Raw genomic sequence first — 50,038 nt, 5'->3', positions numbered from 1 at the left:
GAAGCCAAGGCCACAGAGGTATAGTGTGAAAAAAGCCAATAAAAACAATGCCAGTCAGGCTTAACTGACTGGCATTACGCTGTTAACCTGCAGATTCTCTTCACCACAGATCCCGGCATAGGCCATGATGGTCGAGCCACTGCCCGGCTCCCAGGCTGAATCAGCCTTGCGACCCGTCGCACAACTGTCGGCTGTGCCGTTGAAAGAGTGTTCGGCCCCCAACTGATGCCCCAGCTCATGCGCCACATAATCAATAAAGAAGGCATCGCCGACAGGCGGTGAGCCACCCGTCATGCCTCGTGAACGGCTAGAGGGGTTACACAGGGATCTCAGGGTCGCCACGCCGCCACCGGATGTCGCCAGCAGATGGCCCAAATCAAAGGTTGGATTTAACAAGATCCCCTGCTGGGTCTGGTTGGTGGCGATATCTTGAGCCGAGTTGGTAAAGGGATCCGTCGCCGGATCGGTGAAAATTACCTTGTCCGTATCGGCTGCAAGCTGAAATTCGGCCCCCACATCACGGCGATAGACTTCGTTGACCCGATTAAGCAGTGTTGCAATGGCCGAGAGTGCAGCAACCTTGGTACCACCGTGATACTGGGTATATTCCCCGGTTGCCGAGATAGCGATGGTGTAGCGCTTGCGCAAATTGCCATCGACCAGCACGGCCCGAGCGCGATCGGCCCCCAGAGAATCCAGCACCTGATCCACATCCTGTCTGCGCCAGGCATCCTGCTGCTCATAAACGGCATAGGAGAAACCGTCCTGAAGCGGATCGATGTAAAAGGTACGCCCCCGGTGAGTAAACATGCCGTGAAAACCATGCATGGTGACATCGAATCGACCGGTATCCGTGGCCTGATCGATGGCCTTGCCATTGTAGGTATTGATAGAAGGGTAACGCAGGGCCAACGCGTCAGGGAGCAGGGCATTGGGATGAACATCAAACTGCACCGTAGTGCCATCTGGGAGTGGCAAGGTCAACACACTGGCAAGATGCCCGGGTTCAAAAGGCTTGTCCGGAACGACCACTCTGACCTTGTCAGCTCGCACATCATAGGCGCCCCCCTTGCCATGCTCTCATCCATGAAGGTCCACTGGGGTTCTGCCGCAACCTGAACAGACAAACTGGTGATAATCACCGCAATGCCATGCTTCATAGAGCCTCCTTGCCCTACCTTGGTGATCCCAAGTATGGTGCAGCGTAAATGGCCGATCTGCGTGACAGACAGAAAAGAAAATCCGCACAAAACCGCTATCACGCTTAAAAATCCTGCTACTACCGATCCCCACACCTCCGGTGAAACAAGCGGACTCCCTTCAAAAGCGGAAAAAAATGAAGGCGCCATTGGCGCCTTCACGGATAACCTGGGGGCAGAAGTGCCCCTCATCTGGATGGGTATATTGACGTATTACTGCTTGTCAGCACCCGATGCTGCCGGGCAGTGCGTCACCATGAGCTGGTTATACTCGCTGGCATAAGCGCTCAGCTTGGCATGTGCCTCTTTCTGCTCGGGTCTTATCACATCACCCAACCCATCCAGATAACGCACGCCGCAGCGTGCCTTGGCTGAGGCCTGCTGCTCGGCTGCAATACCGGGGGCGAACTCTCCCCGTCCAGCTATCACGATCAGGCGGTAATCCTGCTTGGCGAGGTTTGCCCCTACCTCCTGTTCCAGCGTGCTGGCATCGACCTGACAGCCGCCGAGCATGGCAAGCAGCAACAGGGGAATTCCCCTCATGTGCGCCTCCGTTGCCAGCCGAGCAGCGCCAGTGCCAGCGTCCACAATCCGAGCGACCCGCCACCACCACCGCCACCTGAATTAGAGCCACCTTGCACCAAAGGCAGTTTGAGGGGGCTGATGGCAAAGAAGATGTTGTCGCTGCAAGCCACTTTCAGCCTGACGCTGCTGGTGAGATTGGCGGGCAGCGTCACCGTTGCAGCGCCATTGTTGGGCTGACCGGCCGCCAGGGTTGTCCAGCTCGCACCCTCATCCTGGGTCACCGAGATGTCCACCTTGCTGCAACTGATAGGTGCCACCGTAGTGCCCGCCACATCCCATGCAATGGACTGACTGCCCCCCGGCGTGAGAGTGACCCCGGAAAGTGGGCTGGTGATACGAAATGCCGCGCCGGTATTGATCACCTGCACTTTCATGTCGTCGCTGGCAACGCCACCCTGACCATCGCGCACCGTCAGTCTGAAATTGAGATCCCGATTGGTGGTCGGCCAAGCGTCCCCTTTGGCGAGAGTACCGGAGAGCAACGATGGCAAACTTGGCAAAATCCGCTCGGCAGAACGGGTGGGGGAAACAAAGCGAAACAGCGGACGGGTGCCATCGTCAACCATGGTGGCGATGCTGCTCGATTCGTTGCCCAGATCGATCTGCTCCCAGTTGTAGAGCAGAGGATCACCGTCCAGATCCGCTCCCGCCCCCTTCAGGGCAAATGGCGTATTGGCCGGGATCACATAATCGCTACCGGCGGCAGCCTGCGGGGCATTATTGCTCAACGGGAGTGTGGTTCCGCAAGTCGATACGGTCGCCATGTGCGCACGCATCCGCTCGATGGATTTGCTATGAAAATAGGGATCGCTGTGCGGCTGGATATTCTCCTCACCGCAGATGCCGGCATAGGCCATGATGGAGCTGCCACTGCCCGGCTCGAACGCCTGCCCGGTGGCCCGGTTGCCCCCACCACAACTGCCCGTTGTACCGTTAAAGGTGTGATCGGCACCGAACTGGTGGCCAATCTCATGGGCCACATAATCGATAAAAAAAGCATCCCCTACGGGGTCTGACGAACCCGTCATACCTGACGACTTGGCCCCGTAGGCGTAATAAGGCGGCATGGCATCAACACATAACACACCCAACCCCGCCAAGCCTCCGCCACCGGTGTTGAGCACATGGCCGATATCAAATGCCCCCAAATCCCCATCAGCAAAGGCCTGCGCCTGCACATCGACGTTGCGATCCGCATCCGCATCGGTGTTATCAAAGGGATCACTGGCAGGATCGCTAAAGATCACACTGTCATTACCGCTGGCCAGCACGAACTCGGCCCCCACGTCGCGCTGATAGACTTCGTTCACCCGGTTGAGCAGGGTAGTGATGGCCGCCAGGGCCAGCACCGTGGAGCCACCGTGATATCGGGTGTACTCACCGGCTGCCGAGATAGCGATGGTGTAACGCTTGCGCGCATTGCCATCAACCTGCACTTTGCGCACCAGTTTGCTGACACCCGGCCCGATTACCTTGTCGGCATCCTCTTCCAGACGGCTATGGGCATCCTTCTGGTAATAGACGGCATACCCTTCGGCATTGCGCAGCGGATCGACAAACACCATCTGGCCCTGATGGCTGAACATGGCGTGGAAACCCTGTGGCCCCAGATCGAAGCGCCCGGTATCGACCGGATGTGCCGGGTTGTAACCCTTGAAGGTACGGATCTGCGGATACTTGGCTGCAAGGTCTGCGGGCAGCACGTCGTAGGCTTCCAGCGCAAAGGTGACCTCCCCCCCATCGGGCAGCGGCAGGGTCAGCTCACTCGCCCCGGCTTGCAGTCCGGCAAAATAGTCGAGCGGCACCTTGGCAACCCGAAACTGATGGGCCCGCACCTCATAACCCTCGTCTGCTGTTGCTCTGGCGGCCACCGTGCCCCATTCACTGGCCATCAGGCTGGTTGAGCCCAGCATGCTGGCCATCAGCAAGGCCACCGTAGAGTATTTCGTCACATGCATTGTTTTTAGTCCTTGTATTAATGCAATCGCCTGAATTGCGGCCTGTACTTTATTTTTATTCGGCCACATCAATACAAAGCTGAAGCAACCCTTTCCACCATTCCCGAGTGGGAGTGTTGCGCCAACCCCGTCTAACCCCTATCATTGCGCGGATTTGTCAATTTTAGAACTGCCCCTCTTCACAAAGGTGCGGTTCATCTTTATCTGGCCAAGGTTAATCTCATGCTCAAATCCCCACTGTTGCCCCGTTTCGGGGATCTGGTCGTTGCCATTGTTGACGATGTACTCGGTCAGGGTCTCACCCTCGACCGCGCTTATGCCCGTCACTTCTCCGGCATCGAACTCAAACCGCAAGAACAGGCAAGGATTGCCCTGGTCACCGGCGACCTGCTGCGTCGTCTCAGCCTCTATTGCTTCCTGACCGGCATCCAGGTCCGTCAGGCCGAGAAGAATGTCTGGCCGCTGCTGCACAGCTGGCACGCCTTCCACAAAATTGCCCAGCCCAACAACCCGACCCTGGATCGCTTCAATGAAGAAGCATTCCGCCGCCGTCTGACCGAGGCGAAGAAGAACCCGGTATTGATGGATGGTTGCCCGAGCTGGCTGGAGAAACTGGGCAGCGAGCAACTGGGTGAAGCCTGGCCTGCCGAGCGCGCCGCCTTGGCCTGGATGCCCAAGCGTTACCTGCGGGTCAACACCCTCAAGTGCACCCGTGATGAGCTGCAGGCCATTCTGGCCAAAGAGCAGGTCACCACCATTCCGGTTGAAGGTGTGGAGACTGCCCTGCAGGTCACCTCCGACGCCGCCCTGTTCCGCACCAAGGCCTTTGCCGATGGCTGCTTCGAACAGCAGGATGCCGGCTCCCAGCTGGTTGCTGCTGCGCTGGAAGTCACCCCGGGCATGCGCGTCATCGACGCCTGCGCCGGTGCCGGTGGCAAGACCCTGCACATCGCCGCCATGATGCAGGGCAAAGGCCGTCTGCTGGCGATGGATGTGGAAGAGTGGAAGCTGGAGAACCTCAAGCAGCGCGCCCGTCGCGCCGGTGCCCACAACGTGGAAACCCGGGTCATCACCAGCAGCAAGACCGTCAAGCGCCTCAAAGAGAGCGCCGACCGCGTACTGCTGGACGTGCCCTGCTCCGGGCTTGGCGTCCTCAAGCGCAATCCGGATGCCAAGTGGCGTGATACCGCCGAGCGTCTGCCGGTGCTGGTCGCGCTGCAAGAAGAGATCCTGCAGCGTTACAGCCAGATGGTGAAGGTCGGTGGTCTGCTGGTCTATGCAACCTGTTCCATCCTGCCAGAGGAGAACCGCCAGCAGGTGGACAAGTTCCTCGCGGCCAACGAGAACTTCCGTCTGCGTGACGATCACACCGTAAGCCCGTCCGAGACCGGCTTCGACGGTTTCTACATGGCTCGTATCGAACGGATCGCCTGATCTGCCCGATGACCAGATAGAAAAAGCGGCTGCCTATGGCAGCCGCTTTGTTTTGGCTTGCTGACACCTTCCGATGGGGGCTACAGCGCAGCAATCGCCTCAATCTCGATCTTTACATCCTTCGGTAACCGGGCCACTTCCACACAGGATCGCGCCGGATACATGGCATCGTGCTTGGTGAAAAAGTCGTTGTAGACCTGATTCACCGCAGCAAAGTCGTTCAGATCAGAGACAAACACCGTGGTCTTGATGATGTTGCGCACCTGACCGCCTGCCGCCTCGACAATCGCCTGAACGTTTTGCAACGAACGCAGGGTCTGCGCCTCGATGCTTTCCGGGATCTCGCCGCTCACAGGATCCAGCGGGATTTGGCCCGACGTGAAGATCATGTTGCCGGTCACGCTGCTTAAGGTAACGCCCTGCACATAGGGACCGATGGCACCCGGTGCCGCTTTGGTACTGATAACCTGTCGCATCTTTAGCTTTCTCCTTGATTTCATATAAGTGGTCAGCCCGGAGCAAACCAGTTCACTCCGGGCACATCAATCAGATCATGTTGGTGAAGGTTCTGGAAATCACATCCTGCTGCTGCTCGCGGGTCAGGGCGTTGAAGCGCACCGCATAACCGGAGACCCGGATGGTCAGGCTGGGGTACTTGTCCGGATTGTCGATGGCATCCAGCAGCATCTCGCGGTTCATCACGTTGACGTTGAGGTGCTGGCCCCCTTCCACATCCCGCTCATGATGGAAGTAGCCATCCATCAGCCCCACCAGATTGTTCTCGCGATTGGCGGGCTCCTTGCCGAGCGCCCCCGGCACGATGGAGAAGGTGTAGGAGATCCCGTCTTTGGCATATTTGAACGGCAGCTTGGCCACCGAAGCGAGCGAAGCGACCGCCCCCTTGCGATCCCGACCGTGCATAGGGTTGGCCCCCGGCGCAAACGGCGCACCGGCGCGGCGACCATCCGGGGTGTTGCCGGTCTTCTGGCCATAGACCACGTTGGAGGTGATGGTCAGGATCGACTGGGTCGGCACCGCATTGCGGTAGGTCGGCAGCGCCTGGATCTTCTTCATGAAGCGCTCGACCAGATCGCAAGCGATGGAGTCTGCCCGCTCGTCGTTGTTGCCGTACTGGGGATACTCCCCCTCAATCACGAAATCGACAGCCAGCCCGTCAGCATCGCGCACCGGCTTGACCCTGGCGTACTTGATGGCCGCCAGCGAATCGACCGCCACCGACAGACCGGCAATGCCGCAGGCCATGGTGCGATAGACGTCGCGATCGTGCAGCGCCATCAGCGAGGCCTCATAGCTGTACTTGTCGTGCATGTAGTGGATAAGGTTGAGCGCGCTGATGTACTGCACCGCCAGCCAATCCATAAAGCTGTCGAGGCTGGCCATGACGGTCTCGTAATCCAGCACCTCGTCCATGATGGGCGCCACTTTCGGGCCAACCTGGATCTTCAGCTTCTCGTCCACCCCACCGTTGATGCAATAGAGCAGGGTTTTGGCGAGGTTGGCGCGGGCACCGAAGAACTGCATCTGCTTGCCAATCACCATGGGGCTCACGCAGCAGGCGATGGCGTAGTCATCGCTCTCGAAATCAGTGCGCATCAGGTCATCGTTCTCATACTGCAGGGATGAGGTATCGATGGAGACGCGGGCCGCATAGGTCTTGAAGGCCCGTGGTAGCCCCTCTGCCCAGAGGATGGTGAGGTTGGGTTCGGGCGCAGGCCCCATGGTCTTGAGGGTATGGAGGTAGCGGAAAGAGTTCCTGGTCACCAGCGTGCGACCATCCAGCCCCATGCCACCGATCACCTCGGTCGCCCAGATGGGGTCGCCGGAGAAGAGGGAGTCAAACTCGGGGGTGCGCAGGAAGCGCACCATGCGGATCTTCATGATGAAGTGATCGACCAGCTCCTGGGCATCCTGCTCGCTGATAAGCCCCGCCTTCAGATCCCGCTCGATATAGATGTCGAGGAAGGTGGCGGTACGACCAAGGGACATGGCACCGCCATTTTGCGACTTCACCGCCGCCAGATAGACAAAGTAGAGCCACTGCACCGCTTGCTGCGCGGTGCGAGCCGGGGCGGAAATATCACAGCCGTAGCTCGCCGCCATCTGCTTGATCTGCACCAGTGCCCGCTTGTGCTCAGCCAGCTCCTCACGCTGACGGATCACCTGCTCCAGATTCTCGCCACGTTCGAGGGCCGGTTGCAGATCAGCGAACTGCAGCTCCCGCTCACGGATAAGATAATCTATGCCATAGAGTGCAACCCGACGATAATCTCCGATAATGCGACCGCGGCCATAACCGTCCGGCAAACCGGTCAAAATTCCCGATTTTCGGCAGCGCAGCATCTCGGGTGAATAAACATCAAATACCCCCTGATTGTGGGTTTTGCGCAATTCGCTGAAGGTATATTCAAATTCGGGATCCATCTCCCGACCATATGCCTCAAAAGAGCTTCTGATCATATTTACACCACCAAACGGGTGCAGCGCTCTTTTTAGTGGTTTATCGGTTTGCAAGCCAACGATTTTTTCCAGCCCCTGTTCGATATAACCGGGTCCGTGAGCAGTAACGGTCGTAGCAATATTGGTATCAAAATCAACCGGCGCATGGGTGGCATTCTCGATGCGGATCCCATCCATCACCTTGTTCCACAAGGTGGTGGTCGCCTCGGTGGCATCGGCCAGAAACTGTTCATCACCTTCATACGGGGTATAGTTTTGCTGAATGAAATCACGAACGTTGATTTCATGTTTCCAGTTTTCACCGGCAAAACCTTGCCACGCCTGGATGTAACTATCCTGCTCCAATTGCACATCAATTTTCATTCAATAAACCTCGTTCACGATTCATGACATTACAGTTGAAATATTCAGACACACTCGGCCTGACGGATCTCTTGACCCAGGCGAATAGCATCCAGCGCAATCATTTTTTCTTCATTGGTCGGAATGACGGCAGCGAATATTGCCGAAGCAGGTGCAGAAATAATCCGGCATCCCATGGCATTGGGTTCTTTATTCAACGCCTCGCTCATGGCGATGCCAAATACCTGTAGCCGTTCGCACACCAGTTTTCTGATAAACGTGGAGTTCTCGCCAATACCGCCGGTGAAAATAACGGCATCCAGTCGGCGCAATGAGGTTGCATGACCGCCAATATGGCGGGCAATACGGTGGACAAAGGCGTGGATCGCCAGTTTCGCACCGGGGTGCCCTTCGTGATAAGCCGCCTCCAGCACCCGCATATCGGAAGAGAGGCCGGAAATACCGAGCAAGCCGGAGTGCTTGTTCAATATCCGCTCGATATCCTCGATGGATTGCCCAGTCTTGCTGGCGATATAGGCCAGCGCACCAAAGTCGATATCACCGCTACGACTGCCCATAATCAGCCCCTCCAGCGGCGTCATCCCCATCGAGGTATCAACGCTCTTGCCATCCTGCACCGCGCAAATAGAGGCGCCATTACCCAGATGAGCGATGACCAGACCAGCATCTTTGCCATTCAACCCAAGGAAGGAGACTGCCTGCTCGGCGACATAGCGATGAGAGGTGCCATGGAAGCCATAACGGCGTACACCGTAATCCTGCAAATATTGATAAGGCAGCCCATAGATATAGGCTTCCGGCTTCAAGGTCTGGTGAAAGCCGGTATCAAATACCGCAATTTGGGGCTGTGTCGGAAATAGCTGACGAGCCGCCATCACACCACTCAGATTGGCGTGATTGTGCAGGGGGGCCAAGGGTGACACCAGCTTTATTTTGGCCAAGACATGTTCATCAATGATCACGGCTTCACTAAATTCACTGCCACCATGCGCAATCCGATGACCAACCAGCACAATCGCATCCAGCAGATCGCGCTTTTTTAATTCAGCCGCAATGGCAGCCAATGCACAGGTGTGGTTATTTTCAGGTAATGACATCGCGGGCTCTTTACCCACTTGCAATTGGGGATGGGCCGTCTCAATACCATCCGCCATACCGGATATCACCACCTCACAGGATTGACTCTCCAGTACCGAGAATTTGACCGATGAGGAGCCGCAATTGATAACCAGAACCAACGAATCAAACTTCATTACATCGCCTCGAGATTAATAGTGTCGAGTCACTGCAGTCAGGGCATTTCGCCATAAACAGAGAGTCAAAAAACGGCGTGCCTTGCCCGGGGCACACATAATTGTGGCCAACGAAGAACCGGTTATTGCTCATGTCTGACTGCACCATCCAGACCCCGCCAGGGGGGCCTGAATGGTTGATGACTTGCAGAAAAGGTTTTCAGAACAGCTTGGAAACAATATTCAGGATGGTCAGCACACCGATGATGGTGACAAACAGGTTGCTGGCCTGACCTTTATATTTTGCCAGTGCCGGTGTCTTGCTCACCGCATACATCGGCAGCAGACAGAGCAGAGAGGCGATAATTGGCGCACCCATTGCTTCAATCAGGTCAAGGATGTTGGGGTTGACATAGGCGACCAGCCAGGTGGAGCCCATGATGAACAACATACTGATCATGTTCAGCTTTTTCAAAGAGACCTTGTTCTTGTCACCTTGATAGCCAAAGCGGAGGATCAGGCCGTTCAACCCTTCCAGCGTCCCCAGATAGTGGCCGAAGAAGGACTTGAAAATGGCAACCAGCGCAATAATGGATGCCGCATACTCCAGCGTGGTGGCAAACGCAGACTTGCTGCCAGTCATCGAGGAGAAGTGGTTCGCCAGATAGGAGAGTACCGGAATATTCTGGGCCTTGGCTTCCGCCATATTTTGCGGCGACAGGGTAAACAGGCAGCTGAAGGCGAAGAACATCACCACGGCAACCATCAGCATGCTGGCACCGGAGATGATTTTGGAGCAGCGCTTCTCGGTAAAATCGCGACCAAACTCGTGCTCATACTCTTCCCGCTTGGAGACAATGAAAGAGGAGACAATCGGCGAGAAGTTGAAAGAGAAGACCATGATGGAGATACCAAGCCAGACGGTAACCAGAATACCATCGTGACCAAACATGGATATTTCACTCAGATTGACCTGGTCAAATACCGCACTGTTCCAGTAAGGCACCAGCGACAGGGAGATGATGATCAGGCTGGCGATAAAGGGAAACACCAGATAGCTCATCACCTTGACCATCAGATCCTTACCGAAGTAGATCACAAAGGCCATCAACAGCAGAAGTCCAAGAGCAACAACACCCCGATTGAGCGGAACCAGTTGCAGTTGATGTTCCCAGAACGCCATAAAGGTATTGGTAATGGTGACCCCATATATCCAGAGCAGGGGGCAAATGGCAAAGAAATAGAGGAAGGTAATGACCACACCACCCATCTTGCCGAAATGCTCCTCGACAGTTTCGGTGATATTTGCGGAAGGGTTGCTGCCGGAGAGGCATAATCTGGCAAGGGCCCGATGGCAATAGAATGCGATAGGATAGGCCAATATCATCATAATCAATATCGGGATCAGACCACCATATCCGGCCCGGATCGGGAAAAATAGTACTCCGGCACCAATTGCCGTACCGAACAGACCCAACCCCCAAGTGGTATCAGATTTACGCCAAGCACGCGTATTCTCTTTACTATTACTGGTCGCAACACTGTCTAATATCATGACTGCATTCCTTACAGGCTAAATTGACGAATATTGTTCTGTTCGATAATTTCAGCAATTCGGGTCAGATCGATGTTGCCACCAGAAATAATGCTGACGGTCTTTTTACCTTCTACATAATGTTTCAGCTTGCCGCTGAGCAGTGCTGCAGAGGCAAGTGCACCCGCCCCTTCCGTAATAATTTTATTACGCTGGATCATGTCGACCATGCTGTGGCGAATATCGTCCTCGGTAACCAGCACAATATCGTCAACCAATTGCTTGACGATTTCGAAGGTCAGCGAACCGGGTCTTGCCACATCACAACCATCTGCCAGCGTGCTGCTGGTTCTGTGATTGGTCATGGTACCGGCATAGAAAGAGGCCGCCATGCCGTGCACATTTTCGGATTGCACACCGATGACCTTGATGGTCGGATTGATGGATTTGATAGCCATGGCAACGCCAGCAATCAAACCACCGCCACCAATCGGCACTATGATATTATCGACATCATATAAATCTTCGATAATTTCCAGACCAATCGTTCCCTGGCCAGCAATCACTTTTTCGTCATCGAAGGGAGGAATAAATACCCGACCTTCCATTTCAACTATTTCACTGACTTTAGCGATGGTATCGTTGAAGCTATTGCCGTGGAGGATCACTTCCGCTGAATAATCACTGGTGGCGGCAATTTTAGATTTGGGGGCGCAGCAGGGCATGACGACCTTGGCATCGATGCCAAGCATGGCACTGGAGAGTGATACACCTTGAGCATGGTTGCCGGCCGAGCAGGCGACAACACCTTTTTGCCGGTCTTCAAGACTTAATGAACTGAGTTTGTTGAAGGCACCACGGATTTTAAACGATCCGGTACGTTGCATGTTTTCCAGCTTGAGGTAAACCTCGCCATGACAACGTTCACTGATGTAATTTGAGGGTAGTTGCGCGGTCTTGTATATATGATTGGTCAGTCTTTTTTTGGCTTCAGTAATATCATGAAGACCAATGGGCAGATTGCTATACATCTTCATCGCAAATCTCTTTTTATTTATTAATTTGTAGGGTTTTATTTCACTAGGCGCAGCGATACTAGGTTTTATCATCTGCAATTAATGTGAGCATCAACACAAAAAAACATGCAAAGAGACTAGCTCATTGTGAAATTATCAAAAAATGTGACAACGGCAACACTCGAATCCCAATGGATTAGAAAATATAATCAATCATATTGAAATTATATAATTAACAACTACCAAACAAAGTGTTAAAGATTAGATTTATTAATGCACAAACTGCTCTGTCCTTCCGCTCCCTATGAGCACAGATATCCCGCTCATGATGTTTGCACCGCTCGGGTAGTTGGCAAATAAAAAAGGGAGCCTAAATGGCTCCCTTTTCAGCGATGTGAACACCCGCTTATTCTGCGGCGGCGTCATCCTGCTTGTACTTGGCGGCAGTTTCCTTGATCAGGGTCTGCAACTCGCCAGCCTGGAACATCTCGATCATGATGTCACAGCCGCCGATCAGCTCACCCTCAACCCACAGCTGGGGGAAGGTCGGCCAGTTGGCGAATTTTGGCAATTCGGCGCGGATATCCGGATTTTGCAGAATATCAACGTATGCAAACGGCTCGCCGCAGGACATCAGAGCCTGGGAGGCCTGGGCAGAGAAGCCACAGCTGGGTAGCTTGGGGGAGCCCTTCATGTAGATGATGATGGGGTTGTCAGCCAGCTGCTGCTTAATCTTTTCAATAGTTTCCATAGGTGCCTCACTAGAGCGATTTCGGCGGCCATTCTACTGCAATCTTGCCCGAGCACAAACTGACAAAGGGGTGACCCGGTTAGAATTGCGCAAAGAACCCACTCAGGCTTGATCACGATCATGGCGCCAATCAAGAGTTGTTAGGCCATCTTTGATACTGCTACAATCCCTTGGCTTTGGGCTACCCAGCCCCATCATTTTAAAAACAACTCTTTTCACATATAGAAAAGAGTACGCAATGTCTTGCAACCGTCGCCTTCGCACGGTCCAGCCAATGGAGAGTAGAAAATGGCATTCGAACTTCCCGCTCTGCCCTATGCAATCAACGCTCTGGAACCGCACATCTCCCAGGAAACTCTGGAATATCACCACGGCAAGCACCACAACACCTACGTGGTCAACCTGAACAATCTGGTGCCGGGTACCGAGTTTGAAGGCAAGTCTCTGGAAGAGATCATCAAGACCTCCAACGGCGGCATCTTCAACAACGCCGCCCAGATCTGGAACCACACCTTCTACTGGCACTGCCTCTCCCCGAATGGCGGTGGCGAGCCGACTGGCGCCCTGGCTGATGCCATCAACAAAGCATTCGGCTCCTTCGCCGAGTTCAAAGATGCCTTCACCAAATCTGCCATCGGCAACTTCGGCTCCAGCTGGACTTGGCTGGTGAAGAAAGCTGACGGCTCTCTGGCCATCGTCAACACCTCCAACGCCGGTTGCCCGCTGACTGAAGCCGGTACCACCCCTCTGCTGACCGTTGACCTGTGGGAGCACGCCTACTACATCGATTTCCGCAACCTGCGTCCGAAGTACATGGAAACCTTCTGGACCCTGGTGAACTGGGAATTCGTGGCCAAGAACCTGGCTGCCTAATCAGACTCGCTTGCCAAAACGCCCCGCACTGCGGGGCGTTTTTTTATATCTAGATGGCTGCGGAAATGAATAAGGCGCCCGCAGGCGCCTTTTACATATCGAGATCCGCTTACTGGTCCAGCTCGTCCATGTATTCATCTAGATTGGCATCGTCGGCCTGCTCTTGCTGAGACGCTTTCAACTCGGTCTGCTTGCCCGTCACCTTGCCCTGGTTATATTGCAGGTAGAAGTCCTTGGTTAGCGCATAGGGGTCGAGGGAGTTGTCGATGATCCGCTCCTGATCGATCAGCTTGGCACGTGTGCCCAAGCCATCCAGTACCCAATGGGTAACCCTTAGCGGAATTGTCAGCAAGGCATAGGGGAAATAGATGGTATCAATGGTGTCACCAACCAGCTCCCGGGTGGTGGTCGGGCCGTAAACAGGCACCATGATGTAGGCACCGTCACCGATATCGGCCCTGCCCAGCACGGTATCCATCTCCAGTTTGCTACGCTCGAAGCCAGCATGTTTGGCCACATCGAAGATACCCAGCAGACCGACCGTGGTGTTGAGGGTAAAGCGTCCTAGGTTGGTGCCGGCCCCTTTCAAATCACCGATGATCAGATGGTTCACCATGCTGCTCGGTTCATCAAAGTTGGCAACAAAGTTGGAAATGCCATCCTTCACCCCCACCGGAATATAACGGGCATAGGCATGTACCACAGGACGTGCCACATAGGGCTCCAGCACATCATAGTTGATCGCCCACATGGCCCGGTTGGCCCCCTGGAAAGGGTCACGGGGATCGACCGCCGTACTGGTGGCGCCCGGATTATTCATGCCGGGATTGAGATCCAGACTCTCTGGGCCAGGCTTGGGTGGACCACCGGCACAGCCAGCCAGCAAGAGGGCTGCCAGTATGGCCCCTGAACGAAGATACATATGATTGTCCTGACGTTTTATTTTGATTTATCAGAAGTATAGATAACCCGGCCCCCATCCAGGGGCCGGGTTATCCAAAGGCATATTAGAGGGCGTGATCGATGCGGATGTCAATCGGAGCAGCAGGGATCTCGGCCGTCTTGACCGGCACGGATACTCCTTCGAAGGCTCCTTCCTTGTTCATCACATTGCCACCGCGCGAGAGACGCGCCTTGAACTGCAGCTCCGGATAGGCCGCCAGCTTGCTGCCTTCCATCATGGCATCGCCATCCCCGAGTGACAGGGTAACAGGCAGGGTTGGCCCTGCGATACGCTTCACGGCGATGGGCATTGGCGGCCCATTGGGCACCACGGCAAAGACGAAGAGATGGGCATCTTCCGGCAGCTGAATGCCCGCCGCCAACGTGACGTGGATGGGGAATTCCCCCTCCTTCACCGCGAGCGGTTGCTCTTCAATTGCGCCCGCTTTGACTGCGCCTGAATTCGTCACCTCGATGCCTCGCTGCTTGAGCTGCGCACGGGCATACTCCATGGAGCGCTCGACCATCACGTAACGGGGGGTACCTTTCTCCATCAGTGGCAACATCGCCTGCCAGCGATCCAGCGCGGTCTGGAAGTCCTCTTTTTGCAGCGCCATAAAGGCATAGACGGAGCGCGCTTCGATATTGTCCGGATCCTGAGCGATAGCAGCCTGCAACAGGGCATCCGCTTGCGCCTCATCCCCCGTCATCATCAGCGCCTGCGCGTAGGGCACCGCCACCAGCGATTTCTGGGGAGCAAGTGTGTAGGCCCGCTCCAGCGCCTCGCTGGCCATTTCGGGATCATTGCCATCCAGCGCCAAACGCCCCAGCAGCAACCAGCCGCGGTAGTCATTCGGTTCATCCTTGAGGCGGGTACGCAGTGCCAGGGTGAAGTCCAGCAGATCCTGCTCGGTCACCTGGGCGTCGCGCTCCACCAGAATGCGGTTGCTCAGCTCGCCAAGACGGCTGCTGGCATCTTGCCAGCGACTCACCTCTTGCCAGGAGCCCAGCTTGTAGTAGAGCCCCAGACTCACCACCACCAGCACCAGCACACCCGGGATCCAGATCAGACTCTTGCCACTGCGGGCGGTCTGCTCCACATCGGGAATATCATCCAAGAGGCTTCGTTGCAGCTCGACCAGCGAATCGGACTCCTCGGCCAAGACACCCTGGTCACGCTCTTCACCAATCTCCAGCAGCCGCTGGCGATAGAGCTGTTTGTTGAGCGCCGAGCGACTGATGCTCTGTTTGCCTTCACCACGCCACAGCGGCACGACGAGCGCCAGACTCACCAGCACCAGCAAGCCCGCAATCACTATCCAAAAAGCGGTCATTGTTTCTCTTCCTCTTTGAGCAGCTCGGCCAGTCGGCGCTGCTCCTCCTCGCTCAGGGCGTTATCCAGTTGTTTTTTCACCGCAGGGACCCGGCGGCTGCGCATCACGACCACAGCACCACCGATCAGGATCACCAGCAGCGGGCCGAGCCAGAGGATCAGGGTGGAAGCCATCAGGGGCGGGTTATAGAGGATAAAGTTGCCGTAGCGGGCCACCATATAATCCACGATCTCCTCTTTATCCTTGCCCTCGCGCACCATCTGGTAGGTCTTGTCGCGCAAGTCCTTGGCCAACCCCGCATTGGAGTCGGCGATATCCTGGTTCTGGCACTTGGGGCAGCGCAGCTCCTTGGTCAGTTCGCGAAAGACCTGCTCCTGATTGTCGTTGTCGAAGGTGTAGACATCGATAGCGGCCATGGCGGGTGCTTGCACCACCCATCCCAGCAACAGCAGCAGGGAAGCAATCAATACTCTCATCAGGACTCCCCTCACTTCATGGCATCAAAGATGGGTTTGAGGGTCGACGCCCAGTTCTCGGGGTTGATATCCCCCACGTGGCGATACCGGATGATCCCCTTGCTGTCGATAAAGAAGGTTTCCGGCGCGCCATATACCCCGAGATCCAGTCCCAGCATGCCGTCCGGATCATAGAGGTTGACCTGATAGGGGTTGCCCAGCTCCGCCAGCCATTTGATTGCCTTGTCGCGCTCATCCTTGTAGTTCATGCCGATGATGGGAATACCCTGCCCTGCCAGCTGTTTGAGGTAGGTGTGCTCGCCATAGCAGGTCGGGCACCAGGTAGCCCAGACGTTGAGCAGCATGGGGCGACCGGTCAGGATACTGCGATCGTGCTGTCTGTTCAGATCGTAAATGTCCTGCAGAGTGAACACCGGCACCTCTTTGCCCACCATCACGGACTCAAGCTTGGTGGGATCGGAGTAGAGCCCTTTGAACAGGAATACAGCCCCCAGCAAAAAGACGATAAAGGGGATTAAAAACAACCAGGTCTTTTTGTTCATGCCTTGGCCTCCTCCTCACGACGGCCGAAACGGTAACGCTTGTCGAGCATCGCCAGCACGCCACCGATGGCCATAAAGACGCCGCCGAACCAGATCCAGCGCACAAACGGCTTGTAGTAGATCCGCACTGCCCAGGCCCCGTTGTCGAGCTGTTCCCCCAGCGCCGCATAGAGATCACGGGTGATACCGGCATCGATGGCTGCTTCGGTCATCGGCATCCGGGTCACCTTGTACATCCGCTTCTCGGGCTTGAGCAGGGCGACCTGCTTGCCATTCTTGTGCACTTCCAGCACGCCCTTGAAGCCATCATAGTTGGGGCCGTTCTTCTCTTTGATCCCGGCAAAGACGAACTCGTAATCGGCAAAGTGCACCCGATCACCCGCCTGCATCCGCAGATCCTTCTCGATGCTGTAATTCTGGGTGCAGGCGATACCAATGATGCTGACTGCCAGCCCCACATGGCCAAGAATCATGGCCCAGTGGCTGTTGCCAAGCTTGCGCACACCGACTGCAAAGCTGTGCTTGTGGGTCGCTCGCGCCCAGGTCTCCTGCACGCTGGTGACGATAATCCAGGCCCCCAGCCCAATCCCTACCGCCGCCCACGGCTTGAAAGTTCCGGCAAAGAGCAGCGGCAACAGCAAGGCAGCGGCCAGACTCAGCACCAGTGCAACGAGCACCTTGCTTTTGAGTTCCCCCAGATCCTGACGACGCCAGCGAAACAGCGGACCAATCCCCAGCAGCAGGGCAAACGGGATGATCAGCCAGCTGTAGATGTGGTTAAAGAAGGGAGTACCGATAGAGATGCTCCCCAGCCCCAGCTCCTTGTGCACCAGCGGCAACAAGGTGCCAAGCAGCACGGTCAGCAGACCCGCCACCAGCATGATGTTGTTGCAAAGCAGCAGGGTCTCGCGACTCCACAGCTCGTGTTTGCCGTGGCTCTTCACCTGCGAGCCTTTAAAGGCAAACAGCAGCAAGGATGAGCCGATCACCGCCAGCAGGAAACCGAGAATAAACAGACCGCGGGTCGGATCGGAGGCAAACGCATGCACCGACACCAGCACGCCGGAGCGCACCAGGAAGGTACCGAGCAGGCTCAGCGAGAAGGCAGAGAGGGCCAACAGCACGGTCCACGCCTTGAAGGTGGCACGCTTCTCGCTCACCGCCAGCGAGTGCAGCAGGGCGGTACCCGCCAGCCAGGGCATAAACGAGGCATTTTCTACCGGATCCCAGAACCACCAGCCCCCCCAACCGAGCTCGTAGTAGGCCCACCAGGAGCCGAGCACGATGCCGAGAGTCAGGAATACCCAGGCCGCCATGGTCCAGGGGCGCGACCAGCGGGCCCAGGTCGCATCGAGACGACCGGTCATCAGCGAGGCAATGGCGAAGGCAAACGCCACCGAAAAGCCCACATAACCCATGTAGAGCATCGGCGGATGGAAGATGAGACCCGGATCCTGCAACAGCGGATTGAGGTCACGGCCATCGACCGGGAAATAGGGCAAGGTGCGGGTGAAGGGATCGGAGGTGAACAGCACGAACGCGGTGAAGCCGACCGAGATCAGCCCCAACACGCCGAGTACCCGCGCGACAGCATCGAGCGGCAGACGGCGACTGAACATGGCTACCGCCGCAGTCCAGCCACCCAGGGTCAGTACCCACAGCAGCAGGGAACCTTCGTGGGCACCCCACACCGCCGAGATGCGATAGGCCAGCGGCAGCAGGCTGTTGGAGTTAGTGGCCACATATTGCACGGTGAAGTCGTTATCGATAAAGGCCCAGGTCAGGCAGAGAAACGACAGCAGCAGCAACAAGAACTGGGCATAGGCGAGCGGACGGGCCGCCGACATCATGCCAAGACGCCCCCAACTGGCGCCAAGCAGCGGGTAGCTGCCCAGCAGCAGGGCGGTGGCAAAGGCCAGGATCAGCGCAAACTGACCTAATTCCGGGATCATGAAGGCATTCCTTTCAATTGAACGGTGACAACAGCCGCATCACGCACGGCAGGCAAAGCGAAAAAGGCAACCACCACAGGGATCACTGCTTGGCTCCCTTCAACTGCGCCTCGGAGTACTCCGGCTTGAAGTGCATGCCGTTGGTGGCATCGGCCACTTCCGGCGGCATGTAGTTCTCATCGTGCTTGGCCAGCACCTCGAACGCCTCTACGGTCGTGGCATCCTTGAGGGTGCCCTGGGCAACAATCCCCTGCCCTTCACGGAACAAGTCCGGCAGGATGCCGTCAAACTCGACCGTCACCAGATGACCGCCGTTATCCACCAGCTTGAAGGCCACCTTGAGGCTCTGGGGATCCCGCTGCACCGATCCCGGCACCACCAATCCACCGATGCGCAGGCGCTGCCCCTCTTCCGGCTTGATCTTGTCCGGCCCCTTCCCCTCCACCAGCTCGCTCGGGGTGTAGAAGAGGTCGATATTCTGACTGAGGGCGTAGAGTACCAGCCCGCTGACGGTCGCCAGACCCAGGGTGATGGCCAGAATGATGGTGAGGCGTTTTTTGCGTCTCGGGTTCATAGGGTGTTCTCCATCTGCCGGGCCGCCTTGCGACGGGCCTCACGCGCCTGTTTGCTGCGCAACTCGCCGAGCAGGCTGCGGGTTTTCATGCGGGTAGAAATGATGATGCCGACCAGACACACCAGCGTCAGACCAAATGAGAGCCAGACATAGAAGGCGTAACCGCCCATCGCCATAAAATCACTGAAAGAGGCAAAGTGCATGCTTACTTCTCCTGCTCTGCAATCTCTTTGACCCAGGGACGGTGCCACTCCCGCATCAGGAGTTCATTGCGAAAACGCATCAGGGTCAGGGCCCCGAGAAACGCGGCAAACGCCAGGATCATGATCAGCAGCGGCCAGAGCATCTCGGGTGAAATGGACGGTTTGTCAAATTTGGTGATGGTAGCCCCCTGATGCAGGGTGTTCCACCACTCCACCGAGTAGTGAATGATGGGCAGGTTGATCACCCCCACCAGCGCCAGAATGCCAGCGGCACGGCCAGCAACCACCTTGTCGCTGAAGGCGTTGTAGAGGGCTATCACGCCGAGGTAGAGAAACAGCAGGATCAGTTCAGAGGTGAGCCGTGCATCCCACACCCACCAGGTTCCCCACATCGGCTTGCCCCAGGCGGCTCCGGTAAAGAGGGCGATAAAGGTAAAGACGGCGCCAACCGGGGCAATGGCTGCAACCGTCATGTCCGCCATCCGCAGTTGCCACACTAGGCCGATAAAGGCCGCTACCGCCATGGTGGAGTAGGCCCCCATGGAGAGAATGGCGGAAGGCACGTGGATATAGATGATCCGAAACGAATCTCCCTGCTGGTAATCCGCTGGCGCAAACGCGAGGCCCCAGACAGTACCGATCACAAACGAGAGCAGACTAATCACCGCAAACCAGGGCAACAGCGTGCCTGCCAGCTGATAGGCCCGCTCCGGTTTGGCATAAGGGTGCAACCATTTCCACATAGCTCACAAAACCTTTTTGTTATTAATCGTTTGGCGAGGCCTACCATACCGACCACGGGGCAGCATCAAATACCCCGAAAGCAATAAGCGGCGCTCTCCTTGATCCATCGCAACATTATTTTTTGCAAAAAGACTCCGTTCGGAGCCAAATCCGGTTCAGCACACAGCCATCAGTTGAGGCTGACCCGCAACGCCGCCGACACAGCCAGCGGCGTCAGCGTCAAAGCCCCCACCAGCATGGCGGCCAGAATCGCAAGCTGCCCGCCATAGGGCAAGCTCATCCCCGCGGCATCGATGGCTGAGGTGGCAAAAATCAGTACCGGAATATAGAGCGGCAGGATCAGCAGACTGAGCAATACCCCGCCTTTGCGCAGCCCCACCGTCAACGCGACACCGACCGCGCCGAGCAGGCTCAATACAGGAGTGCCAAGTGCCAGCGTCGCGACGACGGCCAGATAGGTGTTCATATCCAGCGACAGCAAAATCGCCAGCAAGGGAGAGATCAGCAGCAGCGGCAAGCCGGTCAGCAGCCAGTGAGCGACCACTTTCGCCAGCGCCAGCAAACCCAGCGGGTGCGGCATCAGCATCATCTGCTCCAGCGCGCCATCGGCAAAATCGTCGCGAAACAGCCGCTCCAGCGACAGCATGGCCGCCAATAGCGCCGCCACCCAGATAATCCCCGGGGCAATACGGGCCAGCAGCTTGGGCTCCGGGCCAATGCCTAACGGAAACAGAGTGATGACGATGAGGAAAAACCAGAGCGGATTGAGAATATCGGAACGCTGGCGCAGGGCCATCAGTAGTTCACGGTGAATAAGGTGCATAACAGCGCGCAACATGGCGTTACTCCTGCAATGTCGAAGCGAAGGGGGTCAACGAGATACTCTTCAGCCGTCCCTGCATCATGGTCAGATCCTGATGGGTGGTGAGGATCACCATGCCGCCCCGCTCGGCGTGGGCCAGAAAGAGCTGCTCGAGCACCTTGACCCCCTGCTTGTCGATGGCAGTAAAGGGCTCATCGAGGATCCAGAGCGCAGGTTTCTGTGACAGCCAGAGTCTGGCCAGGGCCACACGACGTTGCTGGCCGGCAGAGAGTTGCCCGGTCGGGTTCTCTTCAAACCCGGCCAGCCCTACCCGGGCCAATATCTGCCACAAGTCAGTCTCTGTTTGCTGCGGGTGATGCAACTGCTGGTAGAACTTCAGGTTTTCAAAAGGTGTCAGCGCCGCTTTGACACCGGGCTGATGACCGAGATAGAGCAGATTGGCATGATACTCATCACGACAGTGACGAATATTCTCCCCATTCCAGCACACCTCACCGGCAAACGGCTGCGACAGCCCGGTCAACAACCGCAACAGACTGGTCTTGCCAACACCGTTGGGGCCTTCAATTTGCACCAGATCGCCGGGCGCAACAGAGAAAGAGAGGTGTTCAAACAGAGTGCGATCTTCGCGCACGCAGCTCAGATTGTTAACTTGAAGCAGCATGGGGATTTTTTCAGAGAAAATGAAGCGGTCTGCATCTTAACACAGTATTGGAATGCGTCTTTTCAAAGATGCAACAATTGAACTGACTGGCGACCGGGATCACAAAGAAAATGCGGTAGAAACCATCCGCTCAACGCAGTCGGGGGACAAGCGGCTGCACGCCATAAAATTCAGGAAGGCAATTGCCTTCCTGAATCATCAAGAGCGACCTTTTCGCAACGATATCAAGAGCTCGGCCTCTGCCTTTGGCAACTCGCACTCACTCATAACCTCATCAAGATCGGCGCCCAGTTCGACCATCTTGGCCGCTCGGCTGTAGAGCCTGCGCTCGGGATCCTGCAGGGTCAGCTCTTGCTGGCGATCATTGACCTGCTGCATCGCCCCTTCAACCGACTGCAGACGCTGCCCCATGCCAATGGCACCGGTATGCAGCTCCATCATCTGCTTGCGCAAGCTTTCCAGCTGACCTTGCAGCGTTGCCACACTGGCCTCGGACTCCTGCTTGCTGCGCTTGCTCTTGAACCAGATATAAAAGGCAAACACCAAGGCAATCAGGGACAACCCCAAGGCAACCATCTCGATTATCAAAACATCACCTTACTTATCAGAGGGAACCGATATCTTCCCACTCTTCATCAGAGAGCAGCTTGTTCAAGTCAACCAGGATCAGCAGTTGACCATCGCGGTTGCTCACCCCTTGAATAAACTTGGCGCTCTCTTCAGTGCCGACCGCTGGTGCCGCATCGATCTCGGAAGAACGCAGATAAACCACTTCTGCCACGCTGTCGACCATGATGCCGATCACCTGCTTCTCGGCCTCGATAATCACAATGCGGGAGTTTTCACTCACATCACCGGAAGGCAGACCGAAACGGGAACGGGTATCGATGACAGTCACCACATTGCCGCGCAGGTTGATGATCCCCAGTACGTACTCAGGCGCACCCGGCACCGGCGCAATTTCGGTGTAGCGCAACACCTCCTGAACCTGCATCACATTGATGCCGTAGGTTTCGTTTTCCAGTTGGAAGGTTACCCATTGCAGCACTTCATCTTCGGCCAGATTCTGTGCAATATTGCGCTTTTCTGTCATGTTTTTATTCCTTTTATGAAAACGTCTACTGCTAAAACTAGCAATAAAACAGCTCGATTGCAGAAGTTATCAGCGACCTTCTATGTTCACCCCACGCTCCAGCAACAGGAGCAGTTCGCGAACATGTAACAGGGCACACATTTTTTCTTTGACCATGCCAGCCAACCAGGGGCGCTTGCCCTCCTGATGGCGCCACTTCACCTGATCACGGTGTAACAATTCGGTCCCTTTCAGGTGATGACACGCCAGCCCCCAAGGGGATTCACCCAACATAATCAGATACTTGTAATCATCCATCTCGAGATGCTGACCCGGCATGACCCATTGAGCCGTATCGACCACATTCATCTTCTGCTCGCGGGAGGTCATGATCCCCTTGTACCAGCCAGGCTGGCCAAACAGGGAGGTGATCTCACCCAACTGATGAATACCACCGAGCTCGGTCAACGGCACCGCAAACGTCACGCCAGCGACTTCAAAAAAGAGGGCCTGAAACTCTTTGCCGGTATCGATATTTTCCCAGGCAACAGGTTCACTGGCCTCTACCGGAGCAACCTCCAGCGCCGTCTCGGTCAGGATAGTGGTATGAGGCTCTGCAACTTCGGGAGCCAGCACTTCAGCTGGCCATTCCGGCTCAACCGGCAACAGTGACTCTTCCGCTACGATTTCTAGCGGAGCCGTGAGTGTCACTTCCTGAGTGAAAGCATCATTCTCAAACTGGACTTGTCCTACCTGCGCCAGTAACTCACCGAGCTGGGCAAGCCGTGGATCGCTTTCGAGGTAAGGTGCAGCCACCACGTCGGGGACGCTCTGGGGCTGACGTTGCAATTGCAGAACCGGGGCAGATTGAACCTCTTCCACCTCATCCAACACCAGCGGCTCATCGAGCAGCAGGGAGTGGAAATAGTCATCCATCGCCCGGACTTGAATGGTATCTCTCATGGCGTCACCTCATGAACCCGTTGCCGCTCAAGGGCATCAAGATGGTTGAGCAGCGTTTCGTATGCATAGGTTCCGCGACTCCCGGGAGAATAGATAGACGGGGGGATATGCAGCAAGCTGGCATCCCGAAACTTGGTATCAATCGGGATCACTGCATTCCACACCGAATCACCGTATTGATCCTTGATCGATTTCAAGGTCATCAGAGAGGCACGGGTGCGCTTGTCGAACATGGTCGGGATCACGGTATAACGGAACTTGTCACGCTTGGAACGCTGCATGATCTCGAATGTTTTCATCATCCGCTCCAACCCCTTGAGGGCCAGAAACTCGGTCTGGACAGGCACCAGAATGCGATCGCAGGCAGCCAGCGCGTTGACCATCATCACCCCCAGCACCGGCGGGCAATCGATCAGCACGTAATCATATTGATCCTGAATGCGCAGCAGTGCCCGCTTCAGTACCAATCCCATTCCCTCACGATTACCCATTACCCGATCAAGGGTCGCAAGGGTAATTGAGGCAGGCAGCAAATGGATATTTTCAAACTTGGTTCTGAGCGTCAGTTTATTGACAAGCTCGGCGGTCGGTTTGACAGCCTGAAACAGCTCATAGAGAGTGCCATCCAGACGATCGGAATCAAAATCAAGATATGCAGTCAGCGAGGCATGGGGATCGGTGTCAATCAACAGCACCCGCTGGCCACGCTGGGCCAGGATCCCGGCAAGCGAGACCACTGTGGTGGTTTTACCCACTCCACCTTTCTGGTTGGCAACCGTCCAAACAATCACTGTATCAATCCTGCCTTGTTGTTATGCGTATGCCACCACCGGGCAAGGTGATCACCTTTATCTCTCCTGCATCCACCGCTTGCTGTACCGCAGGAACCGGCTCGGCAACCACAGTGGTCGTTGCAACCACAGGCGCCGGCGGCACCCAGGCAAATTTGGAGATAGCGACCACAACCTTGCGATTCTGCAGTCTGCCCTGCTCGCTGCCGTTGTCAGCAAAGGGGGAAAACTCGCCATATGCCTCGAACGCCAGACGCTGGGGCGCAATACCATCGGCGATCAAACCATTGAGTACCGCCTCGGCCCGAGCGGCAGAAAGCGCCCAGTTAGAACGATAAATTTCATTATTTATCTGCTGGTTATCGGTATAACCCCGAACTCTTACATAGTTATCGACCGGTTTGAGAATACTTGAAAGAGTATTAATGACCGGTGCTGCATTTGGCCCCATAAAGGCGCTGCCGCTGCCAAACAACAACCCGGAGCTGAGTTCAACCGTCAGCCAGTTCTCATCTTGTGTCAGTTTGACGATACCGGCATCCACCAGCGAGCCCATGCTCTGTTGCAACTGCATATCGAGTTTCGCAAGTGTCGTGCCATCTTGCAGCACTGGCACACTAGAAATGGGAGCAAGTGAAGGAGAAGGGGACGCAGGGCTTTCCAGCAACGAGGGGGATGCAGAGACCGCATTATCCAGCAGGGAATTGCCCTGCCCCTCAAGCAAACCATGGCTCCCGGGTTGCATGACACTGAACGCCTGACTCATGCCATCGATCACTGCACGGTATTTGTCCTTATTCACCAGAGCAACGGAGTAGAGCACCACGAACAGAGCAAAGATCAGCGTCATATAATCGGCATAAGAGACCAGCCAACGGTCAAGATGCTCGCGACCCTGCAAGTGCAACCGATAGCGCTTGCGCATGGCTACTCTCCTTTCAAATAGGCCCTGAGCCGACGCTCAACCTGCACACCATTTTCACCATGGGCGATGGCCAGTAGCCCTTCCAGGGTCATCTCCTGAAAGAGTGCGTAATGATAGTGAAATGCACGCAACCGGTTGGCGATCGGCAGATAAATGAGGTTGGCAAAACCCACCCCATAGATGGTTGCCACAAATGCGACTGCGATACCTGCCCCCAGCGCTGACGGATCTTCCAGATGAAACATGGCCTGGATTAGGCCCAGCACGGCACCGATGATGCCGATGGTCGGACTGTATCCTCCCATGGATTCAAAGACCCTGGCGGCATGTTCATTGCGCTCCTGCTCGATATCGATGTCCGCTTCCAGCAGCATACGGATATCCTCTGTGGATACCCCATCGACAATCATGCCAAGCCCTTGGCGGGTAAAGCTGTCTTCCTCCTGCTCGGCCTGATTTTCAAGAGCCAGCAGCCCTTGCTGGCGTGCAAAGACGGCCCACGACTGCAGCCGTTCAGCCTGCGTCGAGAGATCTTGCCGGGGAGGGGTAAAAATCCATAACAGCTGGCGCAACGCCAGCAGAATGTACTTGGCAGGAGTCTGCAATGTAACGGCACCGATAGTACCGCCCAGCACGATCAGAAAAGCAGGCCCGTCCACCAGCGTCAACAGGGAGCCACCATGCCACAGCTGGGCAATAGCAATAGCCCCCAATGCCAGGAGCAGACCGAGCAAGCCCATGATTAGCGCCCCAACTCAACCAGAATGCGCTGGGCCACCTTGTCCAGAGGAAGTGATTCGCTGGCAATCCCTGCCTTGGCAACCGCTTGGGGCATACCATATACCACGCAGGAAGCTTCATCCTGAGCCCAGATGGTAGAGCCTTGCTCTTTCAGCAGTCTGGCACCATCACGGCCATCGGCGCCCATACCGGTCAACACAATCGCCAGCACCTTGTCGGCATAAGTTTTGGCCGCCGAGGCAAAGGTAATATCTACACAAGGCTTGTAGTTCACCTTGTCGTTGCCATCAATGATGCGGATGCGGGCACCTGCACCACGCCCTTCCAGCAGCATCTGTTTACCACCAGGCGCCAGATAGGCATGTCCCGGTTTGAGCACATCGCCATCTTCTGCCTCCTTGACGCCAATCTGGCATAACCCGTTGAGACGGGCGGCAAATGCGGCGGTGAAGGTGGCAGGCATATGCTGGATAAGCAGGATGGGATGGGGAAAATCCCCCGGCAACTTGGTCAGCACATTTTGCAGCGCAACCGGCCCACCGGTAGAAGTACCGATCGCCACCAACTGATAAGTCTTGCCACTGCGCTTGAATGAGGCACTTGGCACAGTGCGTTGCAGGTCAGACGGACGCTCAGGCGCTCTGGGCGCAGTGCTGCCCAGTGGCGCACGAGCAACCGGTTCAGGTGCTTTGGGGCGGGCTGCAGGTGTCATCAGGAAACGCTTGCGGGAGATCTCCTTCACCCGCTGTTGCAACAATCTGACCGCTTCGTCCTTGTCTCTGGCAATGTCCTCAAACTTCTTGGGCAAAAAGTCGAGGGCTCCAGCGTCCAGTGCATCCAGCGTCGCCTTGGCCCCTTCATGGGTCAGGGAGGAGAACATCAGAATGGGAGTCGGACACTTGGCCATGATCTCGCGCACCGCACTGATGCCATCCATGACGGGCATCTCGATGTCCATGGTGATCACATCAGGGCGCAGCGACATCGCCTTGTCCACCGCTTCACGTCCATTCTGGGCCGTGTCGATCACCGTCAGCATGGGATCCTGATTGATGATTTCACTCACCCGACGGCGAAAGAAGCTCGAATCGTCGACAACTAATACCTTGACTGCCATTGTTATTTTTCTAACTCCTTGGGCCTGAGCTATTAATGTCTACGCGCATATGCTTTGAGCAGACTCGGCACATCCAAAATAAGAGCAATCCCGCCATCGCTGGTAATCGTCGCTCCGGCCATCCCCGGCGTACCTTGCAGCAGGTTATCGAGTGGCTTGATCACCACCTCTTCCTGACCAATCAGGCTGTCTACCACAAACCCGATTTGCTGAGTGCCGATCTGCACGATCACCACATGCCCGGTATCCTGACGAGAACGCTTGTTGGCGCCGCGGATCAACCATTTATGCAAATAAAAGAGCGGTATCGCCTTCTCGCGCACAATGATGGTGAGCTGGCCATCAACCATGTTGGCTTTTTTCAGATCCAGATGGAAAATTTCGTTCACGCAACCAAGGGGCAATGCAAAGGTCTGCTCGCCTACTTCCACCATCAGGGTCGGCAGGATCGCCAGCGTCAACGGAACCTTGATTTCGAGACGGGTACCTTTCCCCCAGGTGGAGTCGATATGCACCGAGCCATTAAGACTGACAATGCTTGTTTTAACCACGTCCATCCCGACGCCACGACCTGAGATGTCCGAGATCTCGGCCTTGGTTGAAAAGCCCGGGGCAAAGATCAGGTTATAGGCATCGTTGTCGCTCATGCGAGCGGCAGTATCTGCATCCAGAACACCGCGACTGATTGCGATGGACTTGAGCTTCTCCGGGTCCATCCCTGCGCCATCGTCCTCGATGCAAAGCAGGATATGGTCACCTTGCTGGGAAGCGCTAAGGGTAATCGTCCCTTGCCGCGGTTTACCCGCTTTCTCCCGCACATCCGGCATTTCTACCCCGTGATCGCAGGAGTTGCGAACGAGGTGGACAAGAGGATCGGCAAGCGCCTCCACCAGGTTTTTATCAAGATCGGTCTCCTCGCCCACCATCACCAGCTCAATATCTTTCTTGAGGGTCCTGGCCAGGTCACGCACAACGCGAGGGAAACGACCAAACACTTTCTTGATGGGCTGCATGCGGGTTTTCATCACCGCACCTTGCAGGTCAGCCGTTACCACATCCAGATTGGCAACCGCCTTTGACATCTCTTCATCATTGCTGGCAATACCAAGGCTAACCAAGCGGTTACGTACCAGTACCAGCTCACCCACCATATTCATGATGACATCGAGGGTCTTGGTATCCACCCGAACGGTGGTATCGCTCTGTACCGCACTGCTTTCAGCTGGCGCTGGAGCGGCCTTGGCTGCGGGAGCGGGTGCCTTGGCTGCTTCTGCGGGTTTTGCCGGTGCTGCCGGTGCGGGTTTCGCTACAGGGGCTGCCGGTTTGGGCGTCGTCACCGCGGCAGGTGCGGCAGGTGCGGCAGGTGCGGCAGGTGCCATCGTACTCTGCGGCCCCTGGCCGCGACCATGCAATTCATCAAGCAGACGCTCAAACTCATCATCATCGATAAGCTCGTCCACCTCTTTTTGCACGGACTTCAAGGGGTTAACCTCTGGCGCCCCCATGTGCTGGCCCTGACCATGAAGCTGATCCAGCAAGGCCTCAAACTCATCATCGGTAATATCACCAGAGCCGCCAATAACAGGAGGGGCTGTTGTCGTTTTGGTGGGTGTACCACCCACGCCATGAAGTTCATCCAGCAGACGCTCGAATTCGTCTGCAGAAATTTCATCTATAGAGCCACCGCCATTGACAGGCGCGGGCTCACTGTTAACGATGACGGGCTCGACAATTTCGGGGGCAACCTCGACGATCGGCGCAACAGGTTCCGGCTCGGCGGCACCTGCAGAGCTGGTAGCAGTACGCAACTGCTCTTCACCTTCAGGCTTGCACAGCTCATGGAGATCATGAAGCAAATCATCCGACGCAGGGCTAGGCGCTTCGCGATTTTGAACTTGGGTGAACATGACATTGATGGCATCCAGCGCTTGCAGGATCACATCCATCAGCTCGGCGGTCACGGTTCGCTTGCCATTGCGCAAGATGTCGAACACGTTTTCCGCACCGTGACACACATCAACCAATTCACCGAGCGACAGGAAGCCTGCCCCCCCTTTCACAGTATGGAAACCGCGAAAGATGGCGTTCAACAGGTTCTTGTCATCGGGCCGCTTTTCCAAGTCGACCAGTTGTTCAGACAACTGTTCCAATATTTCGGATGCTTCGACCAGAAAGTCTTGCAGTATGTCTTCATCAACTTCGAAGGCCATGCGTCACTCCATTAGAATCCCAGGCTAGACAGCAGATCGTCCACATCATCCTGACCATTAACCACATCGGCGCGAGCCTCCGGATTCATGATCGGTCCTTCTGCTTCAATCCCGCTGACAGGAAGAGTACGAGTTGAATGCTCAGCAGAAGCCTCACCAAACATGGTCAGCATTTCTATTAATTTTGTTTCAACTTCCTGAACAAGCTTGATGACCTTGCGGATCATCTGGCCTGTCAAATCCTGAAAATCTTGCGCCATCAGGATTTCTGTCAGCAGTTGCCGTAATTTATCGGCATCAGACTCCGAAGCCTTAATAAAATCATCAAGTTGGTGACATAAAGCTTTGAACTGTCCCACGCTCATGTCACGGGACATCAAGGCATTCCAGTTCGGCATCACCAGCTGGATATTGTCATTCAGGCGATCCGCTATCGGTAAACTGGCTTCCACCGCATCCATAGTGCGATTGGCCGCCTTGTCGGTCATATCGATAACGTAGCTCAAACGTTCCCGTGCATCGGGAATGTCATGAGTAGCCAAGTCAGGAATGCGGGGGTCAATGCGAAATTCTTGAAGTGAATCATGCAGTTGTCGGGTCAGCTTACCTACTTTTTCAAACAGATCAGCTGCGTTGGGGGCACATACTTCGGCAAGCAGTTCATCGGCCAGCTCAAATTCGCTTTGCTCCAGATGAGCAACAAGCATCCTTGCCTGGTCGAGCGAAATCATTGCTCTCGTTTTGGCCATCATCCCTGCAGCTCCTTAGCCAATTCGTTCGAAAATTTTGTCGAGTTTTTCTTTGAGCGTTGCTGCAGTGAAGGGCTTGACGATGTAACCGTTGACGCCAGCTTGCGCGGCCTCGATGATCTGCTCGCGTTTGGCTTCAGCCGTTACCATCAGTACCGGCAGATGCTTGAGCTTGTCATCGACGCGAATAGCTTTAAGCAGGTCGATACCTTGCATGCCAGGCATGTTCCAGTCGGTAACCACAAACTGAAAATCACCATTTTTCAGCATCGGCAGCGCTGTATTGCCGTCATCCGCCTCATGGGTATTGTTAAATCCCAAGTCGCGCAGCAAGTTCTTGATAATCCGGCGCATCGTTGAAAAATCGTCAACAATGAGGATTTTCATGTTCTTGTCCAAAATTCCCTCCTAAATAGCCACCAGAGTGGCTCACTTACATGATGCTAAAAACGGGTTGTGTCGTGCGAATTATGCCTTAGAGTTTCATCTCAGTGTAGCCAGTACAAACACTTATAGATGCCAATCTCTCAAACGAGCGCGTAATCTGTGCATCGCCTGACTATGGATCTGACTCACACGCGACTCGCTCACATTCAAAACTTCGCCAATTTCGCGCAAATTCAGCTCTTCATCGTAGTAAAGAGAGAGAACCAAAGCTTCTCTCTCTGGTAAACGACCAATTTGCTCAGATAATTGAATTTGAAATCGCTCGGCAGCCAATTCATCGAATCCGGAGCCTGAAGGGGCATCATCGGGATTACCGATGACATCCTCACTGACACCCAAATCCTCGATGCCTATAATTTTGCCGCAAGAGACATCCTGCAACATGACGTGGTAGTCGGTGATGGAAACTCCCATCTCGGCAGCGACCTCGGTATCTCGCGCGTCACGCCCATGAGCCTGTTCGACATTCTCGATCGCTTCTGCGATAGCCCGGCTGTTGCGATGCACTGAGCGGGGTACCCAGTCACCACGCCGGATCTCATCCAGCATGGCGCCACGGATGCGGATCCCGGCATACGTCTCGAAACTGGCACCCTTGCTGCCGTCAAAGTTACGGGAGGCTTCAAGCAGCCCAATCATACCTGCCTGGATCAGGTCATCCAGCAAGACACTGCTGGGCAGGCGAGCCAACAAATGCTGGGCAATCCGCTTGACCAGGGGAGCATGACGCTCCACCAGCACGTAGGAATCCTGATGACGCAAGTACGCTTGGGCTTTATTCACGGGAACCTTCCTGTGTTGTGGCCGGTTTCTGCAACAAATTTTCCAGGAAAAACTCCAAATGGCCACCCGGCTGGTTGGGAACCGGCCAGCTCGCCGCCTTGTTGGCAAGGGCACGGAACGCCAGCGCGGCCGGCGACTTGGGAAACGCCTCGACAATCAGTTTTTGCTTCCGCACGGCCGCACGCAGATTGGTGTCGTAAGGCACACAGGCAACCAGTTCCAGCGAGGTGTCGAGGAAACGATCCGTGACCCGGGTCAGCTTGGCAAAGAGCTCCTGCCCTTCGCGCAGGCTGCGCACCATATTGGCCACCACCTTGAAGCGGAACACGCCGTGATCCTTGGAGAGGATCTTGATGAGTGCGTAAGCATCTGTGATGGAGGTTGGCTCGTCACAGACCACCACCATGATGTCCTGAGCGGCACGGGTGAAGCTCAGCACCATGTCGGAGATACCCGCCGCCGTATCCACCATCAGAATGTCGACCTGAGTCTTCATTTCGCTGAAGGCGCGGATAAGCTCGGCATGCTGCACCGGCGAAAGCTCGACCATCGACTGGGTGCCCGAGGTCGCAGGCACGATCATCATGCCGTAGGGGCCTTCGACGATGATGTCGTCGATGGTGCATTCACCGGCCAGCACGTGAGAGAGGTTGCGATGAACCCGCAGCCCCAGCATGACGTCGACGTTCGCCAGACCCAGGTCGGCATCCAGTACCATCACCCGCTTGCCTTGGGCTGCCATGGCTCCGGCCACGTTCAGGGTCACGTTGGTTTTGCCCACGCCACCTTTGCCACCGGACACGGCGATTACTTTTACTCGATTGTTTTGACGCATTTTGCGCAGACCACTCGCCTGATCCATATACATGTTACTCATAAAACTCCGAATCTTCGGCCTCGCCAAAGCCTGCGCCCCAGAAATAGGGCTCATCTGTTTCTCGCTCCAGCGAGCCCATGGCCGCTCCGACGAGCTGCGCCGCATTGGCAACCTGAATATCTTCCGGAACTCTTTGTCCGTCAGTGATATAGCTAATGGGCAAAGCATTCTGGATACACACGTTAATCACTTCGCCCAGATTCAGACTTTCATCCAATTTGGTAAGTATGCAGCCGCTTAATGGAATACGCCGGAAATGGTCCACCGCCTCCTGCATCACCCGACGCTGGGAGGTCGCCGACATCACCAGATAACTGCGGATCCGCACCTTGGCATTTTTGACCAGGGTATCGAGTTGCTCGGTCAGGCGGATATCCCGCTGACCCACCCCGGCCGTATCGATAAGTACCAGCCGACGATGGCGGAACTGATAAAGCGCATTGGCCAACTCTTCGGCATCACGCACCTGGCGTACCGGGCAACCCATGATGCGGCCATAGGTCTGCAGCTGTTCATGAGCACCGATCCGGTAGTTATCGGTGGTGATCAGCGCCACCTGCTCGGCGCCATACTTCATGGCGAAACGGGCCGCGAGCTTGGCGATGGTAGTGGTTTTGCCCACCCCGGTCGGGCCAAGCAGCGCAACCGCGCCACCCTGACGCAAAATCTCGTCCTCGCTGATCTTGAGCTGGGCCGTCAGCACCTCGGCCAACTGGGCCATGGCCTGATGGATGGACATGTCCTCGGGGATGAGGCCCGCCAGTTGATCGGCAAACGCATCGTCAAAGCCGAGCTTTTTGAGTTCCTTGATCAGCAGGGCCCGCATCGGTTCGCGGCGCTCCACCTCTTGCCACATCAGACCGGAAATCTGGTGCTCCAGCAATTTGCGGATGCTGGCCATCTCCTTGCGCATCCCCTCCATCTCCTGATCCCGCTGGGCAGGTTGAGGAGCACGCTGGCCGGAGGCAACCCTGGCCTTGGGCTTGGCAGGTTCCGGGGCTGCGCCCCACTGCCCCTGTTCGGCCAAGGTTCTGGGCGCGGCATTGGCAGCAGCCAGACCGGCCGATTGGGTGTTGCCCATTGGCGCAGCACTGCCCGGCTTGAGCTTCTGCTGGCGCGCCAGCAAGGCAGCCAGGGTATCGGCATAATGTTCGTTCTGCTCCTTCGCCGGAGTCGGCTCGGGACGGATCATCTGCCGAGCGGCAGACGAAATATTGACGCTCTCATCGTTCAGCTGACGGCGAACCGGCGCATCTTTGGGCCCCGGAACCTGGGATTGATAATCGACTGCGGCGACTATCTCTACCCCTCCGGTGACTTTTTTGTTGGACATGATGACGGCGTCAGGCCCGAGAGTCTCCTTGACCTCGGCCAGAGCCGTTCGCATGTCCTTGGCAAAAAACCGCTTAATCTTCACCCGTCGTCTCCGCTAACTAGTTCTGCCCCACCGCACTGACGATGCGAATTTGCTTGTCGTCGGGCACTTCCTGATAAGACAGAACGCGCAATCCAGGAATGGCATTCTTCACAAACTTGGCCAGGGTATTGCGCAAGATCCCCGATGTCAGCAGCACGGCAGGTTGACCTTCCAACTCTTGCCGCTGTGTGGCCTCCACCAGTGAGCGCTGCATCCGCTCCGCCAAGCCCGGTTCAATACCGGCACCATCACCGCCACCTGCCTGCAGGGATTGATGCAATATACGTTCCAATTCCGGCGCCAAGGTAATCACCGGCAGCTCAGGATCCGGGCCTGCAATCTCCTGCACAATCAGGCGACGCAGGGCAATCCGGCAAGCGGCGGTGAGCACTTCCGGATCCGGACTGCGCGGCGCGTATTCAACCAGGGTCTGCAGGATAGTGCGCATATCGCGGATTGGCACGCCTTCATTGAGCAAATTCTGCAATACCTTCACAAGGTTACCCATGCTGATCACTTCCGGCACCAGCCCTTCGACCAGCTTGCTCTGATGTTTGCCAATCATGTCCAGCAGCTGTTGTACCTCGTCATGCCCCAGCAACAGAGCAGCATGGTTGGTCAGGATCTGGCTTAGATGGGTAGCCACCACGGTCGCGGTATCAACCACCGTATAACCCAGCGTCTGCGCCTGAGAGACCATCTCCTTGGCAACCCAGACCGCTTCCAGCCCGAAGGCGGGATCGCGGGTGGCTATCCCCTGGATCTGGCCGAACACCTGCCCCGGATTGATGGCCATCTCTTTATCATGGTAGACATTGGCCTCGCCGGTACTGACCCCCATCAAAGTGATGCGATATTGGTTTGGCGCCAGATCCAGATTGTCGCGAATGTGCACGGCCGGGACCAGAAAGCCCAGCTCTTGCGAGAGTTTCTTGCGTACCCCTTTGATCCGGTTGAGCAGTTCACCACCCTGATTGCGATCCACCAGCGGAATCAGCTGATAGCCGACTTCAAGCCCGATGATGTCCACCGGCATCACATCATCCCAACTCAGCTCTTTCTGCTCATGAGGCTGTTCGGCAGTGGCAGGCAACAGCTCGCCCTTGGCCGCTTTGGCTGCCGCCAGTTTCTCGCGGCGCAGCAGCCACCAGGCTCCGGCGGCCGAGAGAGCCCCCAGACTCAGGAAGGCAAAATGCGGCATCCCCGGCACCAGCCCCATCATCAGCAGAATGCCGGCAGAGATGATCAGCGCCTTGGGATTGTCAAACAGCTGACCCAGTACCGCTGTTCCCATGTCCTGATCGGTATTCTGACGGGTCACTATGATGGCGGCGGCGATGGAGAGCAGCAGGGAGGGGATCTGCGCCACCAGACCATCACCGATGGCCAGCAGGGTATAGATCTCGGCAGACTCGCTGAAGGTCAGCTGGTGCTGCATCATCCCGATGATGAAGCCACCGATGATGTTGATAAAGAGGATCATGATGCCCGCGATGGCATCCCCTTTGACAAACTTTGAGGCACCGTCCATGGAGCCGTAAAAGTCGGCTTCCTGGGTCACATCCTGACGACGCTTCTTCGCATCTTCCTGATTGATGAGACCGGCGTTCAAATCGGCATCGATAGCCATCTGTTTGCCCGGCATCGCATCAAGGGTAAAACGGGCACTCACTTCCGCGATCCGCCCGGCACCCTTGGTGATCACCACAAAGTTGATGATCATCAGGATGGTAAAGACGATGATGCCGACCGCATAGTTGCCGCCGATCACCACATTACCGAACGCCTCGATCACATGGCCCGCAGCGGCAGTACCATTATGACCTTCCAGCAACACCACCCGGGTCGAGGCGACGTTCAACGCCAACCGCAGCAAGGTAGCGAGCAGCAATACGGTCGGGAAGGCAGCAAATTCGAGGGGACGCCGGGTATAGACGGCCACCAGCAGTATCACGATGGAGAGGGCAATGTTGAAGGAGAAGAGCACATCCAGCATCAACGGCGGGATGGGCAACACCACCATGCCGAGCGCAGCCAATACCAGCAGAGGGGTACCAAGGCCTTTGCCCAATACTCCCCGGTACTCTTTGAACTGGCCCAATACTGCCTTGAATTCCATCGCGCTTCTCAATTTCAACCTGCTGGTGCCAGATTAAAGCAAACATCAAGCCAACAATACAAGATATTGAAATACAATGGATTTATTTTGACTACGTCAGAACTTTGTCATTTGCGATATTCGGTCGGGATGGGGAGATCCTTGGCCAGCGGCTGGGGACGACGCCCCTGACCACGGCGGAATTTCTTGAGCTGGAAGACATAAGCAAGCACCTGGGCAACTGCCGCAAACAGCCCTTCCGGGATCTCGTGGCCCAGCTCGGTTGAATGGAAGATAGCCCGGGTCAAGGCCGGTGACGGCATGATCGGGATCTCGTACTCTCTGGCTATCTCCCTGATCTTCATTGCAATTTCATCAGTGCCCTTGGCCACGACCTTGGGCGCGGCACCGGGTTTGCTCGCATCATACTTGAGCGCCACCGAGTAGTGGGTAGGGTTGGTGATCACCACATCGGCCTTGGGCACATCGCCCATCATCCGGCGCATCGCCATCTGCATCTGCAACTGGCGGATCTTGCCTTTTACCTCGGGCTTGCCTTCGCTGTCCCTGAACTCGTCCTTCACCTCCTGCTTGGTCATCTTGAGCTGACGCATGTGATTCCACTGCTGGAACGGCACATCGATGGCCACGATGGGAAGCAGGGCGCAGCAGAGGATGATCAGCATCCAGAGAAAAAGCTCCAGCGCATCGATAATGCCGCCGGGAAATCCCTCCATGGAGAGGTTGAGCAGGTGATTGAACTGGCTGGATAACATCCACCAGGCAAACAGGGTGATGAACACCACCTTGGCGATGGACTTGACCAACTCGATCAACGACTGCACCCCGAACATCCGCTTGAGGCCACTGAGCGGACTCAACTTGCTCATCTTGGGCATCATGGCTTCGGTGGAGAAGTTCATCCCCCCCATCAGGGTGTTGCCGATAAAAGCGGCAATCGCCACCAGCGCGAACAACAGCCCCAGCGGAAGCACCAGTTCCCCCAGCAGCGCCGGCAACATGGCGATCATGGCATTGGGATCGAAAGCCTGCTCCCGATCCAGGGTAAAGCCCATGGTGACGACCTTGATCATGGCTGTCGCCAGCGAGCCCTTGAGCATCAGCAGGCCAAATACCGCCGAGAGCAAAACGCTGGCGGTTCCCAACTCTTTTGAACGTGCAATCTGCCCTTTTTCACGGGCCTGTTGCAGTCGTTTGCCCGTGGGTTGTTCGGTACGTTCCTGGTCGGTATCAGCCATGAGCGCCCCCGAAGCACTGGGTGTTGATCAGCTCGCAGCTGACCTCCTGCACCCGCTCCCACATGATGTCGAAGTGGCCGAGGAACCCGCCGATAGTGAGCCAGAGGATCAGCAGACCCGACATCATGCTGACCGCAAAACCGATACTGAAAATGTTGAGCTGCGGCGCCGCCCGGGTCATGACGCCAAAAGCGAAGTTGATCAGCAGCAGGGCGACGATGGCAGAAAGGGCCATCACCAGTGAGGCCTGATACATCACTCCGAGAAAACCGATCAGGGTACGGATGGCCGGTAAAGTGAGTCCAGCGTCCGACACCGGCAAGGTTTCAAAGCTGAGGATCACCAGCCGCAGCATCACCAGATGGCCATCCAGCGCCAGAAACACCAGGGTCGCCAGCATCAGATAGAATTGACCCACCACGGGGGCCGACTGGCCATTCATCGGATCCACCAGGGTGGCAAAGCCGAGGCTAGTTTGCATGGCGATGACCTGACCGGCCATCACGAAGCTCTCCATCAGAAACTGGGTCATCAGACCAAGGGCAATACCGATCAGTAGCTGCTGGCCCAATACCAGAAAACTGCCGGCAGAGAAGAGCTCGATAGGGGGCATTTTCGGAAGCAACGGGGCGATCAGAAAGGTGATGGCCAAAGCCAGCCCCATCCGTACCCGCGCAGGGGCGAGGCGACTACCAAACACCGCCATCACCATCAGCAGACTGCTCACCCGCGCCAGTGGCCAGAGGATCGAAGACAACCACTCCATGATCAGAGCGGTTGTGTAGGTCATCCCACCACCTCGGGGATTTGGTTCACCATCAGCACGAAGAAGTCCATCAGACTCTGCAAGCCCCAGTGAGCGCCCGCCCCCAGCGCAAATAGCGTCACGATGAGACGGGGCAGAAAGCTCAGGGTCTGTTCGTTGATGGAGGTCGCAGCCTGAAAGATGGCAACGACCAAGCCAATCATCAGGCTGGGCAGGATCACGGCGCACACCATGATGGTCACCAGCCAGAGCGCCTCACGAAAGACGTCGACAAAGGTTTCAGGACTCATGTTCGGGCTCCTTGCGCTCGACCGGCTAACCGGCACCCAGTCCGAAACTGTTGGCCAGCGACCCCAGAATAAGGTTCCAGCCATCCACCATCACAAACAGCATCAGCTTGAAGGGCAGCGAGACGATCATCGGCGAGAGCATCATCATCCCCATCGCCATGAGAATACTGGCCACCACCAGATCGATGACCAGGAACGGCAAGAACAGCATAAAACCAATCTGGAAGGCGGTTTTCAGCTCGCTGGTGACAAAGGCAGGGATCAGCACCCGCAACGGCACATCGGCCGGTTTATCCACCTGTACGTTGGCGATCTCCATAAAGGTGTTGAGATCCTTGATCCGGGTCTGGGCCAACATGAACTGGTGGATGGGCAACTCGGCCCGCTCCAGCGCCTCTTTTGCCTGAATGGTCTCGGCCAGATAGGGCTGCAACGCTTCATCATTGATGCGATCCAGCACCGGCGACATGATGAAGAACGACATGAACAGGGCGATGCCGATCAGCACCTGGTTGGAGGGGCTCTGTTGCAAACCGATCGCCTGACGCAAGATACCCAGCACCACTATGATGCGGGTAAACGAGGTCATCATGATCACCATGGCCGGCAAGAAGGAGAGCGCAGTCATCAGCGCCAGCACTTGCAGGGTCAGGCTGTACTCCTGAGAGCCATCCCCCATGGTCTTGACGGTCACCGCCGACATGGCGTCCTGTGCCAGCGCGGGCCAAGAGCAGAACAGTGGGATCAGCAGGCCGACCAGCAGCCCTGTTTTCAGCAATAAGCCGTTAGCTTTTTTCATGCTTGCCCATCAATTTGCCAAGCTGCTGTGAAAACGCCTGCTGCTGATTTTCATCCAACGGCTGTTCCAGTCGATAGAGGAAGTTGACCTGCTGCGGCGTTACGCCGACCAGCAACTGCTGTTCCCCTACCTTGACCACCAGCAGCTTCTCTTTGTAACCCACCGGCAACGAGGCGATGACCCGCATCTGCCCCCCGCCCATGGCGGTCGCCAGCTTGCTCTTCTTGAGCAGAAAACCCAGCACCAGAATGAGGCCGATCACCATCAGACTGGAGAGCAACCAGGAGCTCAGACTGGGCGCATTGGTGGATGCCACTGTCTCGGCAAAGGCCGGAACAGGCAGCAATAACAACAGGAGGCGCGTCATTTGAGCTTCTTGATCCGTTCAATCTGGCTGATGACGTCGGTCAGGCGAATACCGAACTTGTCGTTCACCACCACCACCTCGCCGTGAGCGATCAGGGTACCGTTGACCAATACGTCCAGCGGCTCGCCTGCAACGCGATCCAGCTCCACCACCGAACCCTGGTTCAACTGCAGCAGGTTGCGGATGCTGATCTGGCTGCGGCCCACTTCCATGGCAATGGTGACCGGGATATCGAGAATGGTGTCGAGCTTGCGTCGCTCCTCGGCACTGATGGGGGCATCGTCGGTCAGCTCCTCAAGCGGGGCTGGCTTGGCTTCAGCAATCACCTGTTCTTCCAGCGCCGCAGCCCAGGCATCAGCCATCAAATCCTCTTCCTCAGTTCCGCTCATCTTGTTTCCTTATGCTACTTCGTGACCGTTTACCGCAATAAACCGTCGATTATCGCTGTTGATCTTCTATGCTGCGCTCGAGCTCTTCCAGCTCGGCCTCGCCATCAATTCGTACCCCGCCGCGGGTCACCAGATGCATCTCTGTCTTGACCCCTTCCGGGCGCTTGAGTTTGTCGGTGATCTTGAGCGCCACATTGTCCTTGGTGCGGCCCATCTTGGCATGGAAGGTGGGCAAATCTTCCACATAGACCAGCAGATTTTCCGGCATCTCGACCGGGATGATATCGCCGGGTCGCAGCTCCATCAGTTCACGCAGGGTAAGTTCGGTCTCCAGCAGCTTGGCGCGCAGCTCTACCTTGACGTCCATGATTTCGTCACGCAGCGCCTTGCTCCAGCGCACGTCGGTATCACCCTTGTCACTCTGCACACCGGCATCCAGCAGTTCGCGGATCGGCTCCAGCATGGAGTAGGGCATCGCCACGTGGAAGTCGCCGCCACCGCCATCGAGCTCAATGTGGAACGAGCTGACCACGATCACCTCAGTCGGGCTGACGATGTTGGCCATCGCCGGGTTCACTTCCGAGTCGAGATACTCGAAGCCCACATCCATCACCGGCGCCCAGGCATCCTTGTAATCCTCGAACACCAGTTTGAGCAGCATCTGGATGATCCGCCGCTCGGTCGGGGTGAACTCGCGCCCTTCAATCTTGGCGTGATAACGGCCATCGCCACCGAAGAAGTTCTCCACCAGGATGAAGACCAGCCGGGCCTCCATGGTGATGAGCGCCGTCCCCTTGAGCGGGCGGAAGCGCACCATGTTGAGACTGGTCGGTACAAACAGGGTATGGACATACTCGCCAAATTTGAGCATCTGCACGCCGTTGATGGAGACCTCGGCGGTGCGACGCATCATGTTGAACAAGCTGATCCGCATGTGGCGAGCGAAACGTTCGTTCACCAGCTCCAGCGTCGGCATGCGACCACGGACGATGCGGTCCTGGGAGGAGAAGTCAAACTGGGCAACGCCGGGATCCCCCGCCGAGCCTATCTCTTCCTCTTCGACATCATCGACACCGTGCAAGAGGGCATCAATTTCGTCCTGACTTAACAGATCGCTCACGCTTCCACCTACTGCATCACAAAGCCGGTAAACAGCACTTGTTCGATAACGGGGGAAGAGACCAGGTCCTTGAGCACCCGACGGCACTCTTCCAGTGAATCCTTGCGCAGCTTCTCTTTACCTTCGAAGGTCATCAGCTGTTCGGCACTGGCTGCACTGAATACCCGCAGCAAAGTGCCTTCAATCAGGGGAATATTCTGTTTGGCCAGCGTCTCGTCGGCAGCACCGCGCACCATCAGCTGGATCTTGATCTGCACCAGTCGATCCCGCTGGGCACCCGCGACGTTAAAGACAAAGGGTCGCGGCATCCCCACATACAGGGAGGGTTGAGGCGCTTCCACCTTGGGCTTGCCCTCTGCGCCCTCCGCCGCTTCAGCGGGCGGTTTTTCCGAACCGGAGAGCATCAGGAAGGCGCCAGCACCGCCACCGCCCAGCAAAATAACCGCCAGGGCAATGATAATGATCAGCTTCTTTTTCTTGCCCGCGGCCGGGTCTTTTAGCGTCAACTCGTTATCGTCAGCCATCCCTTGTCCACCCTAGTCTCAAACTTGTTCGATATCATAAACTTACTCGGGATTGCATCAAGCATAGAAATCAATTCCGGAACCGTTTGTCGATTCCACCAGCAAACTGAGGTTGGCAGTGGTGGGTTCCCCCTCAACCAGCCCGTTACCGGCATGTGACTGACCGCCACTCTGACCCTGCTGCCCCTGCCCGCTAAAGGTAGGCTGACCCTGTTGTTGCTGTTGCTGCGACTGCTGTTGAACCTGCGTCTGGCCAAGCTGGATCCCCTGCCCCGCCAGCATGTCACGCAGACGGGGCATCGCCTGCTCCAGCATCTCGCGAGTCTGTCCATGTTGTACCACGAAATGGACGTTGGCCTGGCTGTCGGCTCCAATCTGGATCTGGATCTTCATCTTGCCAAGGCCGAGGGGGTCGAGCTGAATTTCCGCCTGTTGCAGTTTCTCGGCCAGCATTACGTTGACCTTCTGGTGCAATTCGGCAGGCGCTTCCTGACTGGCCAGTTTCAAATGGGGTAAATTCTGCGGTTCACGGCGCAACGTGCCCTCGGCGGCGGGCGCCCGGCTGTCGGCCACCTGGGATTGGGGCTGGCTGTTCTGGCCATGTTGTACAGTCTGGCTCTGGCTGCTCTCGCTGCTCGATGTCGTAGCCACAAGACTCTTCTCCGCCTCACCGGCCTTCGGTTTCACCTCCAGCTGAACCGCTTTGCGCACCTCGTCGGTGCCCGTCACTTCCATCTGCTTGATACCGGCTGAAATGGTCGACAGCGGCGCTTGCGGCCCCTGAGATTCGGCCTGCGCCAACATCTGCTGCGGCGCCACCATCACCGGGGTGGCAGCGCTATCGGCCTGAGTCGTGGTATTTGACGTCACGCTGCTCTGGGCTGCGGCACTTTGCGCCGTTGTCACCTGCGCCGAACCTTGATTGGCTACTGTGGTAGTGGCTGGCTGCTGGCTTCCCTCGGTGGCACTCTTTTCTGTCCCCTTACCAGCCGCACCACTGCCCTCTGCGGTGGTGGCAGTGGTTACGGTGCCCGCATCAGGTTGCTTGAGCCCCTCGCTGAATGCCTTGAGCGCAGCCCCCTGAGTCGCGGCTTGCGCCGTCTGTCCCTTGCCGGTCACGGCGCTGCTGGCTGCGGAGTCGGATTTACTGTCGTCCGTTTGTTTTGTTGCGAGTGACTCAGCGGGTTTGGCGGCGCTGCTGGCTGCGGGGTCGGATTTGCTGTCGCCAGCTTCTTTTGTTGCGAGTGACTCCGCAGGTTTGGTGGTACTGGCCGACTCATCGACCGGCAGCACCTTGGCCAGCTGGGCCATTCGTTCTGCCCCCGTGAGGGGCTTGGTGTGCTTGCCATCCGCGGGGGTTTCTCCCTTGGCAGAGGCTTTTTCCCCGGACGGCTCATCCGCAGTGGTCGCGGCCTTTTCTCCCTCAGGGGAGAGGGCCGCGGGGGAGAGAACGGCGGAGGATGCGTCGCCCTGCACCACCACTCGCGCCGAGGAGGACGATACGGTGGTTTCAGGTGTCGATTGGGCGGTTGTGGCCAACGGCGATTGCGCCCCGGTCTGACCGGCAAGCTGGCGGGCGATCCCGGCTGCGGCAGGGGCTGGCTCGCTTTCATCCAGCGCAATGCTCTCCTGCTCACTCTCTTGCGGCAACGGATTGCCGTCTACCGCGGTGGTGCTCTGTTGGGCAGCCACCGCCAGCTGGGGCGTCACTAGCGAGGTATCGAGCTTGAGGGAGTCTTGCAGACGCAGCAGAAAGTCGGTGGCGGGAACCTCTTCAACCTTACTGTCGGTGTCAGGATCCTGCTCCTTGCTGACCTCCTCTTTGGGAGAGGTGCTCTCGGTCGCCAAAGATTTGGCTGATCGGACATTGTTATCGCCCTGACTGGCCTCGGCGGCGCCCTGTTCGCTGTTCTGGGCTTTGGCAATCAGGGTGGCGAAATCCCCCTTGCTGTCGCTGCCCGCCCCCCCATCGATGCTTTTGCTCTCGACGGAACCACTCAGAGGAGCTTTGTCCAACCCGTTGGCCGGAGCCGAAGGCGTTTGTGTCAACAGTGTCTGCATCATGATGGGATCCCTGAATTCTGGTGGCCCCCAAAGAGATGGCCGCCGACAATGTCCAGATCAAAGCAAGTTACAGGCCAGATTGATGAAAGCGCCGCAACATGGCGTACTCATCCAGCATCTTCTGCTCCTGACGCTGGGCTTTCTGCTGCTCGCGGCTCGCCTGCTTCTCCAGCAGAAGCTCTACCGCCTTGCGCCGCTGCTGGGCCGCCAGCCACTCTTCACGGCGCAGCTCCAGCGCCTGACGCACCTGCAGCACCCCTTCGTACTGCTGGGTCGCCGCCTGTTCGAGCTTGTTGATAAAGGCGTGATACTGGCTGTTTTGCTGGGGCGAGATCCCCTGCAAGCCACGATCGGTCCACTGCTGGTGATAGATCTGGCGGTACTGGTTGAGGGCATTTTGCTGATCCATGAACAGCTTGAGATCCTGCTGCGCCTTCACCAGCGCCAGCGCACACTGTTGCTCCGCCTCCACCAACCGCTCGGCCAACAATACCAGCCCTCTACTCATCGTCGACCCCTCTGTTACCGACCATCATCAGCGCATCAATGGCATCGCCACCATCTGCAAGGCTTGCAGGCCATCATCGTAGTGAATGACCTCGCGCATACCCTGCTGCAAGAACTGATCCAGATAGGGTTTTTGAATGATGGCGCGGTCGATGCGCGGATCGGAGCCCTGACTGTAGGCGCCGATGGTGATGAGGTCCCGGTTCTGCTGATAAAGGGAGTAGAACTGCTTGAGGGTGCGCGCCAAATCCATATGTTCCGGCGAAGTGACCATGGGCATGACCCGGCTGATGGACTTCTCGATGTCGATGGCCGGATAGTGACCCGCATCGGCCAGCTCGCGCGACAGAACTATGTGGCCATCGAGGATCGCCCGCGCCGCATCGGCGATGGGATCTTGCAGGTCATCCCCCTCGGTCAAGACGGTGAAGAAGGCGGTGATGGAGCCCTGGCCATCACTGCCGTTACCCGCCCGCTCCACCAGCGCCGGTAATTTGGCAAATACCGACGGTGGATAGCCCTTGGTCGCTGGCGGCTCGCCCACCGCCAGTGCGATTTCACGCTGGGCCTGGGCGTAACGGGTCAGGGAATCCATCAAGAGCAGCACGTTAAGCCCCTGATCGCGGAAATACTCGGCGATGGCCAGCGCCGTTTCACACCCCTTGAGACGCATCAGCGGCGAGGCATCGGCGGGGGCCGCCACCACCACGGAGCGGGCACGCCCCTCCTCTCCCAGAATGTCTTCGATAAACTCTTTCACTTCCCTGCCCCGTTCACCGATGAGGCCGACCACTACCACATCCGCCACCGAGCCGCGGGTCATCATGCCAAGCAGCACCGATTTACCAACACCGGAACCGGCAAACAGCCCCATCCGCTGGCCCTGCCCTACCGTCAGCACGGCATTGATGGCGCGAACCCCCACGTCCATCGGCTGATGGATCGGGCGGCGAGAGAGCGGGTTGATGCGGTGCTGGGCAAACTGCACGGTCTGGGAAGAGATAATGGGGCCGAGGCCATCGAGTGGCTGGCCGATGCCGTCGATGACCCGGCCAAGCAGGTTCATGCCAACCGGAATGCCGTGCTCTTCGGTGATGGGCACCACCCGGGCACCGGGGATCACCCCCTTGAGCTGTTCACTCGGCATCAGAAACAGGCGATCGCCGGAGAAGCCCACCACTTCTGCTTCCAGCATGCCGTCCTGGGTATCGATGCGGCAGAGCGCACCGATGGCGGCGCGGCAGCCGATGGCTTCGAGGGTCAGCCCCACCACCCGGGTCAATTTGCCGGCAACCGGCGGTTTGGGGGCGCTGTCGCGTACCTTGTACCCTTGCAACCGGTTCAGTAGCGAGCCGCTCATCTGGCCTCCTGGGAACTAAAAAGTGCAGCCGGACAGCAACGTCCGGCATCGGTTATGGGCGTGCGTCCTGCGAAGCCGGATTCTGCGACGCATTGTCCCGCAAGAAGTTGCGCAGCAGCTGATCGATGCGCCCGGAGAGGGTCAAATCGATGCTGGATAGCTCGGTCGCCAGTTGCAGATCGCCGGGGGAGAGGGTAGGATCGCTCTGCAGTCGCCAGTGGCGCCTGGCACACTCTTCGGCGCCAAATGCCTGCTCGACTCGTGCGATATCATCGGGATGCAGCATCAGGGTCACCCCCTGCTCGGCGGCAGGCAGCAACGCCAGCCCCTCTTTAAGCGCCTCCAGCAAAATGCGCGGCGAGGTCTCTGCCTCGTGACGAATGAGCGCGCGGGCCAGTTGCATCACCAGCGAGACCAGCTGCTGCTCCACCGCCTGATCCAGCTCATTGAGCGGATTGGCAAGGCGGGCGGCGAGCCCCTGCCAGTGGGCGATCTCCTGCTCCACCAGCTCGCGACCCATGGCCAACCCCTCCTCGCGTCCCTGTTCGAGACCGGCAGAGTGGCCCTGTTGCAATCCTTCCAGCTTGCCCTCTTCCATTCCCTTGGCATAACCGGACTCGCGCCCCTCGGCCATTCCCTCTTCCCAGGCAGCCTGACGGATCGCTTCGAGCTCTTCGGCGGTGATACTCGGGGTCGGCTCCTGTTCGGGCTCCGGCTCCACCACCTCCTCTTCCTGCTGATACCAGTCAGGGGCCAGGCCGAGGGCATTGGTGGGCGCACCCGGCTCCACCTCGACGGCCATCTCGGGCCAGCCCCAGGTCTCTACCTGGGCATCATCGCCCTCTGGGCGCACATAACCACGCAGTTTGTTGTTCATGCTTTGCGCGGCTCCTCGCCACTGCCCGATGCGGGTTTGGCATCGTGATTCTGTTTATGGGCCATGGCTTAGAGGAACTCCTCGCCGCCACCGGCACCCAGCATGATCTCGCCAGCATCCGCCAGACGGCGGGCGATGGAGAGGATCTCTTTCTGGGCTGCTTCCACTTCGGAAACCCGGATCGGCCCCATGGCCTCCAGATCGTCCGCCAGCATTTCGGCCGCCCGTTTGGACATGTTCTTGAAGATCTTCTCGCGCATCTGATCGTCGGAGCCCTTGAGGGCGCGTTGCAGCAGATCCCCCGGCACTTCCCGCAGCATGGTCTGGATGCCGCGGTCGTCCACATCGATGAGGTTTTCGAACACGAACATCAAATCCTGGATTTGCTGGCTCATCTCTTCGTCCGACTCGCGGATAGAGTCCATCAACTGGCCTTCGATGTTGGTATCCAGGTAGTTCATGATGTTGGCGGCTGCCTTCAGGCCGCCCATCTTGGCTGCCTGGGCACCGGCCGCACCGGCGAACTGTTTCTCCATGATGTCGTTCAACTCTTGCAGTGCCGCCGGTTGCACCTCTTCGAGGTTGGCGATACGCATCACCAGATCGAGGCGCACCTGCTCCGGGAACTGGCTCAGGATCTCGGCGGACTGCTCCGGCTCCAGATAGGAGAGCACTATGGTCTGGATCTGCGGGTGTTCGTTCTGGATGATGCTGGCCACCTGACGGGCATCCATCCACTTGAGCGAATCGAGGCCGCGGGCGCCGGAACCGAGAATGATCTGGTCCACCAGGTTGCTCGCCTTGTCCTCGCCAAGGGCCGCCACCAGCGCCTTGCGCACGAAGTCTTCGCTGCCGATACCGATGTTGGTGTACTTCTGGATATCGTCGATGAATTGACGGTGCACCGCCGCCACCCGATCGTGACTGAAGTCGGACATGGAGGCCATCGACATACCGAGCCGCTGCACCTGCTTGGGCTCGAGATGACGGAAGATCTGGGCGGCATCCTCTTCATTGAGGCTCAGCATCAGCACCGCAGCCATCTCCATCCCCGACATCTGGTCGAGGATCTGGCGCTGACTGTCGGTGATGTCATTGCCGGTAACCTGGCTCTTCTTTTCTTCAGGCATCTTTGTTCGTTACCCATTCTTTAATGACCTGAGCGGCCAGATCCGGCTCGTTCGCTACCAGCGCACGGACCGCCTTGAGCAAGTCTTCGTCACGGTGCAGATCAGGCAGCTTGAGCTGACCATCGCGTACACCGAATACCTGATCGTTCTCGACCTGGGCTGACAGCAGGCTTAACTCGTCGTCGCCACCCAGTACGGTGTGGTTGTCAAAATCCAGTTCCCCTTCCGGTTTGGCATCCGGATAGAGCAGTCGCTTGAGCATGGGACGAACCACGGTCACGATCAAGACGATGATCACCAGTACCGAGGCGGCAATGCGCACCGCACGCCAGAACCAGGGCTGATCATAAATCGGCAAGTCGGCAACGGTTTCCAGCTCGGGACGATTGAACGGAATGGCGACCACCTCAAGGGTATCACCACGGGTCACATCAAAGCCAAGACCGCCGCTCAGCAGACGACGCAAGGTATCGATCTCTGCCTGACTGCGCGCTTCGCGGGTCACGGCCCCGTCGGCACCGGGCACTGATTTATAGTCTACCGCGACCGAGACGGTCATGCGGCGAATGCCGCCCATCTGGCGACGGGTATGGCTGACGGTGGTATCCAGTTCAAAGTTGCGGGTCGCCTCTTTGCGGGAACGGCCGGAAGAAGCCGCCCCTGCGCCATCGCCACCGGTGGCCTGCTCGGGAATGTTGGACGCCGCTGGCGGCTGGTTGGAGAGGGCGCCGGGCACGCCACCGCTGCTGCCATTGGCGCTGTTCTCTTCCATGGTCATTTCGGAGCGCACCGCAGGCAGGTCGGGGTTGTAAGTCTTGCGGGTCTGCTCCTGCTGGGAGAAGTCGAGGGAGAGATCCACCTCCGCCGTATAGTTGTCGGCCCCCAGCACCGGGATCAGGATGGCGTCAATTTTTTGTTTGTATTCCAGCTCCTGCTTCTGCTGCATGGCAAACTCTTTGCGAGTCTGGGCAGAGACCGGGTCTTGCGAGCCGGAGTTGAGCAGGCGACCGTTCTGGTCGGTCACGGTCACACGGGTCGGTTCGAGGCCATGAACGGCAGAGGCCACCATGTCGACGATGGAGTCCACCTCTCCCTGCCCCAGCGCCGCCCCTTTCAGGTTGAGCACCACGGTGGCACTGGGTTTGCGTTCGTTGCGGGCAAAGACGTTGTCTTTGGGGATGGCCAGCAGCACCTGGGCCTTGGCCACATTCTGGAACTGCTCGATGGCGCTCGCCAGCTGGCGCTCGCGGCTCAGCTTGAGGCGCTCACCCTCCATCCGCTGGCTGACCCCGAAACTGGAATCTTTCAGCAGGATATCTTCACCACCGATGCTGGTATCGGCGACATTGGCGAGACCGGCACGGGTCAGAGCCAGCTGGATAGTGGCGTAATTTTCGGCGTTGACCAGCACGCTCTTGCCATCCACCTCATAGGGGATCTTCTGCTGATCGAGGAAGTCGAGGGTCTTGACCAGCTCCTGGGTGGTGTAGGTGCCGAGGGGACGCATGTCCGGCTCCTTGCCCCACAGCAGGATAAACACCGCGATGGCCAGACAGATGGCAAGCCCCAGGATCAGGGTGATTTGTCGCAGTACATCGGTATTGGACAGGAATCCCAGCGCCGAACTCTTCTGCTCATTTTCATCGAGGGCTGCGGTGCCCTCATCGTTTATCAGCAGATCGCCGTTTTGGTCAGTAGCCACGATTTATGTCCTTATTGCTGACATGTTCATGATGTTCAGTAATCACTTATACCGGCATGTTCATGATGGTCTTGTAGGCATCGACCATCTTGTTGCGCACCTGTACCGTGGCTTCAAAGGCGATGGAAGATTTTTGGCCGGCGATCATGACCTCGGCCAGATCCACCGACTTGTCGCCCATGTCGAAACGGGTGCGCAGATCATTGGCGGCGCCTTGCAGCTCGTTGACGTTGCCCAGCGCCTGTTGCAGCAGCTGACCAAAGTCGGATGTCACCGGACGACCGGGCTGTGCCAGCGGCGTTGCGCCTGCTTCAATCTTGAGCGCCTGCATCTCTTGCATCAGGCTGCTTGCACTTATTTCCATTTTCCATCCCCAGACAATTCATTGACGCTGACTGGCTTAAAGCAATAAAAGTGCCAATCAGGTAAAATACTCTCACGCCAAGGGAATGGGGTATTCGCAGAGCACTGATGAGGAGCCCGCATCACTCACGGGCGCGGTACGCCATCCTCACCAAATAACAGCCTCAGATAGCTAAGATGCAGATCGTAATGTTCTCCGGCGGGTAGTTTGACCAGCACTTCGTCGTGAAGGTAACCCGCACGGCTCACTGCCCGCTCGGGCGAGATCAATCCCTCCACCACCAGCCTGGCGACAATCGCCTCCGCCAGGGCCATCGTCGCCTCATCGGCCTGCCCCCAGCCAAAATGCCCCCGGTATTCCGATCCTGCCGAGCCGGGTTCGAGGGGAAAGACCTGCGCCCCCTTGACCCAGAAGGCCATGGGGATGCCATCCTGCAGACGCAGATAGATACTCTGCTTGTCCCACTCTCGACTCGGGCTCATCTCCATCCCACCCGGTTCCGTTGCTTGTACCATGCCACTCTCCTTGTTCTGTTGATAAATATTGCTGGCGCCCACGTAAAAGAGGGCCAGTGGCCTAATGCCGATCAGTTAAGGATCCATTGACCGATCCTGCTGATGTGTAAAAATCCGAAACCTGTTGATTGGTTTCGG

Annotated in this window: 51 protein-coding genes; 2 read left to right on the top strand and 49 right to left on the bottom strand. The window is 57.0% G+C overall.

Annotated elements, in window-relative coordinates; all coding sequences use genetic code 11:
• Nucleotides 1–60: 60 nt before the first annotated feature.
• From BSP75_RS01620 to BSP75_RS01610, 3 genes are all read right to left on the bottom strand, one after another.
• Nucleotides 61–954: a reprolysin-like metallopeptidase gene (locus BSP75_RS01620; protein WP_253186596.1), complete on the bottom strand. Its 894-nt coding sequence runs from the start codon at nt 952–954 to the stop codon at nt 61–63.
• A gap of 458 nt (nt 955–1,412) precedes the next feature.
• Complete coding sequence (locus BSP75_RS01615) at nt 1,413–1,742, bottom strand: hypothetical protein (RefSeq protein ID WP_075111998.1); 330 nt, start codon at nt 1,740–1,742, stop codon at nt 1,413–1,415.
• On the bottom strand, nt 1,739–3,742 hold the full coding sequence (locus BSP75_RS01610) for a reprolysin-like metallopeptidase (protein ID WP_075111997.1): 2,004 nt from the start codon (nt 3,740–3,742) through the stop codon (nt 1,739–1,741). The genes BSP75_RS01615 and BSP75_RS01610 overlap by 4 nt, the downstream gene beginning before the upstream one ends.
• 222 nt (nt 3,743–3,964) lie before the next feature.
• Between BSP75_RS01610 and BSP75_RS01605 the strand changes: the two genes are divergently transcribed.
• Complete coding sequence (locus BSP75_RS01605; protein ID WP_075111996.1) at nt 3,965–5,176, top strand: RsmB/NOP family class I SAM-dependent RNA methyltransferase; 1,212 nt, start codon at nt 3,965–3,967, stop codon at nt 5,174–5,176.
• Between the two features lie 80 nt (nt 5,177–5,256).
• Here BSP75_RS01605 and BSP75_RS01600 read toward each other — a convergent pair whose 3' ends face one another.
• The 6 genes from BSP75_RS01600 to BSP75_RS01575 form a co-directional block, all read right to left on the bottom strand.
• On the bottom strand, nt 5,257–5,652 hold the full coding sequence (locus tag BSP75_RS01600; RefSeq protein WP_075111995.1) for a RidA family protein: 396 nt from the start codon (nt 5,650–5,652) through the stop codon (nt 5,257–5,259).
• A 70-nt stretch (nt 5,653–5,722) separates the two neighbouring features.
• Nucleotides 5,723–8,017: a formate C-acetyltransferase gene (gene pflB / locus BSP75_RS01595; protein ID WP_075111994.1), complete on the bottom strand. Its 2,295-nt coding sequence runs from the start codon at nt 8,015–8,017 to the stop codon at nt 5,723–5,725.
• A 44-nt stretch (nt 8,018–8,061) separates the two neighbouring features.
• Nucleotides 8,062–9,270 (bottom strand): propionate kinase, encoded by a 1,209-nt coding sequence (gene tdcD / locus BSP75_RS01590; protein WP_075111993.1) that lies wholly within the window; start codon nt 9,268–9,270, stop codon nt 8,062–8,064.
• 199 nt (nt 9,271–9,469) lie between these two features.
• Nucleotides 9,470–10,804, bottom strand: coding sequence for a threonine/serine transporter TdcC (gene tdcC, locus BSP75_RS01585; protein WP_042656213.1), 1,335 nt, complete (start codon nt 10,802–10,804; stop codon nt 9,470–9,472).
• A gap of 11 nt (nt 10,805–10,815) precedes the next feature.
• Nucleotides 10,816–11,820, bottom strand: coding sequence for a bifunctional threonine ammonia-lyase/L-serine ammonia-lyase TdcB (gene tdcB, locus BSP75_RS01580; protein WP_042656214.1), 1,005 nt, complete (start codon nt 11,818–11,820; stop codon nt 10,816–10,818).
• Between the two features lie 385 nt (nt 11,821–12,205).
• Nucleotides 12,206–12,550 (bottom strand): Grx4 family monothiol glutaredoxin, encoded by a 345-nt coding sequence (locus tag BSP75_RS01575; protein ID WP_042658726.1) that lies wholly within the window; start codon nt 12,548–12,550, stop codon nt 12,206–12,208.
• 288 nt (nt 12,551–12,838) lie between these two features.
• Between BSP75_RS01575 and sodB the strand changes: the two genes are divergently transcribed.
• Nucleotides 12,839–13,423, top strand: coding sequence for a superoxide dismutase [Fe] (gene sodB, locus BSP75_RS01570; protein ID WP_075111992.1), 585 nt, complete (start codon nt 12,839–12,841; stop codon nt 13,421–13,423).
• Nucleotides 13,424–13,532: 109 nt separating this feature from the next.
• On the opposite strand, the gene BSP75_RS01565 is transcribed toward sodB, so the two are convergent.
• From BSP75_RS01565 to BSP75_RS01370, 40 genes are all read right to left on the bottom strand, one after another.
• On the bottom strand, nt 13,533–14,345 hold the full coding sequence (locus BSP75_RS01565) for a VacJ family lipoprotein (RefSeq protein WP_075111991.1): 813 nt from the start codon (nt 14,343–14,345) through the stop codon (nt 13,533–13,535).
• A gap of 85 nt (nt 14,346–14,430) precedes the next feature.
• Nucleotides 14,431–15,699 (bottom strand): c-type cytochrome biogenesis protein CcmI, encoded by a 1,269-nt coding sequence (ccmI, locus tag BSP75_RS01560; protein ID WP_075111990.1) that lies wholly within the window; start codon nt 15,697–15,699, stop codon nt 14,431–14,433.
• On the bottom strand, nt 15,696–16,175 hold the full coding sequence (locus tag BSP75_RS01555) for a cytochrome c-type biogenesis protein (protein ID WP_075111989.1): 480 nt from the start codon (nt 16,173–16,175) through the stop codon (nt 15,696–15,698). The genes ccmI and BSP75_RS01555 overlap by 4 nt, the downstream gene beginning before the upstream one ends.
• 11 nt (nt 16,176–16,186) lie before the next feature.
• On the bottom strand, nt 16,187–16,717 hold the full coding sequence (locus BSP75_RS01550) for a DsbE family thiol:disulfide interchange protein (RefSeq protein ID WP_058052852.1): 531 nt from the start codon (nt 16,715–16,717) through the stop codon (nt 16,187–16,189).
• Nucleotides 16,714–18,669, bottom strand: a complete 1,956-nt coding sequence (locus BSP75_RS01545) for a heme lyase CcmF/NrfE family subunit (RefSeq protein ID WP_075111988.1) — start codon at nt 18,667–18,669, stop codon at nt 16,714–16,716. The genes BSP75_RS01550 and BSP75_RS01545 overlap by 4 nt, the downstream gene beginning before the upstream one ends.
• An 82-nt stretch (nt 18,670–18,751) precedes the next feature.
• Complete coding sequence (gene ccmE, locus BSP75_RS01540; protein WP_042658721.1) at nt 18,752–19,243, bottom strand: cytochrome c maturation protein CcmE; 492 nt, start codon at nt 19,241–19,243, stop codon at nt 18,752–18,754.
• Nucleotides 19,240–19,446, bottom strand: coding sequence for a heme exporter protein CcmD (ccmD, locus tag BSP75_RS01535; protein ID WP_042658720.1), 207 nt, complete (start codon nt 19,444–19,446; stop codon nt 19,240–19,242). The genes ccmE and ccmD overlap by 4 nt, the downstream gene beginning before the upstream one ends.
• Before the next feature lie 2 nt (nt 19,447–19,448).
• Entirely contained in the window at nt 19,449–20,189 is a 741-nt protein-coding gene (locus BSP75_RS01530) for a heme ABC transporter permease (protein WP_005334687.1), read from the bottom strand.
• Nucleotides 20,190–20,359: 170 nt separating this feature from the next.
• Nucleotides 20,360–21,028, bottom strand: a complete 669-nt coding sequence (gene ccmB, locus BSP75_RS01525) for a heme exporter protein CcmB (RefSeq protein ID WP_005353658.1) — start codon at nt 21,026–21,028, stop codon at nt 20,360–20,362.
• A 4-nt stretch (nt 21,029–21,032) separates the two neighbouring features.
• Nucleotides 21,033–21,677, bottom strand: coding sequence for a cytochrome c biogenesis heme-transporting ATPase CcmA (ccmA, locus tag BSP75_RS01520; protein ID WP_042060507.1), 645 nt, complete (start codon nt 21,675–21,677; stop codon nt 21,033–21,035).
• A 198-nt stretch (nt 21,678–21,875) separates the two neighbouring features.
• Complete coding sequence (locus BSP75_RS01515; RefSeq protein ID WP_075111999.1) at nt 21,876–22,253, bottom strand: DUF2802 domain-containing protein; 378 nt, start codon at nt 22,251–22,253, stop codon at nt 21,876–21,878.
• Nucleotides 22,254–22,281: 28 nt separating this feature from the next.
• Nucleotides 22,282–22,770 (bottom strand): chemotaxis protein CheW, encoded by a 489-nt coding sequence (locus BSP75_RS01510; RefSeq protein ID WP_005298836.1) that lies wholly within the window; start codon nt 22,768–22,770, stop codon nt 22,282–22,284.
• 69 nt (nt 22,771–22,839) lie between these two features.
• Nucleotides 22,840–23,712: a chemotaxis protein CheW gene (locus BSP75_RS01505; RefSeq protein ID WP_075111987.1), complete on the bottom strand. Its 873-nt coding sequence runs from the start codon at nt 23,710–23,712 to the stop codon at nt 22,840–22,842.
• The gene (locus BSP75_RS01500) at nt 23,709–24,503 is read right to left on the bottom strand and encodes a ParA family protein (RefSeq protein WP_042060512.1); all 795 of its coding nucleotides are present in this window, start codon (nt 24,501–24,503) and stop codon (nt 23,709–23,711) included. Before BSP75_RS01500 ends, BSP75_RS01505 begins: the two co-directional genes overlap by 4 nt.
• Before the next feature lie 4 nt (nt 24,504–24,507).
• The gene (locus BSP75_RS01495) at nt 24,508–25,428 is read right to left on the bottom strand and encodes a flagellar motor protein MotB (protein ID WP_075111986.1); all 921 of its coding nucleotides are present in this window, start codon (nt 25,426–25,428) and stop codon (nt 24,508–24,510) included.
• Between the two features lie 2 nt (nt 25,429–25,430).
• The gene (locus BSP75_RS01490) at nt 25,431–26,168 is read right to left on the bottom strand and encodes a flagellar motor protein (RefSeq protein WP_075111985.1); all 738 of its coding nucleotides are present in this window, start codon (nt 26,166–26,168) and stop codon (nt 25,431–25,433) included.
• A gap of 2 nt (nt 26,169–26,170) precedes the next feature.
• Nucleotides 26,171–27,286, bottom strand: a complete 1,116-nt coding sequence (locus BSP75_RS01485; protein ID WP_075111984.1) for a chemotaxis response regulator protein-glutamate methylesterase — start codon at nt 27,284–27,286, stop codon at nt 26,171–26,173.
• A 32-nt stretch (nt 27,287–27,318) separates the two neighbouring features.
• Nucleotides 27,319–29,496 carry a chemotaxis protein CheA gene (locus BSP75_RS01480; RefSeq protein WP_075111983.1) on the bottom strand — a complete coding sequence of 726 codons (2,178 nt, stop codon included), beginning with the start codon at nt 29,494–29,496 and terminating at the stop codon, nt 27,319–27,321.
• 11 nt (nt 29,497–29,507) lie between these two features.
• On the bottom strand, nt 29,508–30,248 hold the full coding sequence (locus tag BSP75_RS01475; RefSeq protein ID WP_075111982.1) for a protein phosphatase CheZ: 741 nt from the start codon (nt 30,246–30,248) through the stop codon (nt 29,508–29,510).
• Nucleotides 30,249–30,260: 12 nt separating this feature from the next.
• Nucleotides 30,261–30,644 carry a chemotaxis response regulator CheY gene (cheY, locus tag BSP75_RS01470; RefSeq protein WP_010634617.1) on the bottom strand — a complete coding sequence of 128 codons (384 nt, stop codon included), beginning with the start codon at nt 30,642–30,644 and terminating at the stop codon, nt 30,261–30,263.
• Nucleotides 30,645–30,755: 111 nt separating this feature from the next.
• On the bottom strand, nt 30,756–31,475 hold the full coding sequence (locus BSP75_RS01465; protein ID WP_075111981.1) for an RNA polymerase sigma factor FliA: 720 nt from the start codon (nt 31,473–31,475) through the stop codon (nt 30,756–30,758).
• Nucleotides 31,468–32,343 (bottom strand): MinD/ParA family protein, encoded by an 876-nt coding sequence (locus BSP75_RS01460; protein ID WP_042011658.1) that lies wholly within the window; start codon nt 32,341–32,343, stop codon nt 31,468–31,470. Before BSP75_RS01460 ends, BSP75_RS01465 begins: the two co-directional genes overlap by 8 nt.
• 1 nt (nt 32,344) lies before the next feature.
• Nucleotides 32,345–33,769, bottom strand: a complete 1,425-nt coding sequence (gene flhF / locus BSP75_RS01455; RefSeq protein ID WP_075111979.1) for a flagellar biosynthesis protein FlhF — start codon at nt 33,767–33,769, stop codon at nt 32,345–32,347.
• 16 nt (nt 33,770–33,785) lie between these two features.
• Nucleotides 33,786–35,888 (bottom strand): flagellar biosynthesis protein FlhA, encoded by a 2,103-nt coding sequence (gene flhA, locus BSP75_RS01450; RefSeq protein ID WP_075111978.1) that lies wholly within the window; start codon nt 35,886–35,888, stop codon nt 33,786–33,788.
• A 107-nt stretch (nt 35,889–35,995) separates the two neighbouring features.
• Complete coding sequence (gene flhB, locus BSP75_RS01445; RefSeq protein ID WP_075111977.1) at nt 35,996–37,126, bottom strand: flagellar biosynthesis protein FlhB; 1,131 nt, start codon at nt 37,124–37,126, stop codon at nt 35,996–35,998.
• Nucleotides 37,119–37,916: a flagellar biosynthetic protein FliR gene (fliR, locus tag BSP75_RS01440; RefSeq protein WP_019444720.1), complete on the bottom strand. Its 798-nt coding sequence runs from the start codon at nt 37,914–37,916 to the stop codon at nt 37,119–37,121. Before fliR ends, flhB begins: the two co-directional genes overlap by 8 nt.
• On the bottom strand, nt 37,913–38,182 hold the full coding sequence (gene fliQ, locus BSP75_RS01435; protein WP_042011652.1) for a flagellar biosynthesis protein FliQ: 270 nt from the start codon (nt 38,180–38,182) through the stop codon (nt 37,913–37,915). Before fliQ ends, fliR begins: the two co-directional genes overlap by 4 nt.
• Nucleotides 38,183–38,207: 25 nt before the next feature.
• On the bottom strand, nt 38,208–38,981 hold the full coding sequence (gene fliP, locus BSP75_RS01430; protein ID WP_075111976.1) for a flagellar type III secretion system pore protein FliP: 774 nt from the start codon (nt 38,979–38,981) through the stop codon (nt 38,208–38,210).
• Nucleotides 38,968–39,348 carry a flagellar biosynthetic protein FliO gene (gene fliO, locus BSP75_RS01425; RefSeq protein ID WP_075111975.1) on the bottom strand — a complete coding sequence of 127 codons (381 nt, stop codon included), beginning with the start codon at nt 39,346–39,348 and terminating at the stop codon, nt 38,968–38,970. Before fliO ends, fliP begins: the two co-directional genes overlap by 14 nt.
• On the bottom strand, nt 39,345–39,737 hold the full coding sequence (fliN, locus tag BSP75_RS01420; RefSeq protein ID WP_042011648.1) for a flagellar motor switch protein FliN: 393 nt from the start codon (nt 39,735–39,737) through the stop codon (nt 39,345–39,347). The genes fliO and fliN overlap by 4 nt, the downstream gene beginning before the upstream one ends.
• A gap of 49 nt (nt 39,738–39,786) precedes the next feature.
• On the bottom strand, nt 39,787–40,857 hold the full coding sequence (gene fliM / locus BSP75_RS01415; protein WP_042658705.1) for a flagellar motor switch protein FliM: 1,071 nt from the start codon (nt 40,855–40,857) through the stop codon (nt 39,787–39,789).
• Between the two features lie 8 nt (nt 40,858–40,865).
• Nucleotides 40,866–41,381, bottom strand: coding sequence for a flagellar basal body-associated protein FliL (gene fliL / locus BSP75_RS01410; RefSeq protein ID WP_075111974.1), 516 nt, complete (start codon nt 41,379–41,381; stop codon nt 40,866–40,868).
• A 57-nt stretch (nt 41,382–41,438) separates the two neighbouring features.
• Complete coding sequence (locus tag BSP75_RS01405; RefSeq protein WP_075111973.1) at nt 41,439–43,445, bottom strand: flagellar hook-length control protein FliK; 2,007 nt, start codon at nt 43,443–43,445, stop codon at nt 41,439–41,441.
• Between the two features lie 67 nt (nt 43,446–43,512).
• Nucleotides 43,513–43,953, bottom strand: a complete 441-nt coding sequence (gene fliJ / locus BSP75_RS01400) for a flagellar export protein FliJ (RefSeq protein ID WP_042060546.1) — start codon at nt 43,951–43,953, stop codon at nt 43,513–43,515.
• 27 nt (nt 43,954–43,980) lie between these two features.
• Nucleotides 43,981–45,312 carry a flagellar protein export ATPase FliI gene (gene fliI / locus BSP75_RS01395; protein WP_075111972.1) on the bottom strand — a complete coding sequence of 444 codons (1,332 nt, stop codon included), beginning with the start codon at nt 45,310–45,312 and terminating at the stop codon, nt 43,981–43,983.
• A 52-nt stretch (nt 45,313–45,364) separates the two neighbouring features.
• Nucleotides 45,365–46,189: a flagellar assembly protein FliH gene (gene fliH / locus BSP75_RS01390; RefSeq protein ID WP_075111971.1), complete on the bottom strand. Its 825-nt coding sequence runs from the start codon at nt 46,187–46,189 to the stop codon at nt 45,365–45,367.
• 68 nt (nt 46,190–46,257) lie between these two features.
• Complete coding sequence (gene fliG / locus BSP75_RS01385) at nt 46,258–47,319, bottom strand: flagellar motor switch protein FliG (protein ID WP_005334749.1); 1,062 nt, start codon at nt 47,317–47,319, stop codon at nt 46,258–46,260.
• Complete coding sequence (gene fliF / locus BSP75_RS01380; RefSeq protein WP_075111970.1) at nt 47,312–49,021, bottom strand: flagellar basal-body MS-ring/collar protein FliF; 1,710 nt, start codon at nt 49,019–49,021, stop codon at nt 47,312–47,314. The genes fliG and fliF overlap by 8 nt, the downstream gene beginning before the upstream one ends.
• Nucleotides 49,022–49,067: 46 nt before the next feature.
• Nucleotides 49,068–49,385, bottom strand: coding sequence for a flagellar hook-basal body complex protein FliE (fliE, locus tag BSP75_RS01375; protein ID WP_033135920.1), 318 nt, complete (start codon nt 49,383–49,385; stop codon nt 49,068–49,070).
• Nucleotides 49,386–49,510: 125 nt separating this feature from the next.
• Complete coding sequence (locus BSP75_RS01370; protein WP_075111969.1) at nt 49,511–49,900, bottom strand: hypothetical protein; 390 nt, start codon at nt 49,898–49,900, stop codon at nt 49,511–49,513.
• Between the last annotated feature and the right edge of the window lie 138 nt (nt 49,901–50,038).

This window comes from Aeromonas sp. YN13HZO-058 (assembly GCF_001921245.1).
Classification (GTDB): Bacteria; Pseudomonadota; Gammaproteobacteria; order Enterobacterales; family Aeromonadaceae; genus Aeromonas; species Aeromonas allosaccharophila.
The sequence above is the reverse complement of the archived record's forward strand: the minus strand, read 5'-3'. Positions and strand labels throughout refer to the sequence as shown.

Coding starts and splice junctions, on each gene's coding strand:
- BSP75_RS01615 (WP_075111998.1), bottom strand. CDS start 1,742: ATGAGGGGAATTCCCCTGTTGCTGCTTGCCATGCTCGGCGGCTGTCAG.
- BSP75_RS01610 (WP_075111997.1), bottom strand. CDS start 3,742: ATGCATGTGACGAAATACTCTACGGTGGCCTTGCTGATGGCCAGCATG.
- BSP75_RS01605 (WP_075111996.1), top strand. CDS start 3,965: ATGCTCAAATCCCCACTGTTGCCCCGTTTCGGGGATCTGGTCGTTGCC.
- BSP75_RS01600 (WP_075111995.1), bottom strand. CDS start 5,652: ATGCGACAGGTTATCAGTACCAAAGCGGCACCGGGTGCCATCGGTCCC.
- pflB (WP_075111994.1), bottom strand. CDS start 8,017: ATGAAAATTGATGTGCAATTGGAGCAGGATAGTTACATCCAGGCGTGG.
- tdcD (WP_075111993.1), bottom strand. CDS start 9,270: ATGAAGTTTGATTCGTTGGTTCTGGTTATCAATTGCGGCTCCTCATCG.
- tdcC (WP_042656213.1), bottom strand. CDS start 10,804: ATGATATTAGACAGTGTTGCGACCAGTAATAGTAAAGAGAATACGCGT.
- tdcB (WP_042656214.1), bottom strand. CDS start 11,820: ATGAAGATGTATAGCAATCTGCCCATTGGTCTTCATGATATTACTGAA.
- BSP75_RS01575 (WP_042658726.1), bottom strand. CDS start 12,550: ATGGAAACTATTGAAAAGATTAAGCAGCAGCTGGCTGACAACCCCATC.
- sodB (WP_075111992.1), top strand. CDS start 12,839: ATGGCATTCGAACTTCCCGCTCTGCCCTATGCAATCAACGCTCTGGAA.
- BSP75_RS01565 (WP_075111991.1), bottom strand. CDS start 14,345: ATGTATCTTCGTTCAGGGGCCATACTGGCAGCCCTCTTGCTGGCTGGC.
- ccmI (WP_075111990.1), bottom strand. CDS start 15,699: ATGACCGCTTTTTGGATAGTGATTGCGGGCTTGCTGGTGCTGGTGAGT.
- BSP75_RS01555 (WP_075111989.1), bottom strand. CDS start 16,175: ATGAGAGTATTGATTGCTTCCCTGCTGCTGTTGCTGGGATGGGTGGTG.
- BSP75_RS01550 (WP_058052852.1), bottom strand. CDS start 16,717: ATGAACAAAAAGACCTGGTTGTTTTTAATCCCCTTTATCGTCTTTTTG.
- BSP75_RS01545 (WP_075111988.1), bottom strand. CDS start 18,669: ATGATCCCGGAATTAGGTCAGTTTGCGCTGATCCTGGCCTTTGCCACC.
- ccmE (WP_042658721.1), bottom strand. CDS start 19,243: ATGAACCCGAGACGCAAAAAACGCCTCACCATCATTCTGGCCATCACC.
- ccmD (WP_042658720.1), bottom strand. CDS start 19,446: ATGCACTTTGCCTCTTTCAGTGATTTTATGGCGATGGGCGGTTACGCC.
- BSP75_RS01530 (WP_005334687.1), bottom strand. CDS start 20,189: ATGTGGAAATGGTTGCACCCTTATGCCAAACCGGAGCGGGCCTATCAG.
- ccmB (WP_005353658.1), bottom strand. CDS start 21,028: ATGTTGCGCGCTGTTATGCACCTTATTCACCGTGAACTACTGATGGCC.
- ccmA (WP_042060507.1), bottom strand. CDS start 21,677: ATGCTGCTTCAAGTTAACAATCTGAGCTGCGTGCGCGAAGATCGCACT.
- BSP75_RS01515 (WP_075111999.1), bottom strand. CDS start 22,253: ATGGTTGCCTTGGGGTTGTCCCTGATTGCCTTGGTGTTTGCCTTTTAT.
- BSP75_RS01510 (WP_005298836.1), bottom strand. CDS start 22,770: ATGACAGAAAAGCGCAATATTGCACAGAATCTGGCCGAAGATGAAGTG.
- BSP75_RS01505 (WP_075111987.1), bottom strand. CDS start 23,712: ATGAGAGATACCATTCAAGTCCGGGCGATGGATGACTATTTCCACTCC.
- BSP75_RS01495 (WP_075111986.1), bottom strand. CDS start 25,428: ATGCGCAAGCGCTATCGGTTGCACTTGCAGGGTCGCGAGCATCTTGAC.
- BSP75_RS01490 (WP_075111985.1), bottom strand. CDS start 26,168: ATGGGCTTGCTCGGTCTGCTCCTGGCATTGGGGGCTATTGCTATTGCC.
- BSP75_RS01485 (WP_075111984.1), bottom strand. CDS start 27,286: ATGGCAGTCAAGGTATTAGTTGTCGACGATTCGAGCTTCTTTCGCCGT.
- BSP75_RS01480 (WP_075111983.1), bottom strand. CDS start 29,496: ATGGCCTTCGAAGTTGATGAAGACATACTGCAAGACTTTCTGGTCGAA.
- BSP75_RS01475 (WP_075111982.1), bottom strand. CDS start 30,248: ATGATGGCCAAAACGAGAGCAATGATTTCGCTCGACCAGGCAAGGATG.
- BSP75_RS01460 (WP_042011658.1), bottom strand. CDS start 32,343: ATGTATATGGATCAGGCGAGTGGTCTGCGCAAAATGCGTCAAAACAAT.
- flhA (WP_075111978.1), bottom strand. CDS start 35,888: ATGGAATTCAAGGCAGTATTGGGCCAGTTCAAAGAGTACCGGGGAGTA.
- flhB (WP_075111977.1), bottom strand. CDS start 37,126: ATGGCTGATACCGACCAGGAACGTACCGAACAACCCACGGGCAAACGA.
- fliR (WP_019444720.1), bottom strand. CDS start 37,916: ATGACCTACACAACCGCTCTGATCATGGAGTGGTTGTCTTCGATCCTC.
- fliQ (WP_042011652.1), bottom strand. CDS start 38,182: ATGAGTCCTGAAACCTTTGTCGACGTCTTTCGTGAGGCGCTCTGGCTG.
- fliP (WP_075111976.1), bottom strand. CDS start 38,981: ATGAAAAAAGCTAACGGCTTATTGCTGAAAACAGGGCTGCTGGTCGGC.
- fliO (WP_075111975.1), bottom strand. CDS start 39,348: ATGACGCGCCTCCTGTTGTTATTGCTGCCTGTTCCGGCCTTTGCCGAG.
- fliN (WP_042011648.1), bottom strand. CDS start 39,737: ATGAGCGGAACTGAGGAAGAGGATTTGATGGCTGATGCCTGGGCTGCG.
- fliL (WP_075111974.1), bottom strand. CDS start 41,381: ATGGCTGACGATAACGAGTTGACGCTAAAAGACCCGGCCGCGGGCAAG.
- BSP75_RS01405 (WP_075111973.1), bottom strand. CDS start 43,445: ATGATGCAGACACTGTTGACACAAACGCCTTCGGCTCCGGCCAACGGG.
- fliJ (WP_042060546.1), bottom strand. CDS start 43,953: ATGAGTAGAGGGCTGGTATTGTTGGCCGAGCGGTTGGTGGAGGCGGAG.
- fliI (WP_075111972.1), bottom strand. CDS start 45,312: ATGAGCGGCTCGCTACTGAACCGGTTGCAAGGGTACAAGGTACGCGAC.
- fliH (WP_075111971.1), bottom strand. CDS start 46,189: ATGAACAACAAACTGCGTGGTTATGTGCGCCCAGAGGGCGATGATGCC.
- fliG (WP_005334749.1), bottom strand. CDS start 47,319: ATGCCTGAAGAAAAGAAGAGCCAGGTTACCGGCAATGACATCACCGAC.
- fliE (WP_033135920.1), bottom strand. CDS start 49,385: ATGGAAATAAGTGCAAGCAGCCTGATGCAAGAGATGCAGGCGCTCAAG.
- BSP75_RS01370 (WP_075111969.1), bottom strand. CDS start 49,900: ATGGTACAAGCAACGGAACCGGGTGGGATGGAGATGAGCCCGAGTCGA.